The organism is Lachnospira eligens, assembly GCF_009680455.1.
GTDB classification, from domain to species: Bacteria; Bacillota; Clostridia; order Lachnospirales; family Lachnospiraceae; genus Lachnospira; species Lachnospira eligens_A.
The window spans coordinates 119218-176888 of the sequence record NZ_WKRD01000008.1 but is presented as its reverse complement, the minus strand read 5'-3'; the positions used below and the strand labels follow the sequence as shown (position 1 = coordinate 176888).

At 38.6% G+C, this 57671-nt stretch carries 57 protein-coding genes and 1 tRNA gene (1 of these 58 running past the window's edge); 13 read left to right on the top strand and 45 right to left on the bottom strand.

All coding sequences use genetic code 11. The features are described from left to right. Positions 1-54: 54 nt before the first annotated feature. From GKE48_RS11515 to GKE48_RS11505, 3 genes are read right to left on the bottom strand one after another with little or no spacing between them, the layout of a single operon-like run. Positions 55-375, bottom strand: a complete 321-nt coding sequence (locus tag GKE48_RS11515) for a plasmid mobilization protein (protein ID WP_154301123.1) — start codon at positions 373-375, stop codon at positions 55-57. Next, on the bottom strand, positions 365-1477 hold the full coding sequence (locus tag GKE48_RS11510) for a site-specific integrase (protein WP_154301122.1): 1113 nt from the start codon (positions 1475-1477) through the stop codon (positions 365-367). Before GKE48_RS11510 ends, GKE48_RS11515 begins: the two co-directional genes overlap by 11 nt. Before the next feature lie 2 nt (positions 1478-1479). After that, the gene (locus tag GKE48_RS11505; RefSeq protein ID WP_005611072.1) at positions 1480-1674 is read right to left on the bottom strand and encodes a hypothetical protein; all 195 of its coding nucleotides are present in this window, start codon (positions 1672-1674) and stop codon (positions 1480-1482) included. 182 nt (positions 1675-1856) lie between these two features. Here GKE48_RS11505 and GKE48_RS11500 point away from each other — a divergent pair, with 182 nt between their 5' ends. Further along, positions 1857-2306 (top strand): helix-turn-helix domain-containing protein, encoded by a 450-nt coding sequence (locus tag GKE48_RS11500; protein ID WP_072446761.1) that lies wholly within the window; start codon positions 1857-1859, stop codon positions 2304-2306. 200 nt (positions 2307-2506) lie between these two features. Here the strand turns inward: GKE48_RS11500 and guaA are convergent, their stop codons facing one another. The 10 genes from guaA to GKE48_RS11450 form a co-directional block, all read right to left on the bottom strand. Then, entirely contained in the window at positions 2507-4081 is a 1575-nt protein-coding gene (gene guaA, locus GKE48_RS11495) for a glutamine-hydrolyzing GMP synthase (RefSeq protein ID WP_154301121.1), read from the bottom strand. 116 nt (positions 4082-4197) lie between these two features. Then, on the bottom strand, positions 4198-5772 hold the full coding sequence (locus tag GKE48_RS11490) for an HAD-IA family hydrolase (protein WP_173016929.1): 1575 nt from the start codon (positions 5770-5772) through the stop codon (positions 4198-4200). An 85-nt stretch (positions 5773-5857) separates the two neighbouring features. After that, positions 5858-8728 (bottom strand): excinuclease ABC subunit UvrA, encoded by a 2871-nt coding sequence (gene uvrA / locus GKE48_RS11485; protein ID WP_154301119.1) that lies wholly within the window; start codon positions 8726-8728, stop codon positions 5858-5860. Further along, a complete protein-coding gene (gene uvrB, locus GKE48_RS11480; protein WP_154301118.1) occupies positions 8721-10721 on the bottom strand; it encodes an excinuclease ABC subunit UvrB in 2001 nt (666 codons plus the stop codon). The genes uvrA and uvrB overlap by 8 nt, the downstream gene beginning before the upstream one ends. Before the next feature lie 108 nt (positions 10722-10829). Next, complete coding sequence (locus GKE48_RS11475) at positions 10830-12122, bottom strand: S41 family peptidase (protein WP_022099088.1); 1293 nt, start codon at positions 12120-12122, stop codon at positions 10830-10832. A 26-nt stretch (positions 12123-12148) separates the two neighbouring features. Continuing rightward, a complete protein-coding gene (locus GKE48_RS11470) occupies positions 12149-13360 on the bottom strand; it encodes a murein hydrolase activator EnvC family protein (RefSeq protein WP_022099087.1) in 1212 nt (403 codons plus the stop codon). A 92-nt stretch (positions 13361-13452) separates the two neighbouring features. Beyond that, complete coding sequence (ftsX, locus tag GKE48_RS11465) at positions 13453-14361, bottom strand: permease-like cell division protein FtsX (RefSeq protein ID WP_022099086.1); 909 nt, start codon at positions 14359-14361, stop codon at positions 13453-13455. Next, positions 14351-15037 (bottom strand): cell division ATP-binding protein FtsE, encoded by a 687-nt coding sequence (ftsE, locus tag GKE48_RS11460; RefSeq protein ID WP_012740035.1) that lies wholly within the window; start codon positions 15035-15037, stop codon positions 14351-14353. Before ftsE ends, ftsX begins: the two co-directional genes overlap by 11 nt. Positions 15038-15059: 22 nt before the next feature. Then, the gene (locus tag GKE48_RS11455) at positions 15060-16151 is read right to left on the bottom strand and encodes a PucR family transcriptional regulator (protein ID WP_154301117.1); all 1092 of its coding nucleotides are present in this window, start codon (positions 16149-16151) and stop codon (positions 15060-15062) included. 135 nt (positions 16152-16286) lie between these two features. Further along, a complete protein-coding gene (locus GKE48_RS11450; RefSeq protein ID WP_022099084.1) occupies positions 16287-17402 on the bottom strand; it encodes an ABC transporter ATP-binding protein in 1116 nt (371 codons plus the stop codon). A gap of 320 nt (positions 17403-17722) precedes the next feature. Here GKE48_RS11450 and GKE48_RS11445 point away from each other — a divergent pair, with 320 nt between their 5' ends. Beyond that, positions 17723-17899, top strand: coding sequence for a YjfB family protein (locus GKE48_RS11445; protein ID WP_082414064.1), 177 nt, complete (start codon positions 17723-17725; stop codon positions 17897-17899). 79 nt (positions 17900-17978) lie between these two features. Here the strand turns inward: GKE48_RS11445 and GKE48_RS11440 are convergent, their stop codons facing one another. From GKE48_RS11440 to GKE48_RS11420, 5 genes are all read right to left on the bottom strand, one after another. Next, complete coding sequence (locus GKE48_RS11440) at positions 17979-18935, bottom strand: CPBP family intramembrane glutamic endopeptidase (protein ID WP_154301116.1); 957 nt, start codon at positions 18933-18935, stop codon at positions 17979-17981. Next, the gene (locus GKE48_RS11435; protein ID WP_022099081.1) at positions 18926-19303 is read right to left on the bottom strand and encodes a RidA family protein; all 378 of its coding nucleotides are present in this window, start codon (positions 19301-19303) and stop codon (positions 18926-18928) included. The genes GKE48_RS11440 and GKE48_RS11435 overlap by 10 nt, the downstream gene beginning before the upstream one ends. A gap of 82 nt (positions 19304-19385) precedes the next feature. Then, complete coding sequence (locus tag GKE48_RS11430) at positions 19386-20213, bottom strand: CvfB family protein (protein ID WP_022099080.1); 828 nt, start codon at positions 20211-20213, stop codon at positions 19386-19388. A gap of 134 nt (positions 20214-20347) precedes the next feature. Continuing rightward, positions 20348-20420, bottom strand: a tRNA-Gln gene (locus GKE48_RS11425). Between the two features lie 90 nt (positions 20421-20510). Beyond that, positions 20511-20918 (bottom strand): hypothetical protein, encoded by a 408-nt coding sequence (locus GKE48_RS11420; protein WP_055286588.1) that lies wholly within the window; start codon positions 20916-20918, stop codon positions 20511-20513. 216 nt (positions 20919-21134) lie between these two features. Between GKE48_RS11420 and GKE48_RS11415 the strand changes: the two genes are divergently transcribed. Both GKE48_RS11415 and GKE48_RS11410 read left to right on the top strand, forming a co-directional pair. After that, positions 21135-21674, top strand: coding sequence for a hypothetical protein (locus GKE48_RS11415; protein ID WP_154301115.1), 540 nt, complete (start codon positions 21135-21137; stop codon positions 21672-21674). 123 nt (positions 21675-21797) lie between these two features. After that, positions 21798-22136, top strand: coding sequence for a P-II family nitrogen regulator (locus tag GKE48_RS11410; RefSeq protein WP_022099077.1), 339 nt, complete (start codon positions 21798-21800; stop codon positions 22134-22136). Positions 22137-22306: 170 nt separating this feature from the next. Here GKE48_RS11410 and GKE48_RS11405 read toward each other — a convergent pair whose 3' ends face one another. Next, entirely contained in the window at positions 22307-23002 is a 696-nt protein-coding gene (locus tag GKE48_RS11405; protein ID WP_055215802.1) for a YesL family protein, read from the bottom strand. Between the two features lie 159 nt (positions 23003-23161). Between GKE48_RS11405 and GKE48_RS11400 the strand changes: the two genes are divergently transcribed. Beyond that, positions 23162-23863 carry a hypothetical protein gene (locus GKE48_RS11400; protein ID WP_055215801.1) on the top strand — a complete coding sequence of 234 codons (702 nt, stop codon included), beginning with the start codon at positions 23162-23164 and terminating at the stop codon, positions 23861-23863. A 5-nt stretch (positions 23864-23868) separates the two neighbouring features. Here GKE48_RS11400 and GKE48_RS11395 read toward each other — a convergent pair whose 3' ends face one another. After that, positions 23869-24567: a GNAT family N-acetyltransferase gene (locus tag GKE48_RS11395; protein WP_154301114.1), complete on the bottom strand. Its 699-nt coding sequence runs from the start codon at positions 24565-24567 to the stop codon at positions 23869-23871. Between the two features lie 128 nt (positions 24568-24695). On the opposite strand from GKE48_RS11395, the gene GKE48_RS11390 reads away from it, so the two are divergent. Then, positions 24696-25214, top strand: coding sequence for a peptidylprolyl isomerase (locus GKE48_RS11390; RefSeq protein ID WP_041688281.1), 519 nt, complete (start codon positions 24696-24698; stop codon positions 25212-25214). Positions 25215-25288: 74 nt separating this feature from the next. On the opposite strand, the gene GKE48_RS11385 is transcribed toward GKE48_RS11390, so the two are convergent. The 3 genes from GKE48_RS11385 to GKE48_RS11375 form a co-directional block, all read right to left on the bottom strand. After that, the gene (locus GKE48_RS11385; protein WP_119218328.1) at positions 25289-26053 is read right to left on the bottom strand and encodes a TPM domain-containing protein; all 765 of its coding nucleotides are present in this window, start codon (positions 26051-26053) and stop codon (positions 25289-25291) included. Further along, entirely contained in the window at positions 26050-27075 is a 1026-nt protein-coding gene (locus GKE48_RS11380) for a TFIIB-type zinc ribbon-containing protein (RefSeq protein WP_055286574.1), read from the bottom strand. Before GKE48_RS11380 ends, GKE48_RS11385 begins: the two co-directional genes overlap by 4 nt. Before the next feature lie 225 nt (positions 27076-27300). Then, positions 27301-27663, bottom strand: coding sequence for a DUF3899 domain-containing protein (locus GKE48_RS11375; RefSeq protein ID WP_022097650.1), 363 nt, complete (start codon positions 27661-27663; stop codon positions 27301-27303). A gap of 159 nt (positions 27664-27822) precedes the next feature. On the opposite strand from GKE48_RS11375, the gene fba reads away from it, so the two are divergent. The 3 genes from fba to GKE48_RS11360 all read left to right on the top strand — a co-directional run bounded on the left by fba (position 27823) and on the right by GKE48_RS11360 (position 31958). After that, the gene (fba, locus tag GKE48_RS11370; RefSeq protein WP_055215796.1) at positions 27823-28686 is read left to right on the top strand and encodes a class II fructose-1,6-bisphosphate aldolase; all 864 of its coding nucleotides are present in this window, start codon (positions 27823-27825) and stop codon (positions 28684-28686) included. Between the two features lie 18 nt (positions 28687-28704). After that, entirely contained in the window at positions 28705-29622 is a 918-nt protein-coding gene (locus GKE48_RS11365) for a class B sortase (protein ID WP_055215795.1), read from the top strand. Between the two features lie 227 nt (positions 29623-29849). Beyond that, positions 29850-31958 (top strand): glutamine synthetase III family protein, encoded by a 2109-nt coding sequence (locus tag GKE48_RS11360; RefSeq protein ID WP_012740056.1) that lies wholly within the window; start codon positions 29850-29852, stop codon positions 31956-31958. A gap of 441 nt (positions 31959-32399) precedes the next feature. On the opposite strand, the gene GKE48_RS11355 is transcribed toward GKE48_RS11360, so the two are convergent. From GKE48_RS11355 to GKE48_RS11310, 10 genes are all read right to left on the bottom strand, one after another. Next, positions 32400-32885 carry an S-ribosylhomocysteine lyase gene (locus GKE48_RS11355; RefSeq protein WP_154301113.1) on the bottom strand — a complete coding sequence of 162 codons (486 nt, stop codon included), beginning with the start codon at positions 32883-32885 and terminating at the stop codon, positions 32400-32402. Next, on the bottom strand, positions 32885-33841 hold the full coding sequence (locus GKE48_RS11350) for an NYN domain-containing protein (protein WP_055286568.1): 957 nt from the start codon (positions 33839-33841) through the stop codon (positions 32885-32887). Before GKE48_RS11350 ends, GKE48_RS11355 begins: the two co-directional genes overlap by 1 nt. A 22-nt stretch (positions 33842-33863) precedes the next feature. Beyond that, positions 33864-34046, bottom strand: coding sequence for a DUF6472 family protein (locus GKE48_RS11345; protein ID WP_012740059.1), 183 nt, complete (start codon positions 34044-34046; stop codon positions 33864-33866). Positions 34047-34048: 2 nt separating this feature from the next. Continuing rightward, positions 34049-35284 carry a PP-loop family protein gene (locus GKE48_RS11340; protein ID WP_154301112.1) on the bottom strand — a complete coding sequence of 412 codons (1236 nt, stop codon included), beginning with the start codon at positions 35282-35284 and terminating at the stop codon, positions 34049-34051. After that, positions 35268-35981, bottom strand: a complete 714-nt coding sequence (locus GKE48_RS11335; protein ID WP_154301111.1) for a P-II family nitrogen regulator — start codon at positions 35979-35981, stop codon at positions 35268-35270. The genes GKE48_RS11340 and GKE48_RS11335 overlap by 17 nt, the downstream gene beginning before the upstream one ends. A gap of 12 nt (positions 35982-35993) precedes the next feature. Next, on the bottom strand, positions 35994-37511 hold the full coding sequence (locus tag GKE48_RS11330) for a DUF1538 domain-containing protein (RefSeq protein ID WP_243138501.1): 1518 nt from the start codon (positions 37509-37511) through the stop codon (positions 35994-35996). A gap of 194 nt (positions 37512-37705) precedes the next feature. Further along, entirely contained in the window at positions 37706-37912 is a 207-nt protein-coding gene (locus GKE48_RS11325) for a helix-turn-helix domain-containing protein (RefSeq protein WP_012740063.1), read from the bottom strand. Between the two features lie 151 nt (positions 37913-38063). After that, entirely contained in the window at positions 38064-39530 is a 1467-nt protein-coding gene (gene rlmD / locus GKE48_RS11320) for a 23S rRNA (uracil(1939)-C(5))-methyltransferase RlmD (RefSeq protein WP_154301109.1), read from the bottom strand. After that, the gene (locus tag GKE48_RS11315; protein ID WP_154301108.1) at positions 39520-40464 is read right to left on the bottom strand and encodes a 3'-5' exoribonuclease YhaM family protein; all 945 of its coding nucleotides are present in this window, start codon (positions 40462-40464) and stop codon (positions 39520-39522) included. Before GKE48_RS11315 ends, rlmD begins: the two co-directional genes overlap by 11 nt. A gap of 17 nt (positions 40465-40481) precedes the next feature. Further along, on the bottom strand, positions 40482-41726 hold the full coding sequence (locus tag GKE48_RS11310; RefSeq protein WP_154301107.1) for a S1C family serine protease: 1245 nt from the start codon (positions 41724-41726) through the stop codon (positions 40482-40484). A gap of 181 nt (positions 41727-41907) precedes the next feature. Here GKE48_RS11310 and GKE48_RS11305 point away from each other — a divergent pair, with 181 nt between their 5' ends. The 3 genes from GKE48_RS11305 to GKE48_RS11295 are packed head-to-tail and all read left to right on the top strand — an operon-like array spanning position 41908 to position 46449. Then, positions 41908-44271 carry an endonuclease MutS2 gene (locus GKE48_RS11305; RefSeq protein ID WP_055216322.1) on the top strand — a complete coding sequence of 788 codons (2364 nt, stop codon included), beginning with the start codon at positions 41908-41910 and terminating at the stop codon, positions 44269-44271. 21 nt (positions 44272-44292) lie between these two features. Next, positions 44293-44994: a response regulator transcription factor gene (locus tag GKE48_RS11300; RefSeq protein WP_022099057.1), complete on the top strand. Its 702-nt coding sequence runs from the start codon at positions 44293-44295 to the stop codon at positions 44992-44994. Between the two features lie 30 nt (positions 44995-45024). After that, complete coding sequence (locus tag GKE48_RS11295; RefSeq protein ID WP_154301106.1) at positions 45025-46449, top strand: HAMP domain-containing sensor histidine kinase; 1425 nt, start codon at positions 45025-45027, stop codon at positions 46447-46449. 44 nt (positions 46450-46493) lie between these two features. Here GKE48_RS11295 and trmL read toward each other — a convergent pair whose 3' ends face one another. The 6 genes from trmL to GKE48_RS15110 all read right to left on the bottom strand — a co-directional run bounded on the left by trmL (position 46494) and on the right by GKE48_RS15110 (position 50279). After that, on the bottom strand, positions 46494-46991 hold the full coding sequence (gene trmL / locus GKE48_RS11290) for a tRNA (uridine(34)/cytosine(34)/5-carboxymethylaminomethyluridine(34)-2'-O)-methyltransferase TrmL (protein ID WP_022099053.1): 498 nt from the start codon (positions 46989-46991) through the stop codon (positions 46494-46496). A 7-nt stretch (positions 46992-46998) separates the two neighbouring features. Next, positions 46999-47472, bottom strand: coding sequence for a chemotaxis protein CheX (locus GKE48_RS11285; RefSeq protein ID WP_154301105.1), 474 nt, complete (start codon positions 47470-47472; stop codon positions 46999-47001). A 14-nt stretch (positions 47473-47486) separates the two neighbouring features. Further along, on the bottom strand, positions 47487-48647 hold the full coding sequence (locus tag GKE48_RS11280; RefSeq protein ID WP_022099051.1) for a pyridoxal phosphate-dependent aminotransferase: 1161 nt from the start codon (positions 48645-48647) through the stop codon (positions 47487-47489). Then, positions 48644-49126 (bottom strand): Lrp/AsnC family transcriptional regulator, encoded by a 483-nt coding sequence (locus GKE48_RS11275; protein ID WP_022099050.1) that lies wholly within the window; start codon positions 49124-49126, stop codon positions 48644-48646. The genes GKE48_RS11280 and GKE48_RS11275 overlap by 4 nt, the downstream gene beginning before the upstream one ends. Positions 49127-49145: 19 nt before the next feature. After that, positions 49146-50087, bottom strand: a complete 942-nt coding sequence (locus GKE48_RS11270) for an AIR synthase-related protein (protein ID WP_154301104.1) — start codon at positions 50085-50087, stop codon at positions 49146-49148. 84 nt (positions 50088-50171) lie between these two features. Then, positions 50172-50279: a synaptobrevin-B gene (locus GKE48_RS15110; RefSeq protein ID WP_194173946.1), complete on the bottom strand. Its 108-nt coding sequence runs from the start codon at positions 50277-50279 to the stop codon at positions 50172-50174. A gap of 51 nt (positions 50280-50330) precedes the next feature. Here GKE48_RS15110 and GKE48_RS11265 point away from each other — a divergent pair, with 51 nt between their 5' ends. Continuing rightward, positions 50331-50960, top strand: a complete 630-nt coding sequence (locus tag GKE48_RS11265; protein WP_022099048.1) for a tetratricopeptide repeat protein — start codon at positions 50331-50333, stop codon at positions 50958-50960. 11 nt (positions 50961-50971) lie between these two features. On the opposite strand, the gene GKE48_RS11260 is transcribed toward GKE48_RS11265, so the two are convergent. From GKE48_RS11260 to ftsH, 6 genes are all read right to left on the bottom strand, one after another. Beyond that, on the bottom strand, positions 50972-51673 hold the full coding sequence (locus GKE48_RS11260; protein ID WP_154301103.1) for a 3'-5' exonuclease: 702 nt from the start codon (positions 51671-51673) through the stop codon (positions 50972-50974). Beyond that, positions 51666-53462, bottom strand: coding sequence for a sensor domain-containing diguanylate cyclase (locus GKE48_RS11255; RefSeq protein WP_154301102.1), 1797 nt, complete (start codon positions 53460-53462; stop codon positions 51666-51668). The genes GKE48_RS11260 and GKE48_RS11255 overlap by 8 nt, the downstream gene beginning before the upstream one ends. Positions 53463-53506: 44 nt before the next feature. Then, on the bottom strand, positions 53507-54217 hold the full coding sequence (gene trmD, locus GKE48_RS11250; RefSeq protein WP_154301101.1) for a tRNA (guanosine(37)-N1)-methyltransferase TrmD: 711 nt from the start codon (positions 54215-54217) through the stop codon (positions 53507-53509). Then, positions 54217-55083 carry a GDSL-type esterase/lipase family protein gene (locus GKE48_RS11245; protein ID WP_154301100.1) on the bottom strand — a complete coding sequence of 289 codons (867 nt, stop codon included), beginning with the start codon at positions 55081-55083 and terminating at the stop codon, positions 54217-54219. The genes trmD and GKE48_RS11245 overlap by 1 nt, the downstream gene beginning before the upstream one ends. Before the next feature lie 81 nt (positions 55084-55164). Next, positions 55165-57279 (bottom strand): glycoside hydrolase family 13 protein, encoded by a 2115-nt coding sequence (locus GKE48_RS11240; RefSeq protein ID WP_154301099.1) that lies wholly within the window; start codon positions 57277-57279, stop codon positions 55165-55167. A 256-nt stretch (positions 57280-57535) separates the two neighbouring features. Further along, a protein-coding gene (gene ftsH, locus GKE48_RS11235) for an ATP-dependent zinc metalloprotease FtsH (RefSeq protein WP_022099042.1) crosses the window boundary here: on the bottom strand, positions 57536-57671 show its final stretch. The gene runs 1733 nt beyond the window's last position; the window shows 136 of its 1869 coding nt (coding positions 1734-1869); its start codon lies beyond the right edge, outside the window; it ends in the stop codon at positions 57536-57538.

Below are 57671 nucleotides of genomic sequence, written 5' to 3'. Positions count from 1 at the left end.
GAGTATTCTACCAAATCCCTGCCTTTAGGTGTTTGCCGACACTTAAAGGCTCTTTTATTCCGCTTTCATTCCAGCCATTGTTATTGTGATAAGCCGAATCACTTCCAATAAATCCTCCGGCACATCTTCTCCCTTTTTCAGACGTTTCAGCTCACCCAGTACCTTTTCAAGTTCCTTCTTCAAAGCTTTATACACCTTGGGATTTCCTGTAACCACAACTTCTTTTTCCTGCAATCTTCGGATAATATATTCTTGTTTGGTTAATCCCGATAGCCGTACTGCCGTCTCCAGAAGTTCATCTTCTTCCGGTGACATCCGAAATGCTACAACTTTATTTCTCCAACGTCCCTGCTGATCCAGACATTTAGCCGACATTTGCAAGTCCTCCTTCCACTTCATTTAATTCTTTATCCATATTTTCCGCATCCAACTGCTCTGCCATGTCCTGCTGTACCGACGGAAACAGATGTGCATACCGGTAAGTAATCTTTTCTGCTGAATGTCCAACCCTTTTTCCGATTGCTAGTGCGGTATACCCCATATTGATCAACAGGGATACATGACTATGCCTGAGATCATGAACTCTGATTTTCTTTACCCCGCTCGCTTTGCAGCCTCTTTCCATTTCGTGATTCAGATAATATTTTGTTACCGGAAAAATGCGGTCGTCAGGCTTTAAACTGTAATATAATTTCAGGCAGTCCTGCATTTCATCACACAGAAACTGTGGCATTATGACTGTCCGTACACTGTTCTTTGTCTTTGGCGTACTGATTACATCTTCTCCTTTCAAACGCTGATAGGACTTATTGATCCGAAGCGTTTTCTTTTTGAAATTAAAATCTGCTGGTGTTAAAGCAAGCAGCTCGCCCGAACGAATTCCACACCAGTAAAGCAGTTGAAAAGCATAGTAGGAAAGAGGTTTGTCCATCATTTCTTCTGCAAATCGCTTATACTCCTCTTTTGTCCAGAACAACATTTCCTTGCCTTCTTCTTCTCCCAGTGCCCCAGCTTTTCTTGCCGGATTAATGCTAAGATCGTAATATTTCACTGCATGATTAAAAATAGTGCTTAATTGTCCATGTATCGTTTTCAGATACGTTGGCGAAAGCGGTTTTCCTGTTTTCGTTTTCAGTTTTCTCATCTGGTTATGCCAGTCCATCACATCTTTAGCTGTAATTTCCGATACTTTACGTTTTCCAAGATACGGAAGAATCTTTTTCTGAATAATATTTTCTTTTGTAAGCCAGGTACTCTGCTTCAAAGAAGGTCTGACATCTTCTTCATACATAGTGCAAAAGCTTTCCATTGTCATATCCACGCTTGCTTTCTTCTGTAATTTGAATTGTAATTCCCAGTCCGCAGCTTCTTTTCTTGTAGAAAATCCTCGTTTGCATTTCTGTTTTCTTGCACCTGTCCAGTCCTGATAACGAATCATTACATACCAGGTGCCATTGTCATTCTTGTAAATTGCCATTCCTAATTCCTCCCATCATTCGATCTTGTTCCATAGAACTGCTCATAAAAATACTTCCGGTCAACTTTTCCTGCGATTGTCTGACATCCCATTGCCTGCAATTCCCTGTTTAGCCTTTTCATCAGCTTGTATGCATAGGACTCCGATACTTCCAGGACTTCCATGACCTCTTTCACATTCATAAACATTTTACTCATAGAAAATTTCTCCTTTCTTTTTACTATACTATTTTGTATTGGTTGAATTATACTATACTATTCTGTATGGGTCAAGTGCTTTCAATACATTTACCCATACTTTTTTGTATGGATTTTCTTGTCTCTACCATTTGGATATGCTATACTCAACCTATCAAGAAAAAGACAGGAGATATAAACATATGGCAATAGGCGAAAGAATCCACCATTTCAGACTTCTGCGTGGTTTCACGCAGAAATATTTGGGTCAACAGTTGGGATTCAGTGATTCACAGGCTGATGTCCGCATTGCACAGTATGAAAAAGGGGCACGCAGTCCAAAAGAAAAATATCTGAACGCATTGGCTGATATTTTTGAAGTATCCCCTCATGCTCTTGCTGTCCCGGATATTGACAGTTACGTTGGACTGATGCATACCTTATTTACCTTAGAAGACCTTTACGGGCTTCACATTGATGAGATTGACGGAGAACTTTGTCTCCGGCTGGACAAGGCCAAGGGAACCACCTACCTTTCCATGTTCGATATGTTCCATGCGTGGCAGGAACAGGCAGAAAAACTCAAATCCGGCGAGATCACTCAGGAAGAATATGATCAGTGGCGTTACAACTATCCAAAAAACGCAAAATAAAAGCCGACGAAAAAAGGCCTTACCAAATTGATTTCACTCAATTCAGTAAGACCTTTTTTGTCGGTTTCACACATATTACTCGATAACCACAGGATACCTGATAAATAATGCCAAAATATCCAGTGTTATCATTTTGTTATCAAATAGAACTTTATCTGCCCGGAAACGCCCTGTTTATAAGGCTTTCCAGAAATTTTTAATTATTCAAACTCAATCGTTCCAGGTGGTTTACTAGTCAGATCATAGAATACTCTGTTGACCCCACGCACCTCATTTATAATTCTGCTCATAACTGTCTGGAGAACCTCAAATGGAATCTCTGTGCTCTCTGCTGTCATGAAATCAATTGTGTTGACTGCACGAAGTGCAACCGCATAATCGTAAGTTCTTTCGTCACCCATAACACCAACGGAACGCATGTTAGTGAGGGCTGCGAAATACTGGTTTGGCATCCATGCTGGAGCCTTGCCGTTAGCTTTCTTGTACTCAGCTACGGCCTTGTCAACCTCCGAACGGTAGATATAGTCAGCGTCCTGAACGATACGAACCTTATCAGCTGTTACCTCGCCGATAATTCTGATTCCAAGTCCCGGACCTGGGAATGGCTGACGGAATACAAGATGTTCTGGTATTCCAAGCTCAAGACCAGCCTTACGAACCTCATCTTTGAAAAGGTTGCGTAGTGGCTCAATGATTTCCTTGAAGTCAACGAAATCAGGAAGTCCTCCTACATTGTGGTGAGACTTGATTACGGCTGATTCACCGCCAAGTCCGCTTTCTACAACGTCTGGATATATAGTTCCCTGTGCAAGGAAGTCAACTGCACCAATCTTCTTGGCTTCTTCCTCAAATACACGGATAAACTCTTCCCCAATAATCTTTCTCTTAGCTTCTGGCTCTGTAACGCCTGCAAGCTTAGAGTAATATCTCTCCTGTGCATTAACTCTTATAAAGTTAAGGTCGAACTGTCCTTCTGGTCCAAATACGCTCTCAACTTCATCGCCTTCATCTTTACGGAGAAGACCGTGATCTACGAATACGCATGTAAGCTGCTTTCCAATAGCTCTTGAAAGAAGTCCGGCTGCAACAGATGAATCAACACCACCTGAAAGAGCAAGTAAAACCTTGCCACTGCCAACCTTCTCGCGGATTTCCTTAATTGTATTCTCAACAAATGCATCCATCTTCCATGTTCCGGCACATCCGCATACTCCACGAACAAAGTTGTGAAGCATCTTGGTCCCTTCCTGAGTATGAAGAACCTCTGGGTGGAACTGGATTGCATAAAGATTCTTCTCTGTACACTCTGCTGCTGCAACTGGGCAGTCTGCTGTGTGGGCAACAATCCTGAATCCTGGTGCAATCTGTGAGATGTAATCAAAATGGCTCATCCACACAATAGTTTTCTCTGAGACATCTGAGAATAAAGTGCTGCTCTTATCTACAAATGTTTCTGTCTTTCCATACTCTCTTACTGGTGCCTTCTCAACCTTGCCACCAAGCACATGCTGCATAAGCTGTGCGCCATAGCAAAGACCAAGTACAGGTACACCAAGTTCGAAAAGTTCTTTAGTACATGTTGGCGCGCCATCTTCATAACAGCTGTTAGGACCACCCGTAAGGATAATTCCTTTAGGGTTCATGGCCTTAATCTGCGCCAGGTCTGTCTTGTAAGAATAGATCTCACAATATACATTACATTCACGGACACGGCGCGCAACCAGCTGGTTGTACTGACCACCGAAGTCAATGACAATAACTTTCTCCTGATCCATGATCAATCTCCAATCTTGTGTATTTATATATACATTATAGTTAAACTTGCCCCTTATGACAAGCCTTAATTCTCCCCAATTCCTATCTTGCTAATTCTCCTCCAGACAATCCTTATCTATGCATCTTTCTCCCCAATTCTCTTCTTCACATAAGAATCCATCTTCTCTCTGACCATCGCCATCTTTCTGTTGGTCTCCTCATTATCAGAATGAAAATGCATAAGCTTTGCAAGATAGCCCTGTTCCACAGTAATCCGCACGCTCTCATCATACACAAGCTCATAAGCAAGTGATACATGACCAATAACAGTATCAGCCGGTGTGCGTCTTATTGCTTTGAGTATACAGTGTTCCTCATCAAACGCTTCTAACACTTCATCTGTAATATCACTCTTCATCAGTTCTTCAGTCGTAGTGTTATATATTTCTTCAAGCGGAGTATCAATATTAACCTTAAATATATCAACCTTATCAGCGTCACGAAGCACATTGCAGAATGCCTGCTCGCGGCTATTAAGTCCCTGCGGAATTCTGTACATATTGTGACACCTTATTGCAAGTTCAAGCATTTCCATGTCCGATTTATTCAATCTGTCATACAGAAATACTCCATCAGAACTATATCGATCCTCTAATGCTCCTGGCTTGTAGCCTGTACATTTAACCATTCCATTAAGAAAAGTACTGATAAGACCATCTTTGAACAACAGGTCTGCACCGAATTTTGCATGGTCAACAGAGTCCGCATCTGAAAATGTGTTATAACGCTTTATCTGTTCAAATCTTCCAACATCATGAAGCATTCCGGATAACCATGCCAGCTCAACATCATAGGCACACATTCCAGCTGCCTTTGCAATTCTTTCGCACAAAGCTGCAACTCTGTAAGTGTGGTCAATTTTTAATTTAATCTTAGGGTCATCTGCATTATAAGCTGCTGTGTATTCTGCAAATGCTTTCTTAACATGCACCCTGTCAACATACACACGGTTTATCTTGGCATTTTCATAATAACCTTCAACATCAGCAACCTTTCCCTCATTCCATGTGTCTATAATATCAGACACATCAGATAAAGAATGGCACACAACTGAAGTCAGTCTTCGGATGTCATCGTTAATCTCAATAGTATCAGGTATATGAATCACCTTCATGCCTGCTGCATATCCTGCTTTAATGCCATTAATACTGTCCTCAATGACTACACATTCTGACGGTTCACATCCGATAAAGCCTGCTGCCCTTAAGAATATGTCCGGCTCAGGCTTTCCATGCTCAACCTCATCTCCATATACAACACCAGAAAGATAATCCCATGCTCCTATTCTGTGAAGACTCTTTTCAGCACTTGATTTCTGTGTTGAAGTTGCAACAGCACATTTGAGTCCATTATCCTTAATATAATCAAGCAGCATATGAAGCCCCGGCTTAACCGGAACTTCCTCTGTCTCCCTGATTTTGTAAACATGGTCTGTGCGCATTGTCCGCATTTCCCAGTAATCCTGCTCTCCATGATAATAATCATCAAAAAAGCTCTGACTAAGCTTTGCCGGTGCACCTTTAAAACTGTCGATAAGCCATAATGGCATCTCTACATTTTTCTGGGAAGCTGCCCACAGCCAGCCAAGATTAGACTGATTTTCCGTATCAATCATAACTCCGTCCATATCAAAGATAATTCCTTTTATCATAACTACCTCCATTCTACTCCCCAAAATATCAAACCGACATCCCTTGCATACACTTCCCAGATATACGTTCATTCACTTCTTAATATTACTTCTCTTCCAGATACTTCTTAACATACTGTCCGGTATAAGACTTCTTAACCTTAACAATCTCCTCAGGCGTTCCCTTGGCAATAACAGTTCCACCGCGGTCGCCACCCTCTGGTCCCATATCTATAATATAATCTGCTGTCTTAATAACATCAAGATTATGTTCAATAACAACTACAGTGTTGCCACCCTCTGCAAGCCTGTGAAGGATATTGACAAGCTTGTGGACATCGGCAAAATGCAGACCGGTTGTAGGCTCATCAAGAATATATATAGTCTTTCCTGTGCTTCTTCTTGAAAGCTCTGTTGCAAGCTTGATTCTCTGTGCCTCACCACCTGAAAGCTCAGTTGATGGCTGTCCAAGCTTGACGTAAGACAAGCCAACCTCGTTGAGAGTCTCAATCTTTCTTCTTATACTTGGCACATTTTCAAAGAAATCAACTGCATCCTCAATAGTCATGTCAAGAACATCATATATGCTCTTATCCTTGTATTTTACTTCAAGAGTTTCTCTGTTGTAACGCTTACCCTCGCAGACTTCACAAGGAACATACACATCCGGCAGGAAATGCATCTCTATCTTGATAATACCGTCGCCTGAGCATGCCTCACATCTTCCGCCTTTAACATTAAAGCTGAATCTGCCCTTCGTATATCCTCGTTCCTTCGCGTCCTTAGTCGTTGCAAACAGGTCTCTTATCATGTCAAATACACCTGTATAGGTTGCCGGATTAGACCTTGGTGTTCGTCCAATTGGTGACTGGTCAATATTAATGACCTTATCAAGCTGCTCTATTCCGTCAATTCCATCATGGTCGCCTGCAATACATCTCGCCCTGTTAAGCGACTTTGCAAGGTGCTTGTAAAGAATCTCATTAACAAGTGAACTCTTGCCTGAGCCTGACACACCTGTTACGCATGTGACAACTCCAAGCGGAATATCTACATCAATATTCTTAAGATTATTCTCCCTTGCGCCTCTTACCTTAATCCAGCCAGCAGGCTTTCTACGCTCTGCCGGTACAGGTATCTTGATTCTTCCTGACAGATATGCACCTGTAAGTGAGTCCTTGCACGCCATAATGTCCGCAGCAGTTCCTGTTGCGACAACTTCTCCACCATTTCTTCCTGCGCCTGGTCCGATATCCACAATATAATCGGCTGCAAACATAGTATCCTCATCATGTTCAACGACAATAACTGAGTTACCAAGATCTCGCAAATGTGTCAGAGTTCCAAGCAGCTTGTCATTATCCCTCTGATGAAGTCCGATACTTGGCTCATCAAGAATATAAGCAACTCCTACAAGACCTGAACCAATCTGTGTAGCAAGCCTGATTCTCTGCGCTTCACCGCCTGACAGAGTTCCTGTGGCACGCGAAAGTGCCAGATAATCAAGCCCTACATCTACAAGGAACTTAATTCTCGCCTTGATTTCCTTAAGAATCTCTGCACCAATAAACAGCTGTCTCTCTGAAAGCTTCATATTCTCAAGGAATTCCTGAAGCTTTATAATAGACATGTTAGTAATCTCATATATGTTCTTATCTGCAATAGTAACAGCAAGTGAAGACGGCTTAAGTCTCTGTCCGTGACAGGCAGAACAAGGTCTTATTCTCATAAATTCCTCATACTGCTGCTTAGTATTATCAGAATATGTCTCTCTGTATCTTCTCTCCATATTCTTAATAAGACCTTCAAATGCGACATCATATACACCCTCTCCGCGCTGGCCTTTATATTTAACCTTTACAGAATGTCCCTTAGTACCATTGATAATAATATCCTTAATATCATCAGGATAATCCTTGAATGGTGTCTTTAATGAAAATCCATATTCCTCTGCAAGTGCATCAAGAATCGCCCTGCTAAAGCTGCCCTCATCCTTAGATGACTGCCATCCCATTCCGACAATAGCACCTTCATCAATGCTGAGACTCTCATCCGGTATAAGCAGCTCTGCATCAAACTTCATTGTATAACCAAGTCCGAAACAGTCCGGGCATGCGCCAAATGGATTGTTGAACGAAAAGCTTCTTGGCTCAACCTCATCAATACTTATACCACAGTCTGGGCAGGAAAAGCTCTGGCTGAAATTAAGTGTTTCACCATCAATAACATCTACTGTCATAAGACCTTCGGCAAGCTTAAGAGCTGTCTCAATAGAATCTGTAAGTCGTTTCTGGATTCCGTCTCTTACAGAAAGTCTGTCTACAACAATCTCAATATTATGCTTCTTATTCTTATCAAGCTTAATATCGTCTGTCAGCTCGTACATGCTTCCATCAGCAATAACACGCACAAATCCGCTCTTCTTTGCCTGTTCAAATAGCTTTACATGTTCACCCTTTCGTCCACGGACAACAGGTGCAAGAATCTGAATCTTAGTTCTTTCAGGAAGTGCCATAACAACATCAACCATCTGGTCAACTGTCTGTTTGTTGATTTCGCGTCCACATTTTGGACAATGCGGGATACCAATTCTTGCATAGAGAAGTCGGAAATAATCATATATTTCTGTAACAGTTCCTACTGTAGAACGCGGATTTCTGTTAGTTGACTTCTGGTCTATAGATATAGCCGGTGAAAGTCCTTCAATACTGTCAACATCCGGCTTTTCCATCTGTCCCAAGAACTGTCTTGCATATGAAGACAGTGATTCCATATATCTTCTCTGACCTTCTGCATATATTGTATCAAATGCAAGACTCGACTTTCCCGAACCTGAAAGTCCTGTAAGCACAACAAGCTTATCTCTTGGAATATCAACATCTATTCCTTTAAGATTATGCTCTCTTGCACCCTTTATCCTTATGCAGTTCTTGTAACTGCCTCTTTCTATCTCTTTCTTTAACTTACTATCAGTCATGTTTTTTTCCTTCATAAATATATTTATTAATCTCAATCATCTTGTCACGAAGCTGTGCAGCCTCCTCAAAGTTAAGCTCTGCTGCTGCCTTACGCATGTTCTTCTCAACCTGCGTCTTAACCTTCTCAAGCTCTTTGATGCTCATAGATTCATAATCAACCTTAAGCTTTCCGGAAGCATCACCCGGCTCCGCTGCCTTGCTTATACTTATCAGATCTCTTACTGCCTTCTTGATTGTCTGTGGAGTAATTCCATGCTCATCATTATACTCCTGCTGAATCTTTCTTCTTCGTTCTGTCTCTGAAATAGCCTTTTCCATAGATTCAGTAATCTTGTCTGCATACATGATAACATGTCCCTCTGCATTTCTTGCAGCTCGACCAATCGTCTGTATAAGCGATGTCTCTGTTCTTAAGAAGCCTTCCTTATCAGCATCAAGTATTGCAACAAGGCTGATTTCAGGAATATCCAGACCTTCTCGCAACAGGTTGATTCCAACAAGAACATCAAATCCATCAAGACGCATATCTCTTATAATCTTCTGACGCTCAAGCGTATCAATATCTGCATGAAGATACTTAACCCTGATTCCTGCCTCTTTAAGATAATCAGTAAGGTCCTCCGCCATTCTCTTGGTAAGTGTAGTAACAAGCACCTTGTTCTTCTTGGCAGTTTCCTTATTAATCTCTGATATAAGGTCATCAATCTGTCCTTCAATCGGCTTAACAGTTATCTCCGGGTCAAGAAGTCCGGTAGGTCTGATAACCTGCTCGGTTCTCATAAGTTCATGTTCTGCCTCGTATGTGCTTGGTGTTGCTGATACGAAAAGCATCTGTGAAATCTTGCTCTCAAACTCGCTGAAATTAAGCGGTCTGTTGTCCTTCGCAGATGGCAGTCTGAAGCCATAATCTACAAGCGTAGTCTTTCTTGACTGGTCACCGGCATACATGCCTCGAATCTGCGGAATAGTGATATGCGACTCATCCACAATAATAAGAAAATCATCTGGAAAATAATCCATCAGCGTATACGGAGGACACCCTGCCGGAAGTCCTGCCAGATGTCTTGAATAATTCTCTATTCCTGAACAAAAGCCTGTCTCCTGCATCATCTCTATATCAAAATTCGTTCTCTCTTCAATTCTCTGTGCCTCTAGAAGCTTGTCCTCACTCTTGAAATACTTCACTCTCTCGGCAAGCTCTGCCTTGATATTCTCAATCGCAGCGTCCATCTTCTCTTTCTCAACAACATAATGTGAGTTAGGGAATATCGCAATATGTTCAAGAACGCCTTTAACTTCGCCTGTTAGGGAATCTATCTCACTTATTCTGTCCACTTCATCACCAAAGAATTCAACTCTTATGGCATCACCTGATGATGATGAAGGATACACTTCAACAACATCGCCTCTTACCCTGAAGGTTCCTCGCTTAAAATCCTGGTCGTTCCTTACATACTGGATATCAATAAGCTTTCTTATGCAATCATCCCTGTCCTTCTCCATTCCCGGACGAAGCGAAATAACCATGTTCTTATAATCAACCGGCGCACCTAATCCATATATACATGAAACCGAAGCAACGATAATAACATCATTTCTTTCAGAAAGTGCCGCTGTTGCCGAATGTCTTAATTTATCAATTTCATCATTAATAGATGAATCCTTCGCAATATAAGTGTCACTCTGAGGTACATAGGCCTCAGGCTGGTAATAATCATAATAGGAGACAAAGTACTCAACCGCATTCTCTGGAAAGAACTCCTTCATCTCCCCATACAACTGTGCTGCCAGTGTCTTATTATGGCTTATAATAAGTGTAGGTTTCTGAACATTCTGTATAATGTTCGCCATTGTAAATGTTTTACCAGAACCGGTTACACCAACTAGAGTCTCAAACTGATTGCCTTCCTCAAAGCCCTTTGTAAGTGCTTCAATAGCCTGCGGCTGGTCGCCCATCGGCTTAAAATCCGAATGTAATACAAATCTGTCCATAATCCCTCCTTGTTTTCCAGCATTTTTCTCATTATACAATATAACAGCCAAAAAGTACAGAACAAACATTCGATTTGTCCTGTACTTTATTCCATACCTCTATATTCGTTATTCTGCCGCGCTGACACTCATTTTTCCATTGAGATACTCTACTGCTGCCTTCAACTGCACATCTTCAGTCGCATCATCCGGAAGCTCCACAATACTGTCAGGTGTCACTCCCTTGCCGTGAATATCCTGTCCCTTAGGAGTAAAATATTTGGCAATTGTATACTTAACCGCACTTCCATCAGTAAGCGGACGGATTGTCTGCACAATGCCCTTACCAAATGTCTGTGTTCCAATTATCTGTGCCTTATCATAATCCTGCATTGCACCGGCAAATATCTCAGATGCACTTGCACTATTGCCATTTACCAAAACTGCCATCGGAATATTAAGCTCATGATTATCAGAACCTGAATATTCCTGTCTCTTACCAGACTTAGTCTCTGTATACACGATAAGTCCGTTCGGAAGAATATAATCTAGCATATCAGCCACAGTCTTAAGAACTCCACCAGGATTATTTCTTATATCAATTACAAGTCCTGTAATTCCCTGCTTCTGAAGGTCATCAACAGCTGATTCAAACTGCTCTGTTGTAACATCATCAAACTGTGAAATATAAATATAACCTATATTATTCTCAAGCACCTCTGATGAAACAGTCTTAATATCAATCTTGTCTCTTGTAACTGTGAAACTCAGCTTCTCGCCATTTCTCATAACAGTAAGGTTAACATCTGTACCCTTCTCGCCCTTAATAAGGGCAACTGCTACAGAAAGGTCCATTCCTGTAATATCCTCACCATTAACCTCTGTTACCTTATCTCCATTTCTGATACCAGCCTTATATGCCGGTGCATCCTCATATGCCTCAGATATAAGTATTGAACCATCATCAGCCTTCTGGCATACCGCACCAATTCCATAGAAAGAACCTGATGTTGACTCCATCATCGACTTATATTCTTCAGGCGTATAATAAACAGTATATTTATCACCATATGCAGCAAGATATGCCTTAAAAATGTTGTCTGCAGCCTTTTCATCATCTACATCATCAAAGTAGAATCCATCTCCAAGCAGCGAATCAAGAGCATTCAGCTTACCTTCAACCTTAGTTCCGATTCCTTCATTATCACTTGTTCCAACATCCTGGACATATATACGTCCGTCAATTCCAATATGAAGATTACCACTTCTTATAAGTCCCATGAATACGCATGACAACGCCAGTATCACAACCAGCAGTGTTGCCACAACACCAATAATAACGCCTTTGCCTAAAGCATGTTTTCTCTTTCGTTCCTGTGCGGCCCCTTCCGAAGAAAAAGGTCTGTTATTATCATATTCCATTGAGTCCTCCTATTAAGTTGAATTATTTATTTAAAATATGGCATAGGATTAACATATGAATCATTGAGCCTTACATCAAAATGCAGATGTGCGCCAAATGAATTACCCGTATTACCCATAACACCAAGCTTCTGTCCTTTCGTCACCTGGGCTCCTACTGATACATTTAAACTATCAAGATGCAGGTATCTCGTATACAGTCCATTACCATGATAAATCATCACATAATTACCCGCTGTTGAGTAACCCTCGCTCTGTCTGTGTGCAATAACAACTTTACCGTCATAAGCTGCATATACAGGATCACCTGAAACTCCTGCCCTGACCGCTCCAATATCCACACCTTTATGCGGTGAAGTTCTGTCAGATGTATCTCCGTATGGAGAAGTTATTCTTGTACTTGTTGTTGGCCATTTGAAAGTTCCGCCATCATATCTGTTAGACGGAGTAACTCCGCTTGCTTCCTCTGCCTTAATCTTGGCTGTTATAGAAGCAATCTCTGAATCGAGCTTCTTCTCGTCAGCTTCGAGCTGTTTCTTATAAGCCACCTGATCAGCCGTATTCTTACTCAAAGCATTAAGCTGGGCAGTCTTCTCATTCTGGACAACCTCAAGTGCATCAACCTGTGCCTGAAGTGCCTCCTGACTGGCAGTCAGAGTCTCTTTATCTTCTTCAAGCTTTACTTTAGAAGATGATATCAGATTAATCGTTGACTGATATTCCTCAAGCATCTGTCTGTCATACTCTGATATCTTATTAATATACTCAAATTTATTAAGCATATCCGCCATACTCTGTGATGATAAAAGCACTTCAACATATGTATAATCATTATGCTCATACATAAACTGGATTCGAAGCTTCATAGCCTCATACTGGCTTTCCTTATCAGCCTCAGCCTGCTCAAGCTGTGCCTGTGTCTCCTCAATCTCAGCCTCTAATGTTGCAATCTGGGTATTAATATCATCTAATGACGCTGACAATTCTCCCATCTGGGCATCCAGTCCCTGAATAAGAGATGTAAGATCTGAACTCTGCGCCTTAAGCTGAGCAATCTTGTCTTCTGTTTCTTTCTTTTTATTCTGTATATCATTCTGCTGGTTCTGGGCATTCTTCAGATCCGACTTATTATCTCCAAATGTAACCTGTGCAAAACAATACGGTATAAGCAGCATTACAATCATGAGTGCCGCTGTTATTTTCTTTATTAAATTGTTCCAAAACAGTGCTTTCTCCATACAGCCACTCCTTTACCATAATTAAAATGTTTTCTAAAAACAAACAGGGACTTCTGCATCCGTTTGCAAAAGCCCCCAAAAACTATCCGAAACTATACATCGGCATGCTTTCTTACAGCGAAGAAACTTCCTATAAGACCAATACCAATTCCAAGAATAACTGCTACCGGAATAAGTACCTCAAATACTTCTGATGCTGGCATAAATGCTAATATATTCTGTAAAACAGAGAATTTTCCAAGAACAAAATTAACAACTCCACCATAAATATACCTCAATATTGCTACCGGAATAATAGCACCTATAAGTCCTATAACGATACCTTCTACGAAGAATGGTGCATTAACAAATGCATCCGTAGCTCCTATATATTTCATGATTGATATCTCATCTTTTCGTACTGTAATACCAATTACAATTGTATTAGTAATAAGGAATATAGATACCGCAAGAAGAACAACAATTACTGCAACTGCAACATAACTTACAAGTCTTGCTGCACTGGCAAGTCCGCTTGCTGTAACCTCTGAACGGTTAACCTGTCTTATTCCATCCTTATTCTCAAGGTACTTAACCAGTGTACCCTGATTACTTGCATCCTTAAGATATACTTCATAAGAAGAAGAATTAGCTAAAGGATTATCATCCTTGAAGCCTTCTGCAAGTTCAGGATATGCGGCGAAATACTCACCCTTGAAGCTTTCCCATGCATCATCAGCTGATACATACTGAACTCTTGATACTTCTTCTCTTTTGCTGATTTCATCTCCAAGCTTCTTAATATCCGTCTCACTGAGATTTTCGTCAAAGAAAACTGTTACACAGACCTCTGTCTCAGCCTTCTTAATCATATACTGAAAATTAACCACTATAGAATAGAATACTCCAAAAAGGAATATACATGCTGTAATTGTTGCTATTGATGCCAGTGAGAACATCTTATTACGATGGATATTCTTAAATCCATCTTTAATATGATATGCTAATGACCTAATCTTCATAGAAATAACCACCCTTTTCCTGATCGCTGATAATCTTTCCTTCACTCATAGTAATAGTTCTCTTCTTCATCTGCTGAACTATCTCCATATTATGGGTAACTACAAGTACTGTTGTTCCCTGCTTATTAACCTGATTAAGAATCTTCATGATTTCATTAGAATTGGCAGGATCAAGGTTACCTGTTGGCTCGTCGCACAACAATATAGCCGGCTTGTTAACCAGCGCTCTTGCAATTGCAATTCTCTGCTGCTCACCACCTGATAACTCATTAGGAAAAGCCTTATATTTGTCAAGAAGTCCTACCATGGAAAGCATCGCAAGTACTCTTGACTTAATCTTTCTGTTAGGAGCTTCTACTACCTTCTGTGCAAATGCGATATTCTCATATACATTTCTGTCTGGTAACAGACGGAAATCCTGGAATACTACACCAATATCTCTTCTAAGATACGGAAGCTTCTTTCTTGTTATCTTATTGAGATATTTCTTATTAACATATATCTTACCTGATGTAGGATCTAATTCCTTAAGTAATAGTTTGATAAGAGTCGACTTACCTGAACCACTCTTACCTACTATAAATACGAATTCACCTTTCTGGATGTGAAGATTAATTCCATTAAGCGCAGCAACGCCAGTGGAATATGTCTTCGTAACATCTTCCATGATTATCATGTATCATTTCCTCCAAAAATCACTAAAATGTATCTTTACTTTCCATATACTTCATGTACTTAACTACCATAAGAGCAATCTTAAATGTTATTGCATCATCAAACACTCTGAGGTCAAGCCCGGTTATCTTCTGTATTTTATCAAGTCTGTAAACAAGTGTATTTCTATGAATGTAAAGCTGTCTTGATGTTTCTGAAACATTAAGGCTGTTCTCAAAGAACTTATTAATTGTTGACAAAGTCTCATCATCAAAATCATCAGGAGCCTTTCCTTCAAATATCTCCTTAATGAACATCTGACATAATGGTATAGGAAGCTGATATATAAGACGGCCTATTCCTAATCTGTTGTAAGCAACAACATTCTTATTGCTGTAGAAAATCTTTCCTACATCAAGTGCCATCTTAGCTTCCTTGTAAGATCTTGAAACCTCTCTTATGTCATTGACAATTGTACCATAAGCAACATGTGCAGCACTCATGGCTTCTGTATTTAACATATCAATTATCACATCGGCTGTCTTGTCCAGCTCTTCATAAGACTCATTGCCTTTAACTTCCTTAACAAGAATTATACTCTTCTCGTCAACTGCTGTAATAAAGTCTCTTGTCTTATTGGCAAAAAGAGTTCTTACTGTCTCTAAAGCATTAGTATCCTTCTCATGCTTAGTCTCGATAATATATACAACTCTCTTGACATCAGTCTCAATATGCAGCTTTTCTGCTCTTGTATACATATCTACACGAAGGAGATTATCAAGAAGAAGATTCTTAATAAAGTTATCCTTATCAAATCTTTCTTTATATGCAACTAAAAGATTCTGTATCTGGAAAGCTGCAAGCTTTCCAACCATATATACATCATCGCTAGTTCCTCTTGCCATAATTATATATTCAAGATTTCCATCATCTTCAACCTTAAAAAACTGAAATCCGTTAACTGCCTGACTCTCTGCTGGCGAATCAATAAAATTAATCGCATCTGCAAGGCATTCTGAAACATTATCAAAAGTCTTGGCTGCAACATTCTTATCTGCATCCACAATGCACAAATCCACTCGTGAAATAGCCTTAAGTCCATCTACAGTTGTCTGTAAAATTCTATTAGATATCATTATTATCCCTTTCTATCTATCACTTACTCTTTATTCGTACATATTCTATCTTATTGTAAAGCAAAATTGAAAAAAAAAAAAGAGGAAATGCAAATTTATTGCATTTCCTCTTAATAATTAAGATTAATTTAATAATTAGTGTGTGATAACGATTTCTGTTTCCTTATCAAATACATGAAGTCTCTCAACATCCATAGCAAATGTTACTTCATCACCTGGTCTAGCTGTTGTACGAGGATTTACCTTAGCTGTGCATGTTACATCACCGATTTCATAGTGAAGGTTAACTTCTGCACCAAGTAACTCATAAACCTTAACTGTAGCTGTGAACTTAGAATCTGCATTCTTAGCGATGAATTCTGCATCATCCTTAACATCCTCTGGACGGATACCAACTACAACTGTCTTACCAACATAGTTTCCATCGATAAGCTTCTTGCTCTTCTCAGCTGGAAGTGTAATTGTAACTGTGTCAGAAAGAACAAGGTCAACCTGTGAACCATTAGCCTTAACTTCTGCATCGATAAGGTTCATCTGAGGTGATCCGATGAATCCAGCAACGAAGATGTTGTTAGGTGTATTGTAAAGGTTCTGAGGTGTATCTACCTGCTGAATAATACCATCTTTAAGAACTACGATTCTTGTACCAAGTGTCATAGCCTCTGTCTGGTCATGTGTTACGTAGATGATTGTTGTCTGTAATCTCTGGTGAAGCTTAGAAATCTCAACACGCATCTGAACTCTTAACTTAGCATCAAGGTTTGAAAGAGGCTCATCCATAAGGAATACCTTAGGGCTACGAACGATAGCACGTCCCATAGCAACTCTCTGTCTCTGACCACCTGAAAGAGCCTTTGGCTTACGGTCAAGGAGATGCTCGATATCAAGGATCTTAGCAGCTTCATGTACAGCCTTGTCGATTTCAGCCTTAGGAACTTTTCTTAACTTAAGACCGAATGCCATGTTATCATAAACTGACATATGTGGGTAAAGAGCATAGTTCTGGAATACCATAGCGATATCTCTGTCCTTAGGCTCTACATCGTTAACCATTTTGTCACCGATCCATAACTCACCTGAGCTGATTTCCTCAAGACCTGCAATCATACGAAGTGTTGTAGACTTACCACATCCTGATGGTCCAACGAAGATGATGAACTCCTGATCAGCAATTTCAAGATTAAAATCCTTAACAGCTACGAAACCGTTAGGATATACTTTACAAACATTCTTAAGCGATAAACTTGCCATTATTAAATATCCTCCTAATATAAATGCGCCTTTGCGCTTTTGATGTAATTATAATACACTAAACAGGACTTTTTTACCACATTACATTTTTACAAATCTTTTCCTCGTTTTTTTTGCAAATTTACCATAGCCAGTCCTCTTATGTATAAATTGTACAAATTTACCACCTGTTTATCTGCAAACATCACTAATGCTGTTTATGTTTTTAATTGTTTGTTGAAATAAAAACCTTTTAAATATATAATAAAAAAGAGCAATAGGGTATTTACTTTATTATTCATGCGCATCTGTTATATATGTACACGATTGGAGGAATGATTATGACTATAGCCGGTTTATCTACTAACATAAGTACATCTGGCATAACTAATGATATCCAGATTGCAATGCTAAAGAAGAATCTTGATACAGTTGAAACGGCTGGTGCTGATATCGCTAAGATGATGGAAGCATCCGTTACACCAGAACTTGGTCAGAATATTGACTTAAGAATCTGATTCAGTTTTCCCTATGCATATCTTTAGAAATACAAAGCCCATGTACACAGTTTTCTATGTACATGGGCTTTATATTTTTCTAAAGAGTTCCTGAAAATTCAAGCATTATCATATACATTACGCACACAACAATGCCAACAATAACCGGAGCTGTAAAATAATTCTTTATATGTGATAATTTAACATTCTGAATCTTCATTTTTTCAAGATTTCCATGACGTTTTGCCATTGTTCTTATACATAATACAGCAAGCATCATGAATACTGCTGCTATAACAGCAATCATCGCAATCTGCACAACCGTAATTGCTGTGCTCTGACCTGCCACACTCTCTGCATTTTCAAATGTTTCAGATACACTGCCATCCTGCGCATACATTCCCGCCATCTTAAGAATCTGTACAATTCCTATTGAATATGTATTTACCGCAAAATGTGCAATAACTGACGACCACAAAGAACCTGTAGCCTCAACCATATATGCAAACACAATTCCTATAACAAATGCATACAACGCCTGATTAATATTAAGATGAAAGCAACCGAATAATAATCCGCTCATTAGTGCAGCACCTGTCATTCCGGCTTTCCTGTAAGAGCCAAAGAATATCCCGCGGAATATAAGCTCTTCTACAAGCGGCGGAATAACTGCCAGCAATATAACCTGCATCGCAAATGGATATGTAAGCAGTGTTGTTGTTCCCTCCTCAAGATAATTAGTTGAAAACAACATGCTAAGATTACTTATTAATAATACTGCCGGAATAAGGCAGTATCCTGCAACAAGTGAAAGAATTACATCAACTATGCCTATTCTTTTGTATGGAATCTCCCTGATAGGATCAATCTTCTGAACAATCATATATATAATTGCAATAAGAAGAATTATCCCTTCTGACATAACATACTGAATCCAGTCAGGCACAGCTATACCTGAATTCTGTGCATAAGCCATAATCGATGCACACACAACAGATAATCCGATATAACCTATTACAAATATAATAAAAAAGCCATTAACTTTTCTTACTTCCATGCAATTGCTTCCACTTCAAGAAGAACATCCTTAGGAAGTCTTGCAACTTCTACGCATGAACGTGCTGGAAATGGCTCCTTAAAATATTTCTTGTAGATTTCATTAATCTTACCGAAATCATTCATTTCTTTAATAAATACTGTTGTCTTAACAATGTTCTCTACCTTAGAGCCTGAAGCCTCAACAAGATTGCAGAGATTCTGAAATGCCTGCTCAGCCTGAGCCTCAACTCCGCCTTCTGCTATCTCGCCTGTAGCTGGTATTACAGGGATAACTCCTGATGTATATACCATATTGTTAATCTCGATAGCCTGTGAATATGGTCCGATTGCACTTGGTGCCTTGTCTGTACTGATTACTTTCTGCATAATAATCTCCTTATTTCAACATATTTTACGTTACAAACGCATTAAATATATTGTACCGCAATCATCATATTCATTCAAGAAGCTATTTCTTAAGAACTATTGAATTCTGTGTTATCTCAATTTTGCCTTCTTTAAGCAGTCTTCCTACAGCTCTCTTGAAAGCATTTTTACTCATATTAAAATGTTTCTTGATAATCTCTGGGTCTGCTTTATCAGTAAATCCAAGACTTCCACCCTTCTTTACTATAGCGTCATATATCTGTACTGAATCCTCGTCCATCTGGATATAAGCCTTCTGCTTAAGGCTTATAACAAGTTTCCCATCTTCTCTTACTCTTGAAACACGTCCGTGAATAACCTCACCGACACTAAGTGGTTCAAACACTTCTGACATAGGAATAAATGCATCATACTTATCTTCAACAGCAACATACGCTCTGTAATCTGGAGTTATTCCTATTATAGTACCTGTAACCGCACTGTCTTTTACAAGTGTCTCTGACTTTTCAAGATACTTGTTAATTCTCATAGTGGCTGCAAGTCTTCCGCTCTTATCTATATAGAGAGCAACAAGATACTCTGAACCTTCTGATACATGTGTTGTCTGTTCCTTGTATGGCATGAGCAGGTCTTTTTCAAGTCCCCAGTCAAGAAATGCGCCAATACCTGTAACCTGTGATACTTTAAGTCTCTTAAGTTCTCCAAGCTGAATCTTTGGCTTATTAGTAGTTGCAATAAGTCTGTCACTTGAATCCCTGTAAACAAATACTGTGAGAGCATCTCCCACTTCAACATCATCTGGAACCTGTTTTTTAGGAAGAAGGACTTTATCTTCTTCTGTTCCAAGATATACTCCGAAATCTGTTACCTTTACAATGTTAAGACACTGTGTTTTTCCTAACTCTATCATAACAACACCTATGCTGGCAGCTTCACCAGCCCTTTCATAATATTTCAGTGCAAGTATGTATGTTGCCTTTCTACGTCTATTCTCATCGCTACTCGCACAAAAAAACCTCTCGTATGACTACGAGAGGTTTCTAGCTGGGCTTGAGGGATTCGAACCCCCGAAGTGCTGGAATCAGAATCCAGTGCCTTACCACTTGGCGAAAGCCCAATGTCGTGACGACATGCTGTATTATACATGAATGTTTTCAGGAATGCAAGCACTTTTTTAAAAAAATTTCAAAAGTGTTATAATCCCTGTCTACTCCGTCATCTTAAGGGTTACTGTACCATCTGCATCAGTACCAAGATTAGGCATCTTCTGCATCTTTTGTGCAGTTCCTATAAAGAACTTGTATTGGTCAAGTACCTGATCCTTCTCCATATCAGATACAGCTTTCTTAATGTCAACATCTTCCATACTGCTTGTTGCAGCAACAAGATTGAATCTGTTTCTGTTCTCAAAATCAAATGCAAATTCTTTAGGATCAGAATGTACAGGTGCTTTGTTAATTTCCTTGTCAGTCTGATTCTGACTGCCAGCCTCCTGTGAGCCAGCTCCTGTCTGTTCTATCTGAACATCTTCTGTATTCTGCAGATTATTATTATGTTTACTGCCTATTGTATAGTTATCATAAAATGAATGAATATTAATTCTTCCTACTCCCATAGCTGACTCCTTTCTGCATAGATTACATCCTTGTTTTATATTTATCGGCATGTTTATCTGATAATTTACCATCTAATCCAACAAATTTCTACATAATTTTACATATATTTATAAGCACTGCTATAAAATTTTTATAAACACCCGCTTTTTACGTTGACCTTACCGCAAGATTAACTTAATATAAAGATACATTTTTATAAGGAGTACATTAATAATATGAACAAAAAGAATTCAATATTCGTAATTATAGGAATCTTCCTTATCTGCACAAGATTCTGGGTTTCCTTTGGCACTGTAAACATTGATATAAGCAATGATATCGTCGGATACATCCTTATATTCCTCGGTATCAATAATATGAAAGAACTTAATTCCCGCTTTAAGAAAGGAATGTTTCTTTCTCTTGCCGGACTTGCCGGTGCAATACTCTCACAATATCTTATTGCAAGAGACTGGCCTGTGCCAGAGACTATGTATTCTATAGCAATAGGTATCAGTGTCGTATTTGCTATATATTTTACCTATTATTATACAGAAGCCCTTGTCATGGAAGCAAGGATACAGGAAAAAACTGCTGTTACAAGAAATTATCAGATAACATGGCTTCTTATGTCTGCCGGAATATTTATCCACTATTTTGCATTCAAGTCTACAATAACAATGTGGTCTATACTTGTTGAAGCACTGATTGCCGTGATTACCATATATTATTGTTTCTTAGTATTTTCAACCAGCAGACAGCTTTACGAAGACTGATTGCTTTATATTTTTTAACAAATGCAATTTGGTTATTTACATTATTCGTTTATACGGTAATTGAGTTGACTTTTGCCAGTTTCAGTGTTTTAATGATGTCGTCAGCACGAAAGGATATTAATTATGAAAAAGTTAGAGATTATTATCAGACCTGAAAGACTTGATGATCTTAAGACCATCCTTAATAGCAATGGTGCGCATGGACTTATGATTTCTAATATCATGGGATATGGAAGCCAGCGTGGACATAAGCAGGTTTACAACGGTGTTGATTTCGGTGGTAATCTTCTTCCAAAGGTTAAGGTCGAATCAATTGTATCAGATGAGACTTACGAGGCAATTATTGATCAGATAATTGAGCAGATTAATACCGGAGAATATGGTGATGGCAAGATATTTGTTTATGACGTATATGATGCTATCAGAATCCGTACAGGAGAGCGTGGGACAGACGCTTTATAATTTCATATTAATTATTGGTTATCAACGGGGATAACAGTCAGAATTACTATCTGACCGTTATCTCTTTTTTTGTACATAACTTTCGCTATCTGTATCCCATAACCGTACAGATATATAAAATGGGGTCACAGGAAACTACCCAGCCTGTGACCCCGCCCCTTTTTTAGGATTTATTCTTCTTTATTATCTGTTGTATCTTCGATTAAATCTTCTGATTCCTCATTCTCAATAACCTCTGGTTCATCTTTCTTAACCATGTCTTTTTCCAATTTCTTGAATATACTTGAGAAAATATATGAATCAACATACAGTATCAATGGTATTGTTACTATAAATGCAGTGAAATATATGCATGAGAAATATATCAGTCCAACAGTTGCTATAAGCATAATTATTGTCTGTGGAAGATGATGCATACATATAATAAGTGAATTCTTAAGTGTACCTATAAGCTTATTGTCATATCTTGAAAGCATTGCAAATGAGTAAAGCATTATTCCAACCCATATTGCCATGACTCCTATTACAACAAATATAAACAAAGTTCCTATCTGTGAACCCTGAACAAGTCCCCACTGTACGCTTGCTCTTAAATCAATAAAAAGAAGAAAGCCAATAACTCCATGTACAATCTCTAACAGAAATCCCTGTACGAAGTTCATCTTGAATGACTTCCAGAAATCTTTGTATACATAACTTTCCTCGTCTCGTACTAATTTTATTCCTGAATAAAATGCTGCTGTAAGCGATGCTCCTATTGTTACAACCGGCAGACAGAATACAACTGTAATAACTGCCAGTATTATAAAGTCACCCGCCTTGGTGAGTCCTCTAAAAAGTTTTCCATCTAATCCAAATCCATTCATAATTATATACCCCTTTGCTTAAACACTATGATTATACAAGACCTGCCATAAAAATCAAAGAATTTTTCGTATATATTTCTTAAATGTTTATAAAAGCTGTTTTTTTGCCACAGCATTTATGATAAACTGTTAAACAATAACGATTATTAAGGAGTGTTTATGGCTAAAGGGAACAACATTCACGACGAAATTAAAGAGCAGCGTAAAAAGCTTAAAGATTTGTCTTTTTCAGATAAAATCAAATACATATGGAGCTATTACTGGATTCCAATCGTAGGAGTTGTACTTGCAGTTATATTTGCAGTTTCTCTTATTTCATCCATAGTTAAGAACAATTATGATACTGTATGTTTTGTTGCTGTACTTGATGGCAAGATGACAGGTTATGAAAATGATACTGATATTCTCACAACCGGACTTACAGACTATCTTGGAATTGACGGCAAGAAAGAACAGGTTGATTTCTCATATACATTTTCACTGAAAGAAGTGGCAATGGACCAGGAAGCATATGTTTCAGCTAATAAGTTATATACTTATGCATCAACTGGTTCTCTTGACGGATACCTTTCTGAACGTGAGTATATTGATTACTTCTGTACTGACAAGGATATATTCTTCTGTGATTTGCGCGATATATTCTCCGATGAGGAATTAGAGCAGTTAGATGATTACATTGTGTATTTCACCAACACTGCCGGAGAGACATATCCTATTGCTGTAGATATCACTGAAGCACCTGTAATCAAAGACAGTGACCTGAATATGAAAGACCCTTGCTATGGTGTTGTATCATCATCAAAGTATCAGACCAATGCTGCTGATTTTATAAGATATATATTTAATATGAAGACAGCCTGATATAATCACAGCTTTTTTCTATATATATTCATCCCGTCTGTATCGCCTGCATACAATGTGAAACCCAGTTTCAATGCAAGCTGTATGGATGGGATATTTGTTTTCACTGTGCATATATACAATTCTTCTAAACCAAACCTGTCCTTAGCAATATCCACTATATGGTTCATAACTTCCCATGCCACATGCTTTCCCTGCCAGCTTTTTTTTACAAGATACCCAAGCTCCTGACAATTCTGTCCGTCTATACTACGGTTTTCAACGCCTGCCCTTGCCACTAGCTCACCTGTTTTCTTATCAAACACAAGCCACAGACCGTACCCGAAGAAGCCATACATATTCTCAATGTATTTTATTGTAAATGCTTTTTCATCCTTATATTCATATAATGGTTCAACATACTGGCAGTCTGAAAGTGTCTGATATAATTCGTATAAATTTGGTAAATCCCCCACTGTCATCTCCCGTATAATAAACCTCTCCGTTCTGGCAATTACAAGCGGCTCATTGTATTTTCTGGCACATACAAGTTTTAACAGGTCGTCATCAATATCTTCCTCATCATATACAACATATGAAGCTTTTCCAAGGTATGCTTCTCCAAGCCCTATATCAGGAATCTCCAGTGTTCCATCAGGGTTTAACGTATCTTTATCACTAATTATTATTTTTCTGCCTTCGCCCATATCAATACATTTTCTCATATATGCCTCTTCATAATTGTTTCTAAAGTTTTAATTTGACTTTTTATACTGTAGTATTTAGAATTAATTACATCACATTTTGCTCATGCAGACAAGCGGGCAATTTGATGAATTTCAGGAGGAATAATATGGCTAATCCAATAGTTACATTCACAATGGAAAACGGCGATGTGATGAAAGCTGAGCTTTATCCGGAAATCGCACCTACATCAGTTAATAATTTCGTTAATCTTGTTCAGAAGGGATTCTATGACGGACTTATATTTCACAGAGTAATCGCAGGTTTTATGATTCAGGGTGGTGACCCTGAAGGAACAGGTATGGGTGGTCCTGGCTACTCTATCAAGGGCGAATTCGCATCTAACGGATTTAAGAACGACTTAAAGCATACAAGAGGTGTTCTTTCAATGGCTCGTTCTATGAGACCTGATTCTGCAGGCTCACAGTTCTTTATCATGCACCAGAACGCTCCACATCTTGACGGAGATTACGCTGCTTTTGGTAAGCTTATCGAGGGTGAAGATGTTCTTGACAAGATTGCAGGCGTAGACACAGATTACAGCGACAGACCTAGAAAACCACAGGTTATGAAGACTGTTACTGTTGAGACATTTGGAGAGGAATATCCAGAACCAGAGAAGTTATAATTAAAGTTCATCCATTGACATCAAAAAGGCGGATACAGTTAATTGCTGTACCCGCCTTTATTATCTTTTATTATCTAGAAATGTCCGCCGGAGCCACTGTTTCCACCGCCTCCGCCGCTGCTTCCGCTGCTATTGTTGTGCTCTATATGTCTTGTAACAACTGTTGTATTAATGAACACATCTCTTCTGTCATTAACCTTAAAGTTATGGTCTTTCGTATATTCTGTGCTGCTTACAGTCATTCTTGCCTTGGCATTATGCATCATTGTAAGAACAGCAGCAACTGCAACACCTGATGCAATGAGAAGCTTTATCCACATTTTGTATGTAAGTTTTTTGACTATGCTTGTAGTCATGCACATATTCATATTCTTGATATACTTAGAAAATGCTTTGTAATAATCCTTATCCGAAAGCTTCTCCTCACACGCTTCTCTTATATCATCAATTGTCTCCTGTGAAATATCAGTTCCTGCCTTGCCCTGTGTATACATTCTATCAGCTCTTGATTTCATATCAACGCCATATATTACGGCATTCTGCGAATATCCGTTATCATCAAGGAATTTCTTAAGATAGCTGTCCATCGTACTGCCATCATGTCCTATATTAGTTGTGATAATAACTATATCACACTCTGAATCCTCAGATGCTTTCTTACACTGGCTCTTTAGCTTACTTATCTCATCAGCAGTAAGAATTCCTGCATTGTCATATACATATTCCTTTGATGAATCTGCATACACATCAGTCTTAATACTTAACAACACTCCCACACACATAAAGCATGCCATAATTATGCTCATGAAAGCCTTTATCTTCTTATTAATCTTCATCATATGAACAAAAGCCCTCCAAACATAGTAATGATAAGTGTAACAATGAATATTCCAGCGCCGAAGCCAAATGCTTTCTTTCCGCTTATCGGTCTGTCAGCAACTATCTTTCCTGTCTGTCCGTTAAGCATGAACTGGAAATTCTTCCTGTTAAACCTGTAATTAAGTACCCATACCGGAAATAATGCATACTGGCTCCCTGTTGGACGCATTGTTATGTCATTGTGAATTATATTAACAGATGAATAACCGGTAATTGTTGACATTGCAATGTCTGTTATATATTTGTCAGCTCTTCTTGTAGCTCTCTCCTGTATCTGGTCTGCCGTATAATTATATCTTTCTGAAAGATATCCTGACAGATATGGCATTGAAAATGCAGTTAATTCGTTATAGTTAAATGGCTCCAGCTTATCCATCGCATCATCAGGCATTTTCTCAGATGCATCAGCCGGAATCTTCTCAAACTTTGCAGATATATTTCTGAACACCTGAAAATGATCTGTGTATATATACTCTGTATCACCTTTTCTTGTTGTCCTGACCCTTTCTGCATTAGCATGCATATCTGTCTGTGCCGAATAATCATACAGCCAGTAAGGTACATACAGTCCGCTTATTTTCTCAATTGTTGAATTTCTTGATAAAGCAGATGGTGTGAGTGGTCCTTTCTTACACCAGTTTTTGTAAATCTCTACTGCTTTATCCTTGTTAATCTTAAATGGTATAATTGTTGATGGCTTGAATTCACCTTTAAGTCTGTCCTCCACAAGTGTCGGATTACCACAGAACGAACAAAATGTTGCCGATGTATACTCATCTGCTACAAGCTCTGCACCACATGTATTACAATGGTACATCTTCATCTCTTTGTCATATTCTCCCTGTGTACTGTTCTGTGAATATTTCTCTTCATATTCACGCACATCAATCTGCATTCCACATGACGGACAGCCTAATTTCTGTGTTGTACTGTCAAACTCCATAGCAGCACCACACCCAGGGCATTTGTAAATTGTTGGCATATTCCCCTCCTTAATCCACAGTCGTTCATAATTTATTCATATCTAATTCAATAAGATTTAACACTATGCACATTGTTTCTTCACTTTTGTTCAATATAATTCAATCATAAGAACAAGACATTTTCTACTATATGTTTTTCATAAATCGAGTTGTTAATAAACAGCTCTCCTCCCTCTTTCACCGTCTGCTACTCCGGCAGACGGTGTTTTTTATCCTGCATATAATTATAATACGACGAATGAAGCTATAACTAAAACCACTCCTATTATAATTATTATCTTTCCCTTCTTCTTATCTTTAGCAAGTTTTTCATTATTAAGTCTGGCTTTTTCATCATCAGGCATAATCTGTTCCTCATATGTCATTCTGACATCTCTTGCATCAAAGAATATGTTAAAATTATGTTTTGCCGTAAGATATGTTGCAAGTCCGACAATAATTACAACAATTCCTGCAAGAAAAAGCATGAACCCAATAAATGGCAGATAGCTTGTGCCAGCATGCTCTTCACTATTATAGAAATCCATTGCGGCACTGGTATCAGCTTCAAGTGCTATCCTGTTGATAAAAAATGTTAAATAACCCATACAGGTCTCCTCTCTTTAGATATTTCCTTAGGACATACATGATTATACATCATATTTCTTTGTATTAACACATAAATATCATATAAATATTCCTTTTCATTTTTAATGATATGAGATATAATGTTGTCATACAAAATCGTGCAATGGAGGTAAAGAAATATGTTAGTTTCAGCTAAAGAAATGTTAGACAAAGCTCTTGCCGGCAAATATGCTGTCGGACAGTTCAACATCAATAACCTTGAATGGACTAAGTCTATTCTCCTTACTGCACAGGAGATGAATGCTCCTGTAATCCTTGGTGTATCTGAAGGTGCTGGTAAGTATATGACAGGTTTCGAGACTGTTGCAGCCATGGTTAAGGCTATGGACAAGTCTCTTGGAATCACTGTTCCTGTTGCTCTTCATCTTGACCACGGAACATATGAAGGATGCTACAAATGTATCAAAGCAGGCTTCACATCTATTATGTTTGACGGTTCTCATTATCCAATTGATGAGAATATCAAGAAGACAACCGAGCTTGTCAATGTAGCTCATAATCTTGGTCTTTCTATTGAGGCAGAAGTTGGTTCAATAGGCGGCGAAGAAGATGGTGTTATCGGAATGGGTGAATGTGCAGACCCTGATGAATGTAAAGCTATTGCAGATCTTGGTGTAGACATGCTTGCAGCAGGTATCGGTAATATACATGGAAAGTATCCTGCTAACTGGCCAGGATTAAGCTTTGAGACTCTTGCAGCTGTTAAGGATAAGATTGGTGATATGCCATTAGTTCTTCATGGTGGTACAGGTATTCCTGCAGATATGATTCAGAAGGCAATCTCTCTTGGAGTTTCTAAGATTAATGTTAACACAGAGTGCCAGCTTTCATTTGCTGATGCAACAAGAAAGTATATTGAAGCAGGCAAAGACCTTGAAGGAAAGGGATTTGATCCTAGAAAGCTTCTGGCTCCAGGCTGCGAAGCAATTAAAGAAACTGTTCGCGAGAAGATTAATCTTTTTGGTTCAGCAGGAAAAGCTTGATGATGATTGGAGATTTTTATGAGTAACTTAAAGACAGATGAAGATGATGATTTTATAACATCTGCTTCACCTGAAACAGAACCAGACGAAGCGGATTTCGCTTTTGACGTTAAAGAAAAAAAGAAAAAGCGCTCAAGCATAATAAGCCGTATTATTTTAATTATATGTGCCTGCGTTTTTGTTTTTGCAGCAGTCAGGCTTGTATCCATTCTTCTTGAATATAAGAAGGGTAATGATATTTATGATAATATTGAAGGTAATGTCCTTGATGATACCCCTGTTAATATTACAATAGGTGAAGATAATCAGGATGTAACAATCCCTTTTGTCTATAATCATCAGGCTCTGCTTGATATTAATCCTGATGGTCTGGGTTTTCTTTATGTACCATCGGTAGATATAAGGCTTCCTATTGCCCAGACAACCGATAATGATTTTTATCTTACTCATACATTTGATAAAACTTACAACCGCAACGGATGCCTTTTCGTTGATTATCGAATTAAAGATGGTCTTAATGCCAGCCATGTTATTATATATGGACATAACATGGGTTCTGGTGCTATGTTTGGTACTCTTGCCAGATATAAGAATTCTGGTTTCTACCAGACGGAAGGTAATGATGTTTTTTATATATATACAGAGGATGTAATCCGTGAGTACAAGATTTTTACAGTATATATAACTGATCCAATAAGTGATACATTTACATTCAATTTCAGCAATCTGTCCGGCCTTCGCGAATACGCAAAGAATGTCCAGGCTGAATCACTGTACAATACCGGAGTCGATATTTCTAACGCAACACAGGTAGTTACATTTTCAACCTGCACAGATGATTCTAAACAACGTGTTATTGTATCAGGTACATATGTCGGAGAATCTAAGTTAGATAATGGAACATCTTCTGAAGCATCTGCATCCGCTTCAGAATAAGCATTTTAACACTCATATTTCATGCTGGCTTAATTTTTTTAATATTTTTAAAAAAGCACTTGCAAATTCATACAATATGAGTTATTTTATTTAAAGACAGTAGGCTGTCGCTAATTAAATAAGGTAGAACAAAGGCGTTCCATTTATATATTTGTATAAGTATATACTTGGGCGCCATTTTTTAGTTTTACTAATAAAAAGATAAGAAAAGGAAGGATGAGGAAGTTATGAGTGAAAGATTCAATGTAGCTGACATCTTCGGCGAGAATGTGTTTAATGACACAATTATGAAAGAGCGTTTACCAAAGAACGTTTACAAAAACCTTAAATTAACAATGGAAGGTGTGCAGGAATTATCTTTAGCAGATGCTGATGTTATCGCTAATGCTATGAAAGACTGGGCTATCGAGAAAGGTGCAACTCATTACACACATTGGTTCCAGCCTTTAACAGGAACTACTGCTGAGAAACATGATTCATTTATATCAGCACCTAAGTCAGACGGAAAGGTGCTTATGGAATTCTCAGGCAAGGAATTGATTAAGGGTGAACCTGATGCTTCATCATTCCCTTCAGGTGGTCTTCGTGCAACATTCGAGGCCAGAGGATATACAGCATGGGATTGTACATCTCCTGCATTCGTACGTGAAGGTGCCCAGGGTGCTACTCTTTGTATCCCTACAGCATTCTGCTCTTACACAGGTGAGGCTCTTGACCAGAAGACTCCATTACTTCGTTCAATGGATGCCATCAACGAGCAGGCTCTTCGTATTTTAAGACTTATGGGTAACACAACATCTAAGAAAGTTACTCCTTCTGTAGGCGCTGAACAGGAATACTTCATAGTAGACCGAGAGAAATATTTACAGAGAAAGGATCTTATCTTCTCTGGCCGTACTTTATTCGGAGCTATGCCTCCTAAGGGTCAGGAACTTGATGATCACTACTTTGGTTCTATCCGTGAAAGAATCGCAGCTTTCATGAAGGATGTTAATGAAGAATTATGGAAGCTTGGTGTATCTGCTAAGACACAGCATAACGAAGTTGCTCCTGCACAGCATGAGTTAGCTCCTATCTATGCACAGTGCAACATTGCAACTGATAACAACCAGCTTATGATGGAAGTTATGAAGAAGGTTGCTTACAGACATGGTCTTGTTTGCCTTCTCCATGAGAAGCCATTTGCAGGTGTTAACGGTTCTGGTAAGCATAACAACTGGTCTATCACAACTGATGATGGAATTAACATGCTTGATCCTGGTAAGACACCACATGAAAACTTCCAGTTCCTTCTTGTACTTGGTGCAATTATGAAGGCTGTTGATAAACATGCTGACCTTCTTCGTGAGTCTGCATCTGATGTTGGTAACGATCACAGACTTGGAGCTAATGAAGCACCTCCAGCTATCATCTCTATGTTCCTTGGCGAGCAGCTTGAAGATGTAGTTATGCAGTTAATCGATAAGGGTGATGCTACAAGCTCTATCCAGAAAGGTAAGTTAAAGACTGGTGCTTCTACTCTTCCAGACCTTAACAAGGATGCTACAGATAGAAACAGAACATCTCCATTCGCATTCACAGGTAACAAGTTTGAGTTCCGTATGGTTGGTTCTTCAGATTCTATCGCTCCTGCAAATGTTGTTCTTAATACAATCGTTGCAGAAAGTTTTAAGGAAATTGCTGATGAATTAGAGGGCTCTGAGGATATGCAGATGGCTGTCCATGATATGATTAAGAAGCTCTTCACAGACCATCACAGAGTTGTATTCAATGGTAACGGTTACTCAGATGAATGGGTAGCAGAGGCTGAAAGAAGAGGACTTCCTAATATCAAATCTATGGTTGAGGCTGTTGGTTCACTTGTTAAACCTGAAACAGTTAAGATGTTTGAAGGATTTGGTGTATTCACAGAAGCTGAATTAAAGTCAAGAGCTGAGATTAAGTACGAGGCTTACTCTAAGGCAATCAACATCGAAGCTAAGACAATGATAGATATGGCTGGCAAGGAAATCATTCCTGCTATTATCTCATACACAACAGAACTTGCTAACTCAGTACTTTCAGTTAAGGAAGCTGGTGCAGACGCTTCAGTTCAGGCAGACATCCTTACAGAAGTATCTGGTTACTTAAAGGAAATGAAAGCAGCTTCAGCTAAGCTTGCAGAGACAGTTGCTACAGCAGCTACATTTGAAGGAAAAGCACAGGCTGAATACTTCAGAGATACAGTAAAGGTTGCAATGGACGAATTAAGAGCTCCAGTAGATAAAGCCGAGATGATAGTAGATAAGGAATTCTGGCCATTCCCAAGCTACAGCGAATTATTATTCGAGGTATAATACATAACTAATTGTTATAAATCACTCTCATAAAAAGATAGCCGAAAACAGACAAGCAAAGCTGAATCTGTTTTCGGCTATCTTACTTTATATCCAGCCAGACAGGCGAAGCCGAATCTGGCTGGTTCTACTCACATCACAAAAAATCCCACTAATCAGACAGGCAATCCGATTCTGATTAGTGCGATTTTCACCCCTTGAAACATCCACTGTGTAGATTGCCAGTCTGGGGGTATCGGGCTGTGGCTTGATTTATTACGAGCTGTGCAGGAGTTAATGCCGCCATAGACAAAAGTTCAGCGTGCAAAAGCTCGTTCAAACGAAGTGCGTTTGCTTTTGCACGCTGTAAAAAGCTCTGTATATGGCGGCATTTACTCCTGCTAAGCGCAGTAATCCATGAAAGCCACAGCCCGATATCCCCAGACTGGCACCACCTACACGCTACTGTGGATAACTCAACCTCTCCTCAACCGGATTATCCAGAACCTCCTCCTTAAACTTCTTCATATATATCTTCGCAAGCTTAAGATTGTTATCCAGATAATTACCACAGTCTCTTGGTGAATATCCAGGAATTGGTGTATTATCGTCATAATTAAGAACATAGTCGGCAGCTTCTCTTAATATCCCGATAATATCCTCAGACTTTAAATCTCCTGCAAATATAACATAAAAACCTGTTCTGCAGCCCATAGGTCCGAAATATATAGTTTTCTCAGCCCATTCTGCATGATTCCTTAAAAATGTAGCAACAAGATGTTCAATTGAATGAATCCCAGGAGTATCCATAGGTGGCTCTTCATTAGGTCTTGTAAATCTTAAATCAAATGTTGTAAGACATACATCTCCGATATAATCCTTTCTTGATACATATACACCTGTCAGTAAATCAAGATGATTCACCGTAAAACTTGCTATCTTGTTCATTATGACTCCTTCTTTCTTATAAATACTATTCTTTTGTTATCTGTTGTTTCTATTAGCAGTTCTTTTATGCTTGATACAAATTTTGTCAGAGTTGAATATCCATATTCCTTTGCCTTGAATTTCGGATACTGACTATGTATTCTCTGTCCAAGTATTGCAAGCTCAACTCCTGTTGCCTTGCTTGCTCTGACATTATCTATTGCGTATTTAACAACCTGTTCTTTAATATTGTCATCTTCTTTGAGCTTTACCAGTACTGCATTATTAACCTTATATGTCTTGAACCCATCCATCTCATTGATAAATGTGGATAATGAGCTATACCCATAATTACGGACATCAAAGTCAGAATATTTTTTCTGCAAACGGCTTCCTATCTCTCCTAAATCCGTCTGCTTTCCCTTATTATCATTTTCCTGGATAATCTCAATAATAGCATTTTCGATTTTGGAAATTCGTATAATATTGTGTGATCTGTTAGGCCTCTGCTTATTATTAACAGCTGTAATTTCTTCGTCCTCCTGATCCTGTAAAAGTTCCAGATCAGTAAATACTGAACATGCTGCCCTGAATGACCTTGGTGTTTTGTTCTCACCCATTCCAATAACTTCCATGCCAGATTCACGCAGCCTGCTTGCCAGTCTTGTAAAATCTCCATCACTTGATACAATACAGAATCCATCCACATTTTTCGTATACAGAATATCCATAGCGTCAATTATAAGTGTTGAATCAGTAGCATTCTTGCCTACTGTGTTGCGAAACTGCTGTATTGGTGTAATTGAATTCTCCATCAATTCTTTCTTCCATTTGCCCGCCTGCGGACTTGTCCAGTCCCCATATATTCGCTTGTACGTTATAACGCCATACTTAGTCATTTCATCTAATATATTAGAAATATATTTTGATGAAATATTGTCCGAATCAATAAGAACCGCATACCTCTTATCGTCCATAGATTCCCCCTTAATATAAACATTACATCTGATGACGTACTATCTTATATTCGTCATTGCTCTGATAATATGGACACTGCTTATATGAAGAACTTAAAAGTCTTGCGTAATCGTCCTCGTCCATATCAACATCACATACATATCCTTCAATCTCCTCGTCATATACAAGGTTATTGCAGTAATCGCAATTATATTGTGATGACATATTTATTCCATCTCCTTATTATCTGCTGTCTGGCTGCCTGATGCGCCATTGAGTCTTCCCATTTCATCATATCTTTCAAGGAAATTATGCTTAACACCGTACTGCTTATACGCAATAACTGTATCAAGATTAACATTTTCAACACTTCTGAATATGTTCTTCTCAATGTAAGGGCTTACCTTAGTCAAATCTTTAATAAGCTGCTTGATCTCGCCTCTCTTAGAACCCTTTTCTGTACCACCACATGAAGCACAGCTCTCTGTAAGCCTGCATGCACACTGTATAAATGCAAGATTATTATAATCTCTCCAATGTATTATATCAGCTTCTCTTATAAGGTAAAGTGGTCTTATAAGTTCCATGCCCTCAAAATTAGTGCTGTGAAGCTTTGGCATCATAGTCTGAATCTGCGCACCGTATAACATTCCCATAAGAATTGTTTCAATAACATCATCATAATGATGACCTAACGCAATCTTATTGCAGCCCAGTTCTTTAGCCTTACTATACAGATATCCTCTTCTCATTCGGGCACACAGATAACATGGTGACTCCTCTATATCTGCAACCGTATCGAATATCTCTGATTTGAACACAGTTATAGGAATATCAAGAATCTTTGCATTATTAAGAATAACCTGATAATTAATATCATTGTATCCCGGATTCATAACTAAGAATACAAGTTCAAAATTATTCTTCCCATGTCTCTTAAGCTCCTGAAAAAGCTTCGCCATAAGCATTGAGTCCTTACCGCCTGATATACAGACAGCAATCTTATCTCCGTCCTGTATAAGGTCGTATTCATTAAGTGCCTGTGTGAACTTTCTCCATATAGGCTTTCTGAACTTCTTGACTATGCTCCGCTCTATTTCCTTAACTCTTTCTTCACCTGAAAGCTCATTCTCTGCCTGTGCTTCCTTGACATAATTCTCGAACTTCCACTTCATATAAGCGCCCCAGCCGCCATACAGACTGTAGACCTCATAACCCATTTCTTCAAGAATATCTGCCAGATCATCACTGTGCAGACCTGTATAGCACAGAAGATATATAGGAACACTCTTATCAAACTGCTGTGTGAATTTCTCAGGTGTTTCTTCAAGCACCTTAATCAGTTCCTCCCAGTACCAGTTTATGGCTCCGGGATATGTTTCCTTCTCGAATTCCTGCTTGTCTCTTACATCAATCAGAACCTTTTCTCTTTCATCATTCTGGTAATCAATTATTGTTTTCATCATCAACCTCTTCATCCTGCAAATCCTCAAGAATACGCAGTCCTGCCGTACTTGTAACAGGAAGTGAGAACACAATAGTTCCTGCCTTGCTGTCTACGCCGGCTTTGTCCATTATAGCACGCATAATAGCATTTTTCTGTGATGACTTTGCAACAATAAGAATTACTTCCTTCTCTGAAACAAGCGAAACTCCAAGGAACTGCTCTGCCCGTTTCATTCCAACACCCTTTCCATGAAGCACCGTTCCACCTGTTGCACCGCCTTCTTCCGCTGCTCTCATCACCTGTGTATTATATCCATAATTAGCTATTGCAACAATAAGTTCATGTTTAGTATCCTTCAATGTGCTCTCATCTCCTTTCTTATATTCCTGCCCGTCAATTAAGAATCCCAGCTCTCTCTTGCCACCAATACTGCTTAGCGACACTATAAATGCGATTCCGGTTCCTGGCACATCTATTCTTAACTTACTCTGAAGCCCCTTCTTAACATTCTTCCATGTATTCTCTGTAACAAGTGACATATGGATACCCTTCTCGTCATCCTCAAGTCCCAGTAAATCAAGTACATCACTTGATGCTGTTCCCCTGCCTAACGATATATTAGCTGCTTCAACATTATAATCCTTATAGCAATCAACAAAACGCGGCATATTCTTCCTGCTGCATATTGTTACCATTACATATACTTCACTCATATCCATCTACCTCTATAATTCAATAATCGCATCATCTGAAAGCTCTGCAAACATATCCACAATAGGTGTAACAGTCTGTGGCACATTTGCTCTCCTGCTGTCCTTGATTCTGTATATAACACCAAGTATCTGCAAAGTTATAAGAGGTGTCATGGCAACCATGGCAACAACACCGAATGCGTCAGTTACAATATTACCGCCTACTGCGAGACATGCTCCCTGTGCCAGTGGCAGTAAAAATGTAGCTGTCATCGGACCTGACGCAACTCCTCCGGAGTCAAATGCTATGGCAGTGAATATCTTAGGAACAAAAAGCGTAAGTATCAGTGCTATTCCATAACCCGGAATAAGAAAACATAATATTGAGATGCCTGTCAGCACTCTTATCATTGAAAGGCCAACAGATACTGCAACACCTACAGAAAGACTTATCTGCATTGATTTGCCTGATATGCTTCCTGATGTCAGTTCTTCTACCTGATGCATAAGCACATATACAGCAGGCTCTGCCTTAACAATGAAATATCCTATTATCATGCCAGTAGGTACGATAATCCATCTAAATGATAATGAAGCAAGCACTGAACCAAGATAATTACCTGCTGGAATAAATCCAACATTAGCACCTGTAAGAAAAAGTACAAGTCCAATATATGTATACACAAGTCCAACGCATATCTTAATAAGCGACTTCTTATTCATCTTTGGAGCAAATATCTGAAACACTCCGAAAAATACAACTATCGGAAGAAGTGACAGTGCTATTTCTTTCAGATATTTCGGTATCTCATACAGGAATAGCTTACCAAGTTCAACAGAATCGCTTACTTCAGAAATTGCTGTTGTTGTAAAATTACCCTCTGTACTATAAACCATTCCAAGAATAAGAACTGCAAGTATTGGACCGATTGAACATAATGATACAAGGCCAAAACTATCATTGCCGGCATGTTTATCGTTTCGGATAGAAGAAATACCCACACCAAGAGCCATTATAAATGGTACAGTCATCGGTCCTGTCGTTACTCCGCCTGAGTCAAATGCAACTGCAAGAAAATCCTTAGGAACAAACATCGCAAGTGCAAAAACAATTGCATAAAACACTAGCAGAAGCGGCGCTAACGGTATTCCAAAAAGTATTCTTAAAAGTGCAGCAACAAGAAATACACCCACTCCAACTGCTACAGATAATATAAGCACCATATTAGGAACTGCTGCCACCTGTCCTGCAAGCACCTGCAAATCCGGCTCAGAAATCGTAATTATAACTCCAAGAATAAATCCAATTGCTACAATCATCCATAATTTCTTAGTCCTTAACATACTTCCGCCAACTCTTTCACCCATTGGCGTCATGGACAATTCTGCCCCTAAAGAAAAAAACACCATGCCAATAATAACCAGCACGGCTCCAACAATGAATTCAACCAGTATACTAGGTGAAAGAGGTGCTATTGTGAAGCCAAGAAGCAACACTATAAGCATTATCGGTACTACCGCACTAACAGACTCCTTTGTCTTTTCCTTCATCTTCTCTCTTACCACTGTATTCTGGTAACTAAATTGTGTCCTTAATAATCCAGCCTTCAATAAAATCTCCCTTCGCTCTTAAATATCAGTTTCGGGTTACATAGTAATATATTAACATCTAATAATTGTACTGGCTACTTAAAATTTTATAAAAAGTGCCCGGATCAGAACACTTTTTATAAATTAAAACTCAATTATAAATTGTCATTTTCTTTCTCTCTGAGCAGTTCCTCATACTTTAACTGGTATGCAATCAGCCGTGGAATGTATTCTGGTGGAGTTCTTCTTGATGCCTCCCAGTCCTCTAATGTACGCACAGGAATACCTGTGTGCTGTGAAAATTCTTTTCTAGTCATTCCAACGCTTTCTCTGAGCTGCTTTATTGTCTCTGCTATAGTCATAATATATCCCCTCTTAATGCATTTTTATTATTGTAACATAGTCTTGTATGTTACGCAATGCGTTGTTTTGTCGTATGCTTTATTTCAATCACATACTTCTCTTTTAATTTTGAGCATCTATTCTGTGCAATGATACCTTCATGCTACAACATTAATCAATTGCCGGCTGTTCTTTCAAAATCAGTGCCACACTCTCCACATGCACCGTATGCGAGAACTGATCCACAGGCTGCACCTTAACAGTCTTGTAACCTTTAGCCGCAAGGAGGCCTAAGTCACGGGCGAGTGTTGCCGAATCGCAGCTTACATACACGATACGCTTAGGCGACATCTTGACAATAGTATCAAGAAGCGACTCGTCGCAGCCCTTTCTTGGCGGGTCAACGACTACAACATCAGGAGTAATGCTCTTTCTTGCTTCCTCACGCTGAGCTTCGGTTGCAGATGTGTCTGCTGCCAGCCGCGCCATTTCTTCATAAAAATGCGGTACGACCTCCTCAGCCTTTCCAACAAAGAATTCAGCATTATCAATGCCGTTAATTGCCGCATTGTTCTTAGCATCTTCTATGGCTTGCGGAACAATCTCAACACCATATACCTTTCTTGCATTCTTGGCAAGGAATAACGATATTGTTCCTATTCCGCAATATAAGTCCCATACAGTCTCATTGCCTGTAAGACTTGCGTATTCAAGGGCTTTTCCATACAGCTTCTCAGTCTGTCTTGGATTAACCTGAAAGAACGAAAGCGGTGATATCTGATATTTAATGTCGCCAATATAATCTTCAATATAGCTTTTTCCCCACAGAGTCTCACACTGTCTGCCAAGAATAACATTAGTGTTCTCCGTGTTGAAATTAAGCATAATTGATCTGATGCATTTGTCTGTACTTATATCTGAATCAAGCGACACTTCTGTAAGACGTCCTACAAGTGATTCCTTTAACTTATCAGACATCTTAGTGCCGTTAATAACAAGACAGACCATTATCTCGTCTGTGTGGAAGCCTGTTCTTATAAGGACATGACGCACAAGCCCTCTTCCGGTCTGTTCATCATATGGTGCAACACCGTTGAACTCCATCCAGCTCTTTATCACAGCAAGAATATACTGGTTCTCGACAGCACCAATCTTGCAGTCTGTACATGAGATAATAGAGTGCGTTCTTCCTGCATAGAAGCCCATCACAATGCTTCCATCTTTGGCAGTTCCAACCGGATACTGCGCTTTATTTCTGTATCTGAAAGGCTCTTCCATTCCGATTGCCGGAAAAAACTCATACCCTTCTATCTTACCGATTCGCTTGAGATTATCGTCAACCAGCTTTTCCTTAAATCTAAGCTGTGCCTGATAACTCATCTGCTGAATCTGACAGCCACCGCACTGTCTTGCGACAGGACAGGCAGGAGTCACTCTGTCAGATGAAGCCTCAATAATCTTTTCAAGCCTTGCATAGCCGTAATTTTTCTTGGCTTTAATAATTTTTGCCTCAATCTTGTCGCCGATTATCGCATCCTTAACAAAGAGGGTATATCCGTCAACCTTGCCGATACCCTCTCCTCCGGTTCCTATATCTTCTATTACAAATGTTACTTTATCATCTTTCTTAAAACTCATTAGTTGTCCTTCTTATATTAGAATCAAGCCATCTGTTATAACCAAGCCAGTCGTTGGTATCCTTGGCTTCAAGTGCTTCCCTTAATGTCTCAAGCTTTGCATCCATATTATCAGCCATAGATAATGCGACAGCCTCTGCTATTGACGGCTTCTTAGGTGAGCCGTACTCAAGCTCTCCGTGATGTGAAAGTACACAGTGTCCAATCTGCATTGCAAGCATATCAGGGAATCCGTCTATCTGCTTAACCTTCTCCATAACCATCTCATATCCAATAACGATATGTCCTAAGAAATTACCCTCGTCAGTGTAATCATTCTTAGGAAATTCAGATAATTCCTTAACCTTGCCGACATCATGCAGCATTGCACATGTTATAAGCAGATCCCTGTTAAGAAAATCATAGTTGCTGCTCATCTTGTCACATAATCTTGTAACACTTAAGCTGTGCTCTAACAATCCGCCAGCGAAACCGTGATGTACTGTCTTGGCTGCTGATACACATTTGAACTTCTTTGCAAATGTTTCATCTTTAAAGAAAGAATATAACAGCTGCTTCATATATGTACTCTTAACACTGTCTACATACTTCATCAGTTCTGCAAACATATTATCAATATTATATCTTGAAGATGGTACATAATCTGCTGCAACATATTCATTCTCTGATGCAATTCTTGCTCTCTCTATCTTAAACTGTAATGCTCCGTTATAGCTTGTTACCTGTCCTGTTACCGCAACATAATCATTAACATCAAATTCAGCAATTCCGCCTGAATTAAGGTCCCATATCTTAGAGTCAATCTGTCCTGTCTTATCAGCAAGCATTACATTGGCATATTCCTTGCCTGTCTTAGTAAGTGCTATTGATTTTGATTTGCACAGATATACCTCTGAAATTCTCTCACCATCTTTAAGAGTCTCTATATAACGCATAAATCCTTCTGCCTCCGTTAATTAAGTTGTTTTAGCTGTACACTTACTGAAAATGCTACATCTGAATAGCCATCTTTTCCCTGCCTCATAGCTGTCACATACATAGCTTCTCCATCAGCGCACTGATATAGTTTCTCACTAAACTGCTGAATTGTCAAAACACTTTGTCCATTAATTGCACTAATTACATCTCCTGCCTGCAATCCTGCATAATAAGCAGGCGAATCAATATCCACATTAGATATGTATACACCTCTCGGAAGTCCGTATTTGGCTGCAAGCTCCTCTGTTACATTCTGTCCTGTAATACCACAGTACATGATTCCATGCTCATTAATCATAGTCTCAATCTGTGCCTTAAGGTCAGATATTCCAATGAATTTCGAACTTGTATCTGTTGAAGCCTTAGATACACCAACTACATTTCCTTCAGAATTAAACAATATGGCAAAACCGCCCGCCGTAATACTTACACTTGTCTCAAAAACCTCATAACCGCTGTCTTTACTATACTCAACCTTAGAACCTGCAATTGTTCCGTATGACACGCCTTTCGAAGTCTCATAAAGCTTTCCTGATGCAATCACAAGATCTCCCTGCTTTACCATATAAGAATTATCCAGCTGCGCAACTGCGATACTGTTACGTTGTTCAGCTGTAAGCTTAGATGCATTAATACTCACAATTCCTATTCCTGAAGCTGTATTTCTGCATACAAATGCAGCTTCTGTCTGGACTTCATCAGAAAGCCTTACTATATAATTCATTCCAGGTTCTAAAAGGCTTGAACTTGTAAGCACAAGATATGTTGAATTAACATTGGCAACCACAAGTCCTGCCACCTCTGTCTGACTGCTTTCAATTGTCGGAACATTAGAAAATGGCTGTTCTATGTCAACAGAAACCACACATTTATTAACATCCTCAACTTTTGCGCGAAGAGCTGCCATAGCAGCCTCATAATTATCTTTCAGGTCCTTCTCTGTCAATATATCTGAATATTCTGCCGTCTGGTTCTCTGCAAGTATGTAATTATCCTTCTGGATATATATGACATTCTTGTCCTTATTCTTTTCTTCAATCCTTTTCTGTAATACCGGATATAAAAATACCATAAACAAAGTTGCCGCTATTACGACAGAAACAGCAAAAAGCAGCAACTTGCCTATTCTTATAAGCCACTTGTATTTCTTAGCCGGATGAAGAACTACCTGTTCTGTATACAGGTCATACTTTTCCTTATCATCTTCATTAGTTCCCATTTCGGACTCCTTATGTAATTTTCGTCTCTTATGAATACAATTATATCATAGTTTATATTACGATTATGAACAATTTATGACTTACATGTAAATATTTATAAGCAAAATATAGTTTTTTTCCCTTAAATGCTGTAAACTTATAAAGTATGAAAAGATTGTTTTTAGTTTTTGGAGGTCTTTCGTGAATAAGAAATCTTTATCCACTTTGGAATTTTATAAAATTACCGACCAGCTTGTTTCATATGCATGCTGTGACGGAGCTAAGAAAATACTTCGTAACTTAAAGCCTATGACTGATATAACAGACATCAACTTACGTCTCGATGAGACTAATGATGCACTTTCAAGAATTTTTCAGAAAGGTACTGTTGATTTCAGCCAGACTAAGGATATACGTGCTTCTGTTGCGAGACTTAAGGTTGGAAGCTCCCTTAATATATCAGAACTTCTTAATATAAGTGCCATCCTTTCATGTGCAAAGCATGTTAAGGATTACTATGAGCATCGTGAGGATTCTATATCAGGGATGCTTGAAAACCTTGCAACTGTTGATACTCTCAATTCCCAGATTAAGAAATGTATTATCTCTGAAGATGAGATAAGTGATGACGCAAGTTCCAACTTAAGAAGTATCAGAAGAAGCAAATCAATAGCCAATGACAGAATACATTCTGAACTTAACAAATTGCTTAATTCTCCTACTTACAGGACTTATCTTCAGGATTATGTTATTACCACAAGACAGGGACGTTACTGTCTGCCAGTTAAAGCTGAATATAAGTCAGCATTTCCTGGTATGATACATGACCAGTCATCTACTGGTTCTACTCTCTTTATTGAGCCTGCAGCAGTTGTAAAGCTCAATAATGATATCCGTGAGTTAGAGCTTAAGGAAGCAGCAGAGATTGAAGTTATTCTTGCTGACTTAAGTGTGAAAGCCGGTGAACATACTGAGGAGCTTCTGTGTAATTATGAAATACTTGTCGAACTTGACTGTATATTTGCAAAGGCGCAGCTTGCCAGACATATGCATGCAAGCCGTCCGGTCATGAATACATCAGGAATTATCAATATCAAAAAAGGACGTCACCCACTTATCGAGCCACATACTGTTGTTCCTATTGACATCTATCTTGGAACAGATTTTAAGCTTCTAATCATCACTGGTCCTAACACAGGTGGTAAGACTGTTTCTTTAAAGACTGTAGGACTTCTTACACTTATGGCACAGTCGGGTTTATTCATCCCAGCTCTTGACCATTCAGACATTGCCGTATTTAAGAATATATATGCTGATATCGGTGATGAGCAGAGTATTGAACAGAGTTTAAGTACATTTTCATCACACATGACCAACACTGTTAAGATTCTTAAAGAAGCTGATGAAAACTGCCTTGTACTTTTTGATGAGATTGGTGCCGGAACTGACCCTACAGAAGGTGCTGCCCTTGCTATCGCAATTCTTAATGACCTTAAGATGCGCGGTGTTACAACCATGGCAACAACTCACTACAGTGAAATCAAGCTTTATGCGCTTTCTACTGAAGGTGTTGAAAATGCAAGCTGTGAGTTCGATGTTGAATCGCTCCGTCCTACTTACAGACTGCTTATAGGCATTCCGGGAAAAAGTAACGCATTTGCAATCTCTAAGAAACTCGGACTTCCTGATTATATTCTCTCTGACGCATCAGAAAGACTTAACGCGGAAGATGTACATTTTGAAGATATCGTATCTGACCTTGAGCATGCAAGAATTTCTCTTGAGAAGGAGCAGGCTGAGGTTGAAAGCTATAAGGCTGAGATTGCCTCTCTTAAAGAAAAGCTTCAGGCTAAGAATGAAAGGCTTGATGAAAGAACTGACAACATTATCCGTAAGGCCAATGAACAGGCTGCTGCCATCTTAAAAGATGCCAAGGATTTCGCAGATGAAACTATCAAAGCCATGAACAAGCACGGAATGACAGTTGCTGAGCTTGAAAAGCACCGTACTGCTGTCCGTGAGAAGATGAATAAGAATCAGGCAAAGTTAAAGGTAGAGCCTGCCAAGGTTAAAGCACACAAGGCACATGATATATCTGAATTCAAGACAGGCATGCATGTAAAAGTTCTTACTATGAATGTTTCCGGTACTGTTTCTGCAATTCATCCAGCCAAGAAGCAGGTTACTGTTCAAGTAGGTGCATTAAGCACTAAGATTGATATCAAGAATCTTGAAATTCTTTCAGACTATAAAGAGCCAAAGGAAGCTCCATCAAAGGCTGCTGGCGGTTCCGGTAAGATTAAGATGAGCAAGTCAGCAGGAATATCAACTGAGATTAATCTTCTCGGCTGTACAGTTGACGAGGCTGTTGCCCGCCTTGATAAATATCTTGATGACGCTTACATTGCCAGGATTCCACAGGTCCGTATCGTTCACGGTAAAGGAACCGGCGCATTAAGAAACGGTGTAACCGCTTATCTTCGCGGTGTTCCATATATAAAGAGCTTCCGCCTCGGCGAAATCGGCGAGGGTGATGCTGGTGTAACTATTGTTGATTTCAAATAATTATTATTGGGGGATATTATTATGGCATCTAAACAGCGAATACTTATTGTAGATGATGATGAAAATATTGCAGAACTTATATCTTTGTATCTTACAAAAGAATGTTACGAAACAAAGATTGTGTATGATGGAGAAAGTGCTCTGTCTGAGCTTTCTGTATTCAAGCCCAATCTCATTCTTTTAGACCTCATGCTTCCCGGTATTGACGGCTATCAGGTGTGCCGTGAGATAAGAAAGAATAACAATGTTCCTATAATTATGCTCTCCGCCAAGGGCGAAACATTTGACAAGGTACTAGGACTTGAGCTTGGTGCAGATGACTATATTATCAAACCTTTTGAAACTAAAGAGATGGTTGCCCGTGTAAAGGCTGTGCTTAGAAGATACCATATGCCTCAGAGTATCGGTGTTGATTCTTCTAATGCCAAATGTGTCAATTACCCCGACCTCTCTATCAACCTCGATAATTATTCGGTTAATTATATGGGCAAAAATGTCGAGATGCCGCCTAAGGAACTTGAGCTCTTATATTTCTTAGCCTCTGCTCCTAATCAGGTGTTTACAAGAGAACAGCTTCTTGACAATATATGGGGATATGAATATATCGGAGATACAAGAACCGTTGATGTACACATTAAGAGAATCCGTGAGAAAATCAAAGATCATGCCCACTGGAATATTGAAACAGTATGGGGAATTGGTTACAAGTTCGTAACTAAATAAAAAGGGCAGAACAAGGGAGGCAGACTAACATTGAAAGGATTCAGTACACTCAGCAAACACATTTTCATATATATAGCTATATGTGTAATCAGTTTTATTCTTGTATCAACAATATGTTATAAAGCAGATTATAAGCACATATACAATTATTATTCTGACAGACTGTATCTTCAGGCTAATGAAATAGCAAACGAATATGCTCTTGATTATCTTGCAGAATCCAAGCTGAGACGAATAGAACTTGAAATGAAATCATTATCCACATTTAACGACACCAGAATTATGTTCATTACTCCTTCTGGTGATGTTATTCTTGATACTAACAACAGTTCCACGGACAAGAGTAATGAGGACAGGATTTTATTCTCAATCAATGATTTTGACTATGGTGACCTCAAAGGAAAACACGATATTTTATGGGATTTTTACGGACTGTTTTCCGAACCTGCATTAAGTGTTTTTTCGCCTATCTCGAACTCCTTCGAAATTAAGGGTTATGTTGTTATTAATATACCTGAATCTGCCATCGTTGAACGCGTTTATGACACATTTAACACAAATTATCTTACACTTGCAATTGTACTTATTCTGTCATCTGCATTCCTTGTTCTATATTTCTTTCAGGTTCACAGACCTATTAAAGAAATCACAAGGGCAACTAACGAATACAGTAAAGGTAATCTTTCCTACCACGTTAAACCTATGCATAATGACGAGATTGGACGTCTTGGAATGTCTCTTGATTACATGGCTTCACAGCTTAATGAATCAGATAAATTCCAGCAGAAGTTCCTGTCTAATATATCTCACGATTTCAGATCTCCGCTTACTTCTATCAAGGGATATCTGGAAGCTATCCAGGATGGAACTATTCCACCTGAAATGCTTGATAAATATATAGGTATAATGCTTTTTGAGACCGAAAGACTCACTAAGCTGACAAGTAATATTCTTACTCTTAATGAACTCGATCCTAAGTCAGTAAGACTTGATATATCAACATTTGACCTTAATTCAATAATCAGACACACTGTTGAGACATTCGAGGGAACATGCAAGAAGAAGGGCATTAAATTCAATATTACATATGCTAACAGTGTACAGAATGTTAAGGCAGACAAGGGCAGAATCCAGCAGGTTATATATAATCTTATAGACAACGCCATTAAGTTCAGTAAAGAAAATTCTTACATATACATAACAGTCAAGGAAAAGGGCGAGAAAGCGCAGATATCCATTAAGGATACAGGCTGCGGAATTGCCAAAGAAGATATTGATAAAATCTGGGACAGATTCTATAAATCAGACTCTTCACGAGGCCGTGACAAGAAAGGCTCCGGTCTTGGTCTTTCAATAACCAAGGAAGTTATTCAGGCACATGGTGAGAATATCGATGTTGTAAGTACTGTAGGTGTCGGTACAGAATTCATATTCACACTTGAACTTGCAAAATAAAAACACACGGACATGCGTAACTTGTATGTCCGTGTGTTTTATTATTATTCCTTCCAGTTAAGTCTGTGAAGATGTCCTTCGCAATTCATGTGTGAAAAATTATGCTGTCGGAGTGCTTCATAAAGAACGATTGCCACTGAATTAGAAAGATTAAGTGATCTTATATCTCCTATCATAGGAATTCTGATACATGTATCCTCATTATCAACAAGTATCTCTTCTGGTATTCCTGCACTTTCCTTTCCAAACATTATATAACAGTCTTCTTCATAATTAACTTCTGTATATGTCTTATGTGCCTTGGTTGTAGCCATATACACCTTAGCACCCGGATTCTTAGCAAGAAAATCCTTATAATCATCATACTCAGTAACATCAAGCTTATCCCAGTAATCAAGTCCGGCTCTTTTTAACATCTTATCATTAATCTGAAATCCTAATGGTCCTATAAGATGCAGCCTTACGCCTGTTGCCACACATGTTCTTCCTATATTACCTGTATTAGCCGGCATCTCCGGCTCATGTAAAACTATATTAATCATATCCTTATCAGTCACCTTTTACTGCAATATCAAGTTCCAGAACCATGCTACCATCACTAGACATCGGTATACATATATTCCTGGCATATGTCTGCGAAATCTTCATAGCTCCACGGCATAATGTAGGTGGGGTAATATCAATACCAATTCCCTTAGTTGAAAGAATAGTCGCTGCATTACCCATTATCATATTACCAAGTTCACTTATTGCACTCATTGCCATCTCATCAAGCTCTGGAACCGGCATCCCCATCATCATCTTTGATGCAATCTCACATGCCTTGGTAATCTTCATGGCTATCATGACCTGACCTCTCATCTCACCTGTAATACCTATCATAATTATAACTGAATCCTCTCCAAATTCAGTTGTTTTAACATATGGTTTTCCTATACTCATCTCCATCTGACAGGCATCACGCAATATTGTGCCTGCTGCCATCAGAAATGGATTAATATGGTTGACATTAATCTCTGCCATATTCATTCATCTCCCTACTTCAGTGTATTAATAAACTTTTCTATTCTTTCAAGACCTTGTTTAAGGTTGTCAATTGAATAAGCATATGATATTCGTAAAAAACCTTCACCACAGTCACCAAATGCTGTTCCAGGAACAACAGCCAGCTTCTGCTCCCTGAGTAGTCTGTTTGCGAATTCTTCCGAAGATAAGCCAAACTTCTTAATTGAAGGAAATACATAAAATGCACCAAATGGCTCAAAGCAGTCAAGTCCCATCTCCTTAAATGCATGCATGAGATATCTTCTTCTCTGGTCATAAGCTTCAACCATCTTATTAACTTCCATATCACAGTTTTTAAGAGCTTCTATTGCAGCAAACTGGCTGTTAGTAGGTGCACACATAATTGCAAACTGATGAAGCTTAGTCATCTGGCTTATAATTTCCTTTGGACCGCACGCATATCCAAGTCTCCACCCTGTCATTGCAAATGCTTTAGAAAAACCATTAATAACGATAGTTCTCTCCTTCATCCCTGGAAGACTTCCTATTGAGCAATGCTCTCCATTATATGTAAGTGCTGAATATATCTCATCTGATATAACATATATATCCTTCTCAATTATGACAGGTACAAGCTCTTCAAGCTCCTCCCTTGTCATAACAGCACCTGTTGGATTATTAGGAAATGGCATAACAAGTACCTTAGTCTTATCTGTTATACTGGCAAGCAGCTCTTCCTTAGTAAGCTTGAACTCATTCTCTTCCTTTAGTTCTATTATCACTGGCTTTGCATCAGCCATAATTGCACATGGAAGATAAGATACATAGCTTGGCTGTGGTATAAGCACTTCATCCCCTGGGTCACACATGCATCTTAATGCAACATCAATTGCCTCACTTCCACCTACTGTTATAAGTACTTCCTTCATAGGATCATAATGAAGGTTCATCTTTCTTGCAAGGTAATTACATATCTCTTCTCGTAATTCCTTAAGACCTGCATTAGATGTGTAAAATGTTCTTCCCTTCTCAAGGGCATATATTCCTTCTTCTCTTACATTCCATGGAGTATCAAAATCTGGTTCGCCTACTCCTAACGAAATTGCATCAGGCATCTCACTTACAATATCAAAGAATTTTCTTATTCCTGATGGCTGTATGCCTGTTATTTTCTGTGATAATGGGTTTCTCATGGTGTAATCAGCATCCTTTCGTCTTTAGCCTCGTCCTCTATTATTGTTCCATAGTCCTTATACTTCTTAAGCACAAAATGTGTAGATGTGCTAAGGACTGAATCTAATGGTGCGAGCTTCGCCGCGACGAACTGAGCCACTGACTTCATTGATTTGCCTTCTATAATAACAGTAAAGTCAAAGCCTCCTGACATGAGATAAACTGATGTTACTTCATCATATTTGTACAGGCGCTCTGCAATACTGTCAAAACCTAATCCTCTCTGTGGAGTAACCTTAACCTCAATAAGTGCTGTTACTTTCTCTTCACTAGTCTTATCCCAGTTAATGACCGCATTATATCCGCAGATAATATGTTCCTTCTCCATATCCGCTATTTCATTGGCAACCTCTGCTTCAGAATAGCCAAGCATAATAGCCATCTCCTTAAGGTCTATCCTTCCATTCTTTTCAAGAACATCAAGAATCTTCTCTCTCATAACGCAATCCTCCTGCTAATTATATAAATCTGTATATTTCATCCTGTTCAGGAAGCCCTAAATATCTGTCTTCCTCTGTATTGTGAATAATCCGGTTGTTACCATCAGTTATCTTACCAATGACAGCGGCCTCAATTCCATTCTGCTTCATTGTATTTACTATATCACATCCATTTTCACATGTCATTAACAAACATCCCATAGAATCCAATATATATGGATTGATATTAAATAATTCACATATTTCAATTATCTCCTGTTTTACGGAAATATGCCTCAAATCTATATCCAGACCTGTACCTGAATATTCGGCCATATCCCACAGTGCCGCAAATATGCCGCCTTCCGATGCATCATGCATTGCCCCGTCAATATTCTGCTTTATAAATATCTGTGCCTCTTTAGCTATAATGAGTTCTTCATCAGCAGCAAATGCCTTATTAATAACGTCCTCTGGCAAAACATTAAGTATCTCATCCCTTTTGTGTGATATAACAGTTCTAATACCACTCATTCCTATATGCTTTGTCATAACAATATCCTGCCCTGCAACAGCTTTCTGATGTGTTCTGAGCTTATGCCCAATTGCAGTAACAGAAACAACCGGACTGTTAACATTCGGACATACTGTAGTATGACCTCCTGCAATTCCTACACCAACAACCTGACACTGTCTGTCAAGTTCCTTTATTATCTCCTTAAGACGTATTTCCCTTGATTTCTCATCTATTATAATTGTATTCATAATACAATCAGCCGCACCACCTGCTGCACTTATGTTATTAACTGCCCTATATACAGCCAGACTTCCTGTTGCAGCAGCTGCAAGCGTATCCCATCCCTGACTATGTATATGCGCCGCATCCTGTCCATATGCCGGTTTTGAAGTATTTCCTCTCCTGCCAAGCAGTTTGAAAACAGACCTGTCAAGAATTGTATCAGACACTTTTCCTCTTTTCATATCACTTATCTCTCCAAAAATGTTGCATAAAATTGTTAATAATTCTATACTCTTATATAGCTTCTTCAGTGAAGCAATTCAATATTAAGGTATAAGGTATGCAACCATAGGAACAACCATTGCTACAATCAGTATCAATATAAGTATTCCGGTAAAGCATCTTTTTGTTTTCTTATTATTGAAATTAATCATAATTACCTCCACACAATTAAGCAGCGGGGCTACACGAAAAGGAATATATTCATGCATTTTATACTGCCATATTTTATCATACTCATAATCATCCTTCAGTTTGCCATAAAAAGAAGCTCCAGGAATCACAAATCAAGAAATCAGCAATTCCTTGAACGTGAATCAAGAGCCAATCAGGTACGCCGTAAGGACATTAGCAATCTTAATTATATATCAATTCCGGATAATCTTCCACTGATTAATTCCGGTAATGAAACATTTAACCAGTTACTTTCCAATAATTCTGGCATGATGCGTTCATACAACACAATTACAGGACTTAAAGATAAGAAAATACTTAACCTTACCGGAATAAGCAACACTGAGCTTAAGCTGTCATATGGAGCTGCTAATCTTACAGAGCTTACTGAATATGATGACAATTTCACTACACTCATAAAAGCAATCGCTTCATTAGGTCATGCGCTTATTGATAACAACGACACAGCTGATGCTCTTTCATTCCTTGAGTACGGAATCAGCATTGGCTCAGATATATCCTCAAACTACATTGACCTTGCAATAATATATGCTGCAACAGACAGATTTGACGATATCAGAAAACTAAAAGAAAAAGCTGGAATGCTTAAAAGTCTCAGCCGTGATAATATTATTGAGCAGCTTAACAATATGCTAAAATAGCACAGTACGAATTATTTTCCATACTGTGCTATTATTGTATCAATCTGTCTTGACGCCATGCTTTTGGTCATCTCTTCAACCGGAATCTCCAGATTAATATTGTGCTTTTCTACAAGAGCTGCAAGATATCTTCTCTGAGGCGGCGTTATAGGTGAATCTTTCTTTACAACGTATACCAGCTTCGTAGTATTGCTGAAACTATTATCTTCTGGCTTTAATTTTTCTAATTTCCCATAAAGTACACTTGCACTCACTGCATCATCATAAGCCCTGTGTGACCTTCCCGGATCAATATTAAAATACTGGCACAAAAAAGACAGATTCTTATGTTCCAGCTCCGGAAGAAGCCTTCTGGCAATCTTTAATGTATCAATTCCATCATCAGTAATAGTATATCCATTATTGACTGCTGCTCTCTTAAGAAAACTGAAGTCAAATGTAACATTATGTCCAAGTATTGGCCAGTCACCTATAAAACGTGTTATGTCTCCTATAATTTCTTCAATTCTCGGCTTACCTGCCAGTTCTTCATTATGTATGCCTGTAAGCTCTGTTATGCGCTCACTTACACTTATTCCCGGATACACAAGCGTAGAATACTTCTGTGTTATCTGACCATCTTCCACTCTTGCCATTCCAACTTCAATAATTCTGTCAACAGCCGGATTAAGACCTGTAGTCTCAACATCCAGTGCAACATATCTGTTAATCATGTTTTCTCTCTTTCAGGAATACTCTTCCTATGTAATCACCTATAATAGCAAGGAAATTCATGTCGCTCTCTGCCCATTTCTTATCAAGCTTATATCTTCCATAAGAAATAATATTGTTATTCTTCTTAATATCTCCACCGATAATGTACTGGACTGCCTGAACAATTCCGTATTCAGAATACACTTTATATACTGCAGGAGCCTTTGTTTCAAAATAGTTGATGTTATCTATTACAAATATGCCATCTTCCCTAAAGTTGGGAATATAATTATCTTCCTTGAAAAAGCTTCCGTCATCATCTGTCATACGCTGGTCACCATACAGAATATGCTTTGTCAGCTCAGTTCTGTCATATATTGCAATAGTATTAATATTAAATGCTACTGCCACATTATCTATCAGTTCCTTTCTTCTTGCGTCATCAGCTTCCTTGTATTCCCTGATAATGGTATTAACAATCTCCATCTTATGATACTTGTAAAACACTTTATCATTAAGGTCAACAATCCTTCCCATTCCATATACATATTCCCTATGAATATCCTCATGGTAAATGATATATCTGTCCTTACCTTTTTCTTTAGCAAGATACAGGACCTTATCTGCTATCTTAAATAATTCATCGTAATTCTTGGCATCATTAGGATAAGTTGCCGAACCAATTGAACATGTAATCTTAATATTACGCGGATCATCATGATACAGCCATTTTGTATTATTGCGTATCGTTCTTAAAACATTCCTTATACCCTCGTTATCATTAAGTCCTTCCATAATGATAAACATCTCATCTCCGCCAATTCTTCCACACAATCCTCTGCTTCCAACTGCATCTCTTAAGATATCTGCAACCTTACAAAGAACTTCGTCACCAAACATGTGTCCATATGTATCATTAATAGTCTTAAAATCATCAATATCAATAATAGCAATTGTTACAGTGTGTCCTGGCTGTGAATCTATAAGCTTTCTTACATAATCAGTAATAGCACGCTTGTTAAGCAGGTCTGTACCCGGATCCTTCATATCAGATATTATGTTGAGTTCTTCAACTACATGATTATCTGAACTCTCAAGTATTATAATAGTACCTATAACAATACTGTTTCCATATGCATCAACAATAGTATTACCTCTTGCAAGACATCTATCCAGTCTTCCAGGCTTATTAAGTATATTGATAGTAATCTCCCGCTTGAATAACTTCTCACCATTAGCAAGTGCCTTGCAGAATCCATCAAGTTCTTTTACCTCATTCAGCCCAAGTGCATCAATCTTTATCTTATCTTCTTCCCATGCATTTAATGTTCCACGGTAAAAAGACAAAGTCTGGTGTCCATCTGATGTCATAAATACATTAAAGTCATCGTTAAGTATATCATAAGAAAACAGAACATTTTCACACATGCCAAGATAACTTGAATATCTCTCAATCTGTGAATTAAGGTTATCTATCTGTGTAGTAATTAATGCGGCATCCATAATATTAATGTCATACATATGACCTCTTGTCTCAGATACCCCACCATCTGTAATTCTTGTAAGCATCCAGTGATATTCGCCTGTCTGATATAACATTCTTACAACAATAAACTTACCAGATTCAGCGTAATCCTTTAACGCTTCTGTGAATCTGCTGACATCATCAGGATGTATATATCTTGTATATACGAAAAGTGCATTATTGCCTGAAATTGCTTCAAAATTTTCATCTGCTGTTACAATTGACATTGTCTCATCGATAAGAATGTCCGAATTAACAGTCTCAGTTTTAAACAAATCTACCATAGCTTAAACCTCTGCTTTATAATTGATAGTGCCCTCTCCCTAATTCACCTGAATTCATCAGGATGTTCCTTTACATATGTTTCATACAGATCTGGTCTGTATTTCTTAGTTCTCTCCAGTGACTTTTCATGTCGCCACTTTTCAATATTAGCATGATGACCTGATAAAAGCACCTCTGGAACAGCTTTCCCGTTATAATCTGCTGGTCTTGTGTATTGCGGATACTCAAGCAGACCATCTGAAAAGCTCTCTGTTTCAGCAGATTCTTCATTATTAAGAACTCCTGGAACAAGTCTTGAAACCGTATCAATGACAACCATTGCCGGCAGCTCTCCTCCCGTAAGAACATAATCACCTATAGATACAAAATCTGTAACTATATTCTCCAATGCTCTTTCATCAATTCCTTCATAATGTCCACAAAGAATAACCAGATTATCCTCTTTGGCAAACTTCTCTGCCATGCTTTGTGTAAATGTATAGCCCTGAGGAGTCATATAAACCACTCTTGGCCTTTTTCCAATGTTCCTTACAATATCCTCATAGCAATCACACACAGGAGCAGCTCTCATAACCATTCCTGCGCCACCTCCATAAGGGTAATCATCCACTTTTAAATGCTTGTCATTAGAATACTCTCTGATATCATAAGCTTTAACGGACATAACTCCCGCTTTAATTGCACGTCCGGTTATACTTGTATTAAGTCCATCCATAATCATATCAGGAAACAATGTCATTACATGAAAATCCATTACTTCACTCCTGCAATTCCATTAAGTAAAAATGCATAATATCCACTCTTAAGATTGTATCCACTGTCTGTATAAGATGATCCAAAATATCCTGAGCCATCCTTGTAAACAGATGCAACATCAATATAAGTTATCCCAAGTGAAGCCGCATTCTCTGAAAACTTATTGTTAAGTGAATCAATATTAGCCTGTTTAACCTTGCTTGAAGATTCAAATCTCTGGCTTACCGGAAGTACAGAAAGAACATATACATCAGCAGCCGGCACTGCACTCTTGACTGCTTCAATAAATTCCTTCTCATACTTATATATATCATCTACAGATCTGCTTCCATAATTAAGGTCATTAATACCAACCATCATATACACTGAATCAGGTGACTGGGATACGATACTGTCAAGATATCCTGTAAGCTTGTCACTTGTCATTGAATTAGATGCTATAACCTGTGCATCAGGAAGAAAACCAAACTGTGAAATACCACTTACAACAAAATCACCAATAAATACAGCCTTGCTGTATGCCGATGAAGATGTATAATCCACTGTCTCCGGTGTACCTGAAACAGATAAAGTCCTGCCTGAAGCAGCTGCTGTTGTCTGCCCGGTTACGTTCTCAGCAGGCTCCTTAGATTCCTGTATTACCGGTGCTGTACTCTCCTGCTGTACAGGAGAAGTTGTTACTTTAGTATCATCCTGCCTGTCGCTGTTCTTATTACTACAGCTCTTTAAAACTATTGCAACTATAATAACTGCCACGACTAACACTGCCAGTCCGGCAATATAATTTCTGTATCTGTTCCACATTCTTTTCTTGCGGTTAAGACTAATCTTTGGTTTATCATTATTAGAATTATATGATTCCATTATAATATTCCTTTCTGTTTCGATTCTGTCTCATTGCATTATAACATTAGTCCTGCCCTTGTGCAAATACAACATACAGCATCACCACTTCATCTTATGAAGAACCACAGCTGAAGTCTTTCTTAATCCAATATCAAGCCAGCCATTCTGAAGATGATAACCAAGCCCGTCTGTACTGTATCCACCTTCAAATGTAACCAACAGCTGCTCAACATCATCATCAAAACCAAGACCAACTTCCCACGCAGGAATTCTGGCTCTCACCTCATCATCGTTATTATTAACAATAATGATTGCAGCGTCATCACTTGTAAACCTTCCATATGCAACAACATTATATGCTGAATACAGTGACTTATATGAACCTTTTCTTAATACATCATTCTCTTTATGCATCTTTATTGCAACCCTATGGAAATCAATCAGTTCTGTATCCTCATGTCCCCATGGATAAGTTCTTCTGTTATCAGGATCAGTGAATCCACACACACCTGCTTCATCGCCATAATATACAGTAGGCGCGCCTGGTAATGTCATCTGCATAACAACAGCCTCTTTAAACACTGCCTTGTTGACATTATTATTGGCAGCCTCAGGTCCCAGTGTATTAGTTCTTCCAACTGTCCTGTTAGTTCTTGTTAAAAACCTTGAATGATCATGATTAGACAGTTCATTCATAGATATTGCAACACTCTGTCCGCCCATTCTTGCCATATTATGATGCATGGCACCAAAAAAATAGTCTGGATTACCATATGAATCAGGTCTTGCCTCATCACTGTGCTTTTCCATTCCTGTAAGAAACCATGTAACAGGCTCCATAAAAGCATCATAATTCATGATGGTATCCCATTGATCACCCTGCAGCCATTCATATGAATCGCCATAATGTTCTGCAAGAATAATAGCATCAGGATTAGCCTTCTTAACCTCTTCCCGGAATCTCTTCCAGAAATAATGGTTATATTCAGGACTATATCCTAAGTCAGCCGCCACATCAAGTCTCCAGCCATCAACATTGTATGGCGCAGAAACCCATTTTCTTCCAATAGAAAGAATATACTCCTCAAGTTCCTTAGATCCTTCATAATTAAGCTTAGGAAGAGTATCATGTCCCCACCAGCCATCATATGAGTTATTATCAGGCCACTGGTTAGAATAAAATTTAAAGAAATTATGATATGGGCTTTCATACCTTTCGAAAGCTCCCGGAGCATATTCATCAGTACTGTCTCTGTAAATGTGTTCCTTATCCAGCCACTTATTGAACGAACCACAGTGGTTAAACACACCATCTATAATAACCTTCATGCCTCTTGCATGAATCTCCTGCACAACCTTTGCAAAAAATTCATTGCTGGCTTCAAGGTTTGATTTTCTTGTAACTCTGTTAATATATCTTGTAGCATGGGTATTATCCGTGTCACCTTCTTTAAGCACTTCACCCTCATCATCGACAATAACTCCAAAATGTGGGTCAATATAATCGTAATCCTGTATATCATACTTATGATTAGATGGTGATACAAATAACGGGTTAAAATATATAACTTCTATTCCTAATCCCTCAAGATAATCCAGTTTGTCAAGTACACCCTTGAGGTCTCCTCCGTAAAACTCCCTTATTCCCATCTGGGCAGGATACTTATTCCAGTCCTTAACCTGACAGACATGCTCTCCAATATAATTATATTCATCATCAAGCACATCATTACTCTTATCGCCATTATAGAATCTGTCTACAAATATCTGGTACATAACTGCACCCTTTGCCCACTCAGGTGTCTTAAATCCTGGTGTAATCTGGAAATTATAATACGGATTAAGATCTTTAATCGCCCCAATCTGATTGTAATAACACACTGTTCTGCCAAGCTCTACCTTAAAATAATAATATATTTTGTCGGTTCCGACATTAATCTTAGCCTCATAATAATCAAACATGCTCTCTGATCTTACTCTTGTCATAACATGTTCAACATTATCCACAACTAGATATGCTTTATCTACATTATATCTTCCAGTACGCAGCCTTATGGTCACCTCATCACCTGGCACTGGCTCTGCCGGACTTCTGTAATCACTTGTAACATCCGAAAACAACGCTCTTGGGTGTAGCGTTGGTCTTGCACTGCACATATAAAAAAGTCTTTTTTCCCAGGCAGCTAAGTTTCCCATTTCCCCGGTTATTCTCATAGAGAATCCTCCTTAGCATATACTATTCTGATTTTATATCTAAAAGTACATTTTAGCAAGTGAAAAGGATTTTTAAACAGCAAAAAAGGCAGCCATGGGGTGACTGCCTTTTTCAGAGAAGGTATTTCTTTTCGATAAGCATTACTGCTTTATCTATAATGTATTGGGGGTTTTTACATTAATTATAATATCTTATTTCCCTCAATAAGTGTTCACAAACATCACTAAATTCATTCAAAAAATTTGTGCATATTTACTATACAATTGTTGTTCCCATAATACCATCATCATCTGTACCGCTTCCATTATCAAAAAGTGCTTCAAATTCTTCTCTTGTTACCTTTTCTTTCTCAAGAAGAAGTTCTGAACTCTTCTCTAATACATCCATATGC

Bases quoted from the DNA above. Each gene is read 5' to 3' on its own strand.
- GKE48_RS11515 (WP_154301123.1), bottom strand. From the start codon at position 375: ATGTCGGCTAAATGTCTGGATCAGCAGGGACGTTGGAGAAATAAAGTT.
- GKE48_RS11510 (WP_154301122.1), bottom strand. From the start codon at position 1,477: ATGGCAATTTACAAGAATGACAATGGCACCTGGTATGTAATGATTCGT.
- GKE48_RS11505 (WP_005611072.1), bottom strand. From the start codon at position 1,674: ATGAGTAAAATGTTTATGAATGTGAAAGAGGTCATGGAAGTCCTGGAA.
- GKE48_RS11500 (WP_072446761.1), top strand. From the start codon at position 1,857: ATGGCAATAGGCGAAAGAATCCACCATTTCAGACTTCTGCGTGGTTTC.
- guaA (WP_154301121.1), bottom strand. From the start codon at position 4,081: ATGGATCAGGAGAAAGTTATTGTCATTGACTTCGGTGGTCAGTACAAC.
- GKE48_RS11490 (WP_173016929.1), bottom strand. From the start codon at position 5,772: ATGATAAAAGGAATTATCTTTGATATGGACGGAGTTATGATTGATACG.
- uvrA (WP_154301119.1), bottom strand. From the start codon at position 8,728: ATGACTGATAGTAAGTTAAAGAAAGAGATAGAAAGAGGCAGTTACAAG.
- uvrB (WP_154301118.1), bottom strand. From the start codon at position 10,721: ATGGACAGATTTGTATTACATTCGGATTTTAAGCCGATGGGCGACCAG.
- GKE48_RS11475 (WP_022099088.1), bottom strand. From the start codon at position 12,122: ATGGAATATGATAATAACAGACCTTTTTCTTCGGAAGGGGCCGCACAG.
- GKE48_RS11470 (WP_022099087.1), bottom strand. From the start codon at position 13,360: ATGGAGAAAGCACTGTTTTGGAACAATTTAATAAAGAAAATAACAGCG.
- ftsX (WP_022099086.1), bottom strand. From the start codon at position 14,361: ATGAAGATTAGGTCATTAGCATATCATATTAAAGATGGATTTAAGAAT.
- ftsE (WP_012740035.1), bottom strand. From the start codon at position 15,037: ATGATAATCATGGAAGATGTTACGAAGACATATTCCACTGGCGTTGCT.
- GKE48_RS11455 (WP_154301117.1), bottom strand. From the start codon at position 16,151: ATGATATCTAATAGAATTTTACAGACAACTGTAGATGGACTTAAGGCT.
- GKE48_RS11450 (WP_022099084.1), bottom strand. From the start codon at position 17,402: ATGGCAAGTTTATCGCTTAAGAATGTTTGTAAAGTATATCCTAACGGT.
- GKE48_RS11445 (WP_082414064.1), top strand. From the start codon at position 17,723: ATGACTATAGCCGGTTTATCTACTAACATAAGTACATCTGGCATAACT.
- GKE48_RS11440 (WP_154301116.1), bottom strand. From the start codon at position 18,935: ATGGAAGTAAGAAAAGTTAATGGCTTTTTTATTATATTTGTAATAGGT.
- GKE48_RS11435 (WP_022099081.1), bottom strand. From the start codon at position 19,303: ATGCAGAAAGTAATCAGTACAGACAAGGCACCAAGTGCAATCGGACCA.
- GKE48_RS11430 (WP_022099080.1), bottom strand. From the start codon at position 20,213: ATGATAGAGTTAGGAAAAACACAGTGTCTTAACATTGTAAAGGTAACA.
- GKE48_RS11420 (WP_055286588.1), bottom strand. From the start codon at position 20,918: ATGGGAGTAGGAAGAATTAATATTCATTCATTTTATGATAACTATACA.
- GKE48_RS11415 (WP_154301115.1), top strand. From the start codon at position 21,135: ATGAACAAAAAGAATTCAATATTCGTAATTATAGGAATCTTCCTTATC.
- GKE48_RS11410 (WP_022099077.1), top strand. From the start codon at position 21,798: ATGAAAAAGTTAGAGATTATTATCAGACCTGAAAGACTTGATGATCTT.
- GKE48_RS11405 (WP_055215802.1), bottom strand. From the start codon at position 23,002: ATGAATGGATTTGGATTAGATGGAAAACTTTTTAGAGGACTCACCAAG.
- GKE48_RS11400 (WP_055215801.1), top strand. From the start codon at position 23,162: ATGGCTAAAGGGAACAACATTCACGACGAAATTAAAGAGCAGCGTAAA.
- GKE48_RS11395 (WP_154301114.1), bottom strand. From the start codon at position 24,567: ATGAGAAAATGTATTGATATGGGCGAAGGCAGAAAAATAATAATTAGT.
- GKE48_RS11390 (WP_041688281.1), top strand. From the start codon at position 24,696: ATGGCTAATCCAATAGTTACATTCACAATGGAAAACGGCGATGTGATG.
- GKE48_RS11385 (WP_119218328.1), bottom strand. From the start codon at position 26,053: ATGATGAAGATTAATAAGAAGATAAAGGCTTTCATGAGCATAATTATG.
- GKE48_RS11380 (WP_055286574.1), bottom strand. From the start codon at position 27,075: ATGCCAACAATTTACAAATGCCCTGGGTGTGGTGCTGCTATGGAGTTT.
- GKE48_RS11375 (WP_022097650.1), bottom strand. From the start codon at position 27,663: ATGGGTTATTTAACATTTTTTATCAACAGGATAGCACTTGAAGCTGAT.
- fba (WP_055215796.1), top strand. From the start codon at position 27,823: ATGTTAGTTTCAGCTAAAGAAATGTTAGACAAAGCTCTTGCCGGCAAA.
- GKE48_RS11365 (WP_055215795.1), top strand. From the start codon at position 28,705: ATGAGTAACTTAAAGACAGATGAAGATGATGATTTTATAACATCTGCT.
- GKE48_RS11360 (WP_012740056.1), top strand. From the start codon at position 29,850: ATGAGTGAAAGATTCAATGTAGCTGACATCTTCGGCGAGAATGTGTTT.
- GKE48_RS11355 (WP_154301113.1), bottom strand. From the start codon at position 32,885: ATGAACAAGATAGCAAGTTTTACGGTGAATCATCTTGATTTACTGACA.
- GKE48_RS11350 (WP_055286568.1), bottom strand. From the start codon at position 33,841: ATGGACGATAAGAGGTATGCGGTTCTTATTGATTCGGACAATATTTCA.
- GKE48_RS11345 (WP_012740059.1), bottom strand. From the start codon at position 34,046: ATGTCATCACAATATAATTGCGATTACTGCAATAACCTTGTATATGAC.
- GKE48_RS11340 (WP_154301112.1), bottom strand. From the start codon at position 35,284: ATGAAAACAATAATTGATTACCAGAATGATGAAAGAGAAAAGGTTCTG.
- GKE48_RS11335 (WP_154301111.1), bottom strand. From the start codon at position 35,981: ATGAGTGAAGTATATGTAATGGTAACAATATGCAGCAGGAAGAATATG.
- GKE48_RS11330 (WP_243138501.1), bottom strand. From the start codon at position 37,511: ATGAAGGAAAAGACAAAGGAGTCTGTTAGTGCGGTAGTACCGATAATG.
- GKE48_RS11325 (WP_012740063.1), bottom strand. From the start codon at position 37,912: ATGACTATAGCAGAGACAATAAAGCAGCTCAGAGAAAGCGTTGGAATG.
- rlmD (WP_154301109.1), bottom strand. From the start codon at position 39,530: ATGAGTTTTAAGAAAGATGATAAAGTAACATTTGTAATAGAAGATATA.
- GKE48_RS11315 (WP_154301108.1), bottom strand. From the start codon at position 40,464: ATGCGTTATATAGAGACTCTTAAAGATGGTGAGAGAATTTCAGAGGTA.
- GKE48_RS11310 (WP_154301107.1), bottom strand. From the start codon at position 41,726: ATGGGAACTAATGAAGATGATAAGGAAAAGTATGACCTGTATACAGAA.
- GKE48_RS11300 (WP_022099057.1), top strand. From the start codon at position 44,293: ATGGCATCTAAACAGCGAATACTTATTGTAGATGATGATGAAAATATT.
- trmL (WP_022099053.1), bottom strand. From the start codon at position 46,991: ATGATTAATATAGTTTTACATGAGCCGGAGATGCCGGCTAATACAGGT.
- GKE48_RS11285 (WP_154301105.1), bottom strand. From the start codon at position 47,472: ATGGCAGAGATTAATGTCAACCATATTAATCCATTTCTGATGGCAGCA.
- GKE48_RS11280 (WP_022099051.1), bottom strand. From the start codon at position 48,647: ATGAGAAACCCATTATCACAGAAAATAACAGGCATACAGCCATCAGGA.
- GKE48_RS11275 (WP_022099050.1), bottom strand. From the start codon at position 49,126: ATGAGAGAGAAGATTCTTGATGTTCTTGAAAAGAATGGAAGGATAGAC.
- GKE48_RS11270 (WP_154301104.1), bottom strand. From the start codon at position 50,087: ATGAAAAGAGGAAAAGTGTCTGATACAATTCTTGACAGGTCTGTTTTC.
- GKE48_RS15110 (WP_194173946.1), bottom strand. From the start codon at position 50,279: ATGATTAATTTCAATAATAAGAAAACAAAAAGATGCTTTACCGGAATA.
- GKE48_RS11265 (WP_022099048.1), top strand. From the start codon at position 50,331: ATGCATTTTATACTGCCATATTTTATCATACTCATAATCATCCTTCAG.
- GKE48_RS11260 (WP_154301103.1), bottom strand. From the start codon at position 51,673: ATGATTAACAGATATGTTGCACTGGATGTTGAGACTACAGGTCTTAAT.
- GKE48_RS11255 (WP_154301102.1), bottom strand. From the start codon at position 53,462: ATGGTAGATTTGTTTAAAACTGAGACTGTTAATTCGGACATTCTTATC.
- trmD (WP_154301101.1), bottom strand. From the start codon at position 54,217: ATGGATTTTCATGTAATGACATTGTTTCCTGATATGATTATGGATGGA.
- GKE48_RS11245 (WP_154301100.1), bottom strand. From the start codon at position 55,083: ATGGAATCATATAATTCTAATAATGATAAACCAAAGATTAGTCTTAAC.
- GKE48_RS11240 (WP_154301099.1), bottom strand. From the start codon at position 57,279: ATGAGAATAACCGGGGAAATGGGAAACTTAGCTGCCTGGGAAAAAAGA.